50 protein-coding genes and 1 pseudogene (1 of these 51 cut by a window edge) are annotated in these 55846 nt (G+C 72.5%); 25 read left to right on the top strand and 26 right to left on the bottom strand.

Annotation, left to right across the window (positions count from 1 at the left end; all coding sequences use genetic code 11):
• Together ACF1G2_RS35205 and ACF1G2_RS35200 are read left to right on the top strand one after the other, a co-directional pair.
• Positions 1-750 carry the 3' portion of an electron transfer flavoprotein subunit beta/FixA family protein gene (locus ACF1G2_RS35205; RefSeq protein WP_391802235.1) on the top strand. The gene continues 36 nt to the left of window position 1, outside the view, so only the last 750 of its 786 coding nucleotides appear in the window; its start codon lies off the left edge, out of view; the stop codon is at positions 748-750.
• Positions 751-783: 33 nt separating this feature from the next.
• Entirely contained in the window at positions 784-1740 is a 957-nt protein-coding gene (locus ACF1G2_RS35200) for an electron transfer flavoprotein subunit alpha/FixB family protein (RefSeq protein WP_391802234.1), read from the top strand.
• Between the two features lie 71 nt (positions 1741-1811).
• On the opposite strand, the gene ACF1G2_RS35195 is transcribed toward ACF1G2_RS35200, so the two are convergent.
• The 4 genes from ACF1G2_RS35195 to ACF1G2_RS35180 all read right to left on the bottom strand — a co-directional run bounded on the left by ACF1G2_RS35195 (position 1812) and on the right by ACF1G2_RS35180 (position 5100).
• Positions 1812-2204 (bottom strand): hypothetical protein, encoded by a 393-nt coding sequence (locus ACF1G2_RS35195; protein WP_391802233.1) that lies wholly within the window; start codon positions 2202-2204, stop codon positions 1812-1814.
• A gap of 121 nt (positions 2205-2325) precedes the next feature.
• A complete protein-coding gene (locus ACF1G2_RS35190; RefSeq protein ID WP_391802232.1) occupies positions 2326-3042 on the bottom strand; it encodes a TetR family transcriptional regulator in 717 nt (238 codons plus the stop codon).
• A 96-nt stretch (positions 3043-3138) separates the two neighbouring features.
• Positions 3139-3900, bottom strand: coding sequence for an SDR family NAD(P)-dependent oxidoreductase (locus ACF1G2_RS35185; protein ID WP_383292710.1), 762 nt, complete (start codon positions 3898-3900; stop codon positions 3139-3141).
• A 45-nt stretch (positions 3901-3945) separates the two neighbouring features.
• Positions 3946-5100 carry an acyl-CoA dehydrogenase family protein gene (locus tag ACF1G2_RS35180; RefSeq protein ID WP_391802231.1) on the bottom strand — a complete coding sequence of 385 codons (1155 nt, stop codon included), beginning with the start codon at positions 5098-5100 and terminating at the stop codon, positions 3946-3948.
• A 131-nt stretch (positions 5101-5231) separates the two neighbouring features.
• Between ACF1G2_RS35180 and ACF1G2_RS35175 the strand changes: the two genes are divergently transcribed.
• Positions 5232-5837: a TetR/AcrR family transcriptional regulator gene (locus tag ACF1G2_RS35175; protein WP_391802230.1), complete on the top strand. Its 606-nt coding sequence runs from the start codon at positions 5232-5234 to the stop codon at positions 5835-5837.
• 56 nt (positions 5838-5893) lie between these two features.
• On the opposite strand, the gene ACF1G2_RS35170 is transcribed toward ACF1G2_RS35175, so the two are convergent.
• Both ACF1G2_RS35170 and ACF1G2_RS35165 read right to left on the bottom strand, forming a co-directional pair.
• Entirely contained in the window at positions 5894-7108 is a 1215-nt protein-coding gene (locus ACF1G2_RS35170; RefSeq protein ID WP_391802229.1) for a GNAT family N-acetyltransferase, read from the bottom strand.
• A gap of 9 nt (positions 7109-7117) precedes the next feature.
• Positions 7118-8362 carry an MFS transporter gene (locus ACF1G2_RS35165; protein WP_391802228.1) on the bottom strand — a complete coding sequence of 415 codons (1245 nt, stop codon included), beginning with the start codon at positions 8360-8362 and terminating at the stop codon, positions 7118-7120.
• A gap of 55 nt (positions 8363-8417) precedes the next feature.
• On the opposite strand from ACF1G2_RS35165, the gene ACF1G2_RS35160 reads away from it, so the two are divergent.
• Positions 8418-9392, top strand: a complete 975-nt coding sequence (locus tag ACF1G2_RS35160; protein ID WP_391802227.1) for a DUF5937 family protein — start codon at positions 8418-8420, stop codon at positions 9390-9392.
• A 146-nt stretch (positions 9393-9538) separates the two neighbouring features.
• On the opposite strand, the gene ACF1G2_RS35155 is transcribed toward ACF1G2_RS35160, so the two are convergent.
• The 5 genes from ACF1G2_RS35155 to ACF1G2_RS35135 form a co-directional block, all read right to left on the bottom strand.
• Entirely contained in the window at positions 9539-10675 is a 1137-nt protein-coding gene (locus ACF1G2_RS35155; RefSeq protein WP_391802226.1) for an XdhC family protein, read from the bottom strand.
• 43 nt (positions 10676-10718) lie between these two features.
• On the bottom strand, positions 10719-12185 hold the full coding sequence (locus ACF1G2_RS35150) for an NCS2 family permease (protein WP_391802225.1): 1467 nt from the start codon (positions 12183-12185) through the stop codon (positions 10719-10721).
• A gap of 337 nt (positions 12186-12522) precedes the next feature.
• Complete coding sequence (gene pucD / locus ACF1G2_RS35145) at positions 12523-14922, bottom strand: xanthine dehydrogenase subunit D (RefSeq protein ID WP_391802224.1); 2400 nt, start codon at positions 14920-14922, stop codon at positions 12523-12525.
• A 2-nt stretch (positions 14923-14924) separates the two neighbouring features.
• Positions 14925-15530 carry a (2Fe-2S)-binding protein gene (locus ACF1G2_RS35140; protein WP_391802223.1) on the bottom strand — a complete coding sequence of 202 codons (606 nt, stop codon included), beginning with the start codon at positions 15528-15530 and terminating at the stop codon, positions 14925-14927.
• A 2-nt stretch (positions 15531-15532) separates the two neighbouring features.
• Positions 15533-16423: an FAD binding domain-containing protein gene (locus tag ACF1G2_RS35135; protein WP_391802222.1), complete on the bottom strand. Its 891-nt coding sequence runs from the start codon at positions 16421-16423 to the stop codon at positions 15533-15535.
• Positions 16424-16808: 385 nt separating this feature from the next.
• Between ACF1G2_RS35135 and ACF1G2_RS35130 the strand changes: the two genes are divergently transcribed.
• Entirely contained in the window at positions 16809-18500 is a 1692-nt protein-coding gene (locus tag ACF1G2_RS35130) for a PucR family transcriptional regulator (RefSeq protein WP_391802221.1), read from the top strand.
• 375 nt (positions 18501-18875) lie between these two features.
• On the top strand, positions 18876-19664 hold the full coding sequence (locus ACF1G2_RS35125; RefSeq protein ID WP_391802220.1) for a hypothetical protein: 789 nt from the start codon (positions 18876-18878) through the stop codon (positions 19662-19664).
• A 115-nt stretch (positions 19665-19779) separates the two neighbouring features.
• Here the strand turns inward: ACF1G2_RS35125 and ACF1G2_RS35120 are convergent, their stop codons facing one another.
• Positions 19780-21402, bottom strand: a complete 1623-nt coding sequence (locus tag ACF1G2_RS35120; protein WP_391802219.1) for a hypothetical protein — start codon at positions 21400-21402, stop codon at positions 19780-19782.
• Positions 21403-21537: 135 nt separating this feature from the next.
• A complete protein-coding gene (locus ACF1G2_RS35115; RefSeq protein ID WP_391802218.1) occupies positions 21538-22428 on the bottom strand; it encodes a GntR family transcriptional regulator in 891 nt (296 codons plus the stop codon).
• Between the two features lie 149 nt (positions 22429-22577).
• On the opposite strand from ACF1G2_RS35115, the gene ACF1G2_RS35110 reads away from it, so the two are divergent.
• A complete protein-coding gene (locus ACF1G2_RS35110) occupies positions 22578-23435 on the top strand; it encodes a (2Fe-2S)-binding protein (protein WP_391802217.1) in 858 nt (285 codons plus the stop codon).
• Positions 23436-23639: 204 nt separating this feature from the next.
• Positions 23640-24701, top strand: coding sequence for a DUF2637 domain-containing protein (locus ACF1G2_RS35105; protein WP_391802216.1), 1062 nt, complete (start codon positions 23640-23642; stop codon positions 24699-24701).
• 36 nt (positions 24702-24737) lie between these two features.
• On the opposite strand, the gene ACF1G2_RS35100 is transcribed toward ACF1G2_RS35105, so the two are convergent.
• From ACF1G2_RS35100 to ACF1G2_RS35090, 3 genes are all read right to left on the bottom strand, one after another.
• Positions 24738-25142: an ATP-binding protein gene (locus ACF1G2_RS35100; protein WP_391802238.1), complete on the bottom strand. Its 405-nt coding sequence runs from the start codon at positions 25140-25142 to the stop codon at positions 24738-24740.
• A gap of 132 nt (positions 25143-25274) precedes the next feature.
• Positions 25275-26009 (bottom strand): translation initiation factor IF-2, encoded by a 735-nt coding sequence (locus ACF1G2_RS35095; RefSeq protein ID WP_391802215.1) that lies wholly within the window; start codon positions 26007-26009, stop codon positions 25275-25277.
• Between the two features lie 85 nt (positions 26010-26094).
• Positions 26095-26541, bottom strand: coding sequence for an anthrone oxygenase family protein (locus tag ACF1G2_RS35090; RefSeq protein WP_391802214.1), 447 nt, complete (start codon positions 26539-26541; stop codon positions 26095-26097).
• Positions 26542-26633: 92 nt separating this feature from the next.
• On the opposite strand from ACF1G2_RS35090, the gene ACF1G2_RS35085 reads away from it, so the two are divergent.
• Positions 26634-27212, top strand: a complete 579-nt coding sequence (locus ACF1G2_RS35085) for a TetR/AcrR family transcriptional regulator (protein WP_391802213.1) — start codon at positions 26634-26636, stop codon at positions 27210-27212.
• Between the two features lie 26 nt (positions 27213-27238).
• Here the strand turns inward: ACF1G2_RS35085 and ACF1G2_RS35080 are convergent, their stop codons facing one another.
• From ACF1G2_RS35080 to ACF1G2_RS35070, 3 genes are all read right to left on the bottom strand, one after another.
• The gene (locus ACF1G2_RS35080; protein WP_391802212.1) at positions 27239-28981 is read right to left on the bottom strand and encodes a pyruvate dehydrogenase; all 1743 of its coding nucleotides are present in this window, start codon (positions 28979-28981) and stop codon (positions 27239-27241) included.
• A gap of 27 nt (positions 28982-29008) precedes the next feature.
• Entirely contained in the window at positions 29009-30466 is a 1458-nt protein-coding gene (locus ACF1G2_RS35075) for a protein phosphatase 2C domain-containing protein (RefSeq protein WP_391802211.1), read from the bottom strand.
• A 108-nt stretch (positions 30467-30574) separates the two neighbouring features.
• Complete coding sequence (locus ACF1G2_RS35070) at positions 30575-34336, bottom strand: S8 family serine peptidase (protein WP_391802210.1); 3762 nt, start codon at positions 34334-34336, stop codon at positions 30575-30577.
• Positions 34337-34569: 233 nt separating this feature from the next.
• Between ACF1G2_RS35070 and ACF1G2_RS35065 the strand changes: the two genes are divergently transcribed.
• The 3 genes from ACF1G2_RS35065 (at position 34570) to ACF1G2_RS35055 (ending at position 36715) form a co-directional block, all read left to right on the top strand.
• Positions 34570-35553, top strand: a complete 984-nt coding sequence (locus ACF1G2_RS35065; protein ID WP_391802209.1) for a helix-turn-helix domain-containing protein — start codon at positions 34570-34572, stop codon at positions 35551-35553.
• Positions 35554-35667: 114 nt separating this feature from the next.
• A complete protein-coding gene (locus tag ACF1G2_RS35060; RefSeq protein ID WP_391802208.1) occupies positions 35668-36150 on the top strand; it encodes a DUF456 domain-containing protein in 483 nt (160 codons plus the stop codon).
• A gap of 154 nt (positions 36151-36304) precedes the next feature.
• Entirely contained in the window at positions 36305-36715 is a 411-nt protein-coding gene (locus ACF1G2_RS35055; protein ID WP_391802207.1) for a PPOX class F420-dependent oxidoreductase, read from the top strand.
• On the opposite strand, the gene ACF1G2_RS35050 is transcribed toward ACF1G2_RS35055, so the two are convergent.
• Positions 36681-37127: a GNAT family N-acetyltransferase gene (locus tag ACF1G2_RS35050; RefSeq protein ID WP_391802206.1), complete on the bottom strand. Its 447-nt coding sequence runs from the start codon at positions 37125-37127 to the stop codon at positions 36681-36683. The two genes, ACF1G2_RS35055 and ACF1G2_RS35050, sit on opposite strands and share 35 nt — an antisense overlap.
• Before the next feature lie 4 nt (positions 37128-37131).
• Complete coding sequence (locus ACF1G2_RS35045) at positions 37132-38520, bottom strand: DNA-3-methyladenine glycosylase 2 family protein (RefSeq protein ID WP_391802237.1); 1389 nt, start codon at positions 38518-38520, stop codon at positions 37132-37134.
• Between the two features lie 300 nt (positions 38521-38820).
• Between ACF1G2_RS35045 and ACF1G2_RS35040 the strand changes: the two genes are divergently transcribed.
• On the top strand, positions 38821-39156 hold the full coding sequence (locus ACF1G2_RS35040) for a lysine transporter LysE (protein ID WP_391802205.1): 336 nt from the start codon (positions 38821-38823) through the stop codon (positions 39154-39156).
• 230 nt (positions 39157-39386) lie between these two features.
• Here the strand turns inward: ACF1G2_RS35040 and ACF1G2_RS35035 are convergent.
• From ACF1G2_RS35035 to ACF1G2_RS35025, 3 genes and pseudogenes are all read right to left on the bottom strand, one after another.
• Positions 39387-39588 (bottom strand): annotated as a pseudogene (locus tag ACF1G2_RS35035) (transposase); the annotation flags it as partial.
• A gap of 501 nt (positions 39589-40089) precedes the next feature.
• The gene (gene rsgA, locus ACF1G2_RS35030) at positions 40090-41235 is read right to left on the bottom strand and encodes a ribosome small subunit-dependent GTPase A (RefSeq protein ID WP_391802204.1); all 1146 of its coding nucleotides are present in this window, start codon (positions 41233-41235) and stop codon (positions 40090-40092) included.
• A gap of 475 nt (positions 41236-41710) precedes the next feature.
• Positions 41711-42826, bottom strand: coding sequence for a molybdopterin-dependent oxidoreductase (locus tag ACF1G2_RS35025; RefSeq protein WP_391802203.1), 1116 nt, complete (start codon positions 42824-42826; stop codon positions 41711-41713).
• Positions 42827-43011: 185 nt separating this feature from the next.
• Between ACF1G2_RS35025 and ACF1G2_RS35020 the strand changes: the two genes are divergently transcribed.
• Complete coding sequence (locus ACF1G2_RS35020; protein WP_391802202.1) at positions 43012-43410, top strand: VOC family protein; 399 nt, start codon at positions 43012-43014, stop codon at positions 43408-43410.
• On the opposite strand, the gene ACF1G2_RS35015 is transcribed toward ACF1G2_RS35020, so the two are convergent.
• Together ACF1G2_RS35015 and ACF1G2_RS35010 are read right to left on the bottom strand one after the other, a co-directional pair.
• Positions 43347-44084: a helix-turn-helix domain-containing protein gene (locus tag ACF1G2_RS35015; protein WP_391802201.1), complete on the bottom strand. Its 738-nt coding sequence runs from the start codon at positions 44082-44084 to the stop codon at positions 43347-43349. The two genes, ACF1G2_RS35020 and ACF1G2_RS35015, sit on opposite strands and share 64 nt — an antisense overlap.
• Before the next feature lie 35 nt (positions 44085-44119).
• A complete protein-coding gene (locus ACF1G2_RS35010) occupies positions 44120-45235 on the bottom strand; it encodes a YihY/virulence factor BrkB family protein (protein ID WP_352190908.1) in 1116 nt (371 codons plus the stop codon).
• 17 nt (positions 45236-45252) lie between these two features.
• Between ACF1G2_RS35010 and ACF1G2_RS35005 the strand changes: the two genes are divergently transcribed.
• From ACF1G2_RS35005 to ACF1G2_RS34955, 11 genes are all read left to right on the top strand, one after another.
• Positions 45253-46911, top strand: a complete 1659-nt coding sequence (locus ACF1G2_RS35005) for an acyl-CoA dehydrogenase family protein (protein WP_391802200.1) — start codon at positions 45253-45255, stop codon at positions 46909-46911.
• Between the two features lie 272 nt (positions 46912-47183).
• Positions 47184-48500 (top strand): GAF domain-containing protein, encoded by a 1317-nt coding sequence (locus ACF1G2_RS35000; protein ID WP_391802199.1) that lies wholly within the window; start codon positions 47184-47186, stop codon positions 48498-48500.
• A 205-nt stretch (positions 48501-48705) separates the two neighbouring features.
• Positions 48706-49275, top strand: a complete 570-nt coding sequence (locus ACF1G2_RS34995) for a GNAT family N-acetyltransferase (RefSeq protein WP_391802198.1) — start codon at positions 48706-48708, stop codon at positions 49273-49275.
• Positions 49276-49479: 204 nt separating this feature from the next.
• On the top strand, positions 49480-49563 hold the full coding sequence (locus tag ACF1G2_RS34990) for a putative leader peptide (RefSeq protein WP_352077884.1): 84 nt from the start codon (positions 49480-49482) through the stop codon (positions 49561-49563).
• A 126-nt stretch (positions 49564-49689) separates the two neighbouring features.
• On the top strand, positions 49690-51387 hold the full coding sequence (locus ACF1G2_RS34985) for a nitrite/sulfite reductase (RefSeq protein WP_391802197.1): 1698 nt from the start codon (positions 49690-49692) through the stop codon (positions 51385-51387).
• Positions 51388-51415: 28 nt separating this feature from the next.
• Complete coding sequence (locus ACF1G2_RS34980; RefSeq protein WP_391802196.1) at positions 51416-51595, top strand: hypothetical protein; 180 nt, start codon at positions 51416-51418, stop codon at positions 51593-51595.
• Positions 51592-52302: a phosphoadenylyl-sulfate reductase gene (locus ACF1G2_RS34975; RefSeq protein WP_391802195.1), complete on the top strand. Its 711-nt coding sequence runs from the start codon at positions 51592-51594 to the stop codon at positions 52300-52302. Before ACF1G2_RS34980 ends, ACF1G2_RS34975 begins: the two co-directional genes overlap by 4 nt.
• Positions 52302-52868: an adenylyl-sulfate kinase gene (cysC, locus tag ACF1G2_RS34970; RefSeq protein WP_391802194.1), complete on the top strand. Its 567-nt coding sequence runs from the start codon at positions 52302-52304 to the stop codon at positions 52866-52868. Before ACF1G2_RS34975 ends, cysC begins: the two co-directional genes overlap by 1 nt.
• On the top strand, positions 52865-53803 hold the full coding sequence (gene cysD / locus ACF1G2_RS34965; RefSeq protein ID WP_391802193.1) for a sulfate adenylyltransferase subunit CysD: 939 nt from the start codon (positions 52865-52867) through the stop codon (positions 53801-53803). Before cysC ends, cysD begins: the two co-directional genes overlap by 4 nt.
• A gap of 2 nt (positions 53804-53805) precedes the next feature.
• Positions 53806-55146 carry a sulfate adenylyltransferase subunit 1 gene (locus ACF1G2_RS34960; protein ID WP_391802192.1) on the top strand — a complete coding sequence of 447 codons (1341 nt, stop codon included), beginning with the start codon at positions 53806-53808 and terminating at the stop codon, positions 55144-55146.
• Between the two features lie 209 nt (positions 55147-55355).
• Positions 55356-55846: ABC transporter substrate-binding protein (locus ACF1G2_RS34955; protein ID WP_391802191.1), on the top strand; the 491-nt coding region annotated here is incomplete at its 3' end.

Below are 55846 nucleotides of genomic sequence, written 5' to 3'. Positions count from 1 at the left end.
CCCGACGCGACCGGCGACCGCGGTTTCGCCGACGACCTGACGGTCGACCGCGACGAGGTCGACGGCCTGCTGTCGGAGCTCGACGAGTACGCCGTCGAGCAGGCCCTGCGCATCTCGGAGGAGTCCGACGACGCCGAGGTCACCGTCGTCACCGTCGGTCCGGACGACGCCAAGGACGCGCTGCGCAAGGCGCTGTCGATGGGCGCCGACAAGGCCGTCCACGTCAACGACGACGACATCCACGGCACCGACGTCATCGGCACCTCCGCGATCCTCGCCAAGGCCCTGGAGAAGACCGGTTTCGACCTGGTCATCTGCGGCATGGCGTCGACCGACGGCACCATGGGCGTGCTCCCCGCGCTGCTCGCCGAGCGGCTGAGCCTTCCGCAGGTCACCCTGCTGTCCGAGGTCTCGGTCGAGGACGGCCTGGTGAAGGGCCGCCGGGACGGCGACGCCGCCACCGAGCAGATCGAGGCTCCGCTGCCGGCCGTCGTGTCGGTCACCGACCAGTCCGGCGAGGCCCGTTACCCCTCCTTCAAGGGGATCATGGCCGCGAAGAAGAAGCCGGTCGAGGAGCTGGACCTGGACGACCTCGGCATCGACGCCGACGAGGTCGGCCTCGCCGGGTCCTGGACCCTGGTCGAGTCGGCCACCGCGCGCCCGGCCCGTACCGCGGGCACGATCGTCACCGACGAGGGCGACGGCGGCAAGCAGCTCGCCGCGTTCCTCGCCACCCAGAAGTTCATCTGACCCACCGTCACTATCGTTCAGGAGCAAGGAATCATGGCTGAGATCCTGGTTCTCGTGGACCACGCCGACGGTGCGGTCCGCAAGCCGGCGCTCGAACTGCTCACGCTCGCCCGCCGGATCGGCGAGCCGACGGCCGTCGTGCTCGGCGCCGGCGAGGCCGCGGCGTCGATCGCCGCCACCGCCGGCGAGTACGGCGCGGCGACCGTGTACGTCGCGGACGGCGCCGAGTTCGCCGACCAGCTCGTCGTGCCGAAGGTCGACGCGCTCACCCAGATCGCCAAGGACAAGGGCGTCGCCGCCGTCCTGGTGACCTCCTCGGGCGAGGGCAAGGAGGTCGCGGCGCGCGTCGCGCTGCGCCTCGGCTCGGGTCTGATCACCGACGCCGTGGAGCTGGAGGCCGGTGACGAGGGTCCGGTCGCGACCCAGTCCGTCTTCGCCGCCTCGTACCAGGTGAAGTCGCGGGTCTCGCACGGCGTGCCGGTCATCACCGTCAAGCCGAACTCCGCCGCCCCGGAGGCCGCCCCGGCCGCCGGTACGGTCGAGAACGTCACCGTCGCCTTCACCGGCAACGCCGCAACCGTCGTCTCGCGCACCCCGCGCGTCTCGACGGGCCGCCCCGAGCTGACCGAGTCCGCGATCGTGGTCTCCGGCGGCCGTGGTGTCGGCGCGGCCGAGGGCTTCGAGGTCGTCGAGAAGCTCGCGGACTCCCTGGGCGCGGCGGTCGGCGCCTCGCGTGCCGCCGTCGACGCCGGCTGGTACCCGCACTCCAACCAGGTCGGCCAGACGGGCAAGCAGGTCTCGCCGCAGCTGTACATCGCGGCGGGCATCTCCGGCGCGATCCAGCACCGCGCGGGCATGCAGACCTCGAAGACCATCGTGGCCGTGAACAAGGACGCGGAGGCCCCGATCTTCGACCTGGTGGACTACGGCGTGGTCGGTGACCTCTTCGAGGTCCTGCCGCAGCTCACGGGCGAGATCGGCGCCCGGTAGGGTCGCTCTCCCGCCCTACGAGAACGGCCCGGTGGCACAGAGTGCCACCGGGCCGTGTCGTCGTGTCGCGGTCAGATCCAGCCGTCGAGGGGGACTTCCTCGCAGAGCCGGACGACGGGCTGTCCCACCGAGGCGGGGCGCGCGGAGAGCCTGACGCGGACGCCGGGGCGTACCGCGTGCGGGGGCCCGTCGACCCGGCACCGTACGACGAAGCCCTCGGTCATGTGCACCGGCCACAGGTCGTTGTCGGCCGCGGCGACCCCGCGGCGTACGGAGATCACGCCCTCGCCCTCGCTGCGTTCGGGGGCGAGGTCGGTCGACCCGCAGGTCGGACAGAGCAGGCGCTGGAAGGTCGTGGTGTGGCACCAGCGACAGAGCTGGTAGTAGAGCTCGGCGTCGTCCGATTCCTCGGCGTGGACGACGGCGCTCCCGTTCCTCACTGCTACGGACCCGGTGTGGAACACGATGCGTTCTCCTTGCACTCGGCGGCTCGACCGTGCGTGGAGCAAAGATATGGCACTGAGTGCCATCAAATAAAGACCTGAGTTCCCTCAATTGAAGATACTGAGATCCCTCAGCTCTCCCTCAGCTCTCTCCGAGGCTCGACTCCACCTCGCGCACCACCCGCCACATCGGCGTGGAGCGCTTGGTGATCACCACCACGACGTCCTCGGCCTGCTCGCCCTGACCGGCGCCGCCGCTCTCGCCGCGCTCCTCGCTCCAGGTGTCCCGGACGAACTCCAGGGCCCGGTCCACCTCGGCCAGCGGATCGCCCTCGCCGCCCGAGCGCAGCCAGTGGCGGAGCGTGTGGTTGTGCGCGGCGACCACGGCGGCGGCTACCACGTTGGCCCGCAGGGTGCCGTCGCGCCGGTCCGCGTAGCGGGTCCGCAGATAGTCGCCGAGGGTCTTCTCGTACCGCCAGACGACCGACAGTTCGTACGTGCGCAGGCCCGTCACCTCGCGGGTCAGGCGGTAGCGCTGGACGGAGAAGGTGGGGTTCTCGGCGTACATCCGCATGACGAGGCGGGTGGCGTCGCAGACCCTGACCAGCGGGTCGTCGGTGTCCGCGCTCGCGGCGAGGAACGCGGTCATGTCGGCGAGGCTCTGTTCGTGGTCGGGGAAGACCACGTCCTCCTTGGACGGGAAGTACCGGAAGAACGACCGCCGGCCGACCCCGGCGAGGGTGACGATGTCGTCGACGGTGGTCTGCTCGTACCCCCGCTCCAGGAAGAGCTGGAAGGCCGCGGCGATGAGGGAGTCCCGCATCGCGGGCTTCGCGGAGTTCGTCGAGGCTGTTCCCATGGCCAGAACCTAACATCCGTCAGGGGACAGCGCGGCACTTGGTGCCAGCTTTCACCGGCACCAAGTGCTCTCCGAGAGGACCGACGTACGGGTCGGTCAGCGGGCCGCCATCCGCAGCGCGCCGTCCATCCGGATCGTCTCGCCGTTCAGGTAGTCGTGCTCGGCGACCATCGTGACGAGCCTTGCGTACTCGTCCGGGCGGGCCAGGCGCTGCGGGAAGGTGACGCTCGCGCCGAGCCCGGCGCGGATCTCCTCGCTGAACCCGGCCATCATCGGGGTGTCGACGATCCCGGGCGCGATGGTGACGACCCGGATGCCGAACTGCGCGAGGTCACGGGCGGCGGTGACGGTCATCCCGGCGACACCCGCCTTGGAGGCGGCGTAGGCGATCTGCCCGACCTGGCCCTCGAAGGCCGCGATCGAGGCGGTGTTGACGACGAGTCCGCGCTGGCCGTGCTCGTCCGGCTCCTGACGGGCGATGACCTCGGCGGCCAGCCGCATCACGTTGAACGTCCCCAGCAGGTTGACGTTCAGGACCGCACGGAACAGGTCGAGGTCGTGCGGGCCCTTGCGGCCCAGGACACGGGCGGAGGGGGCGATGCCCGCGCAGTTGACGGCGAGCCGCAGCTCCGCGCCATCGGCCTCGATCCGGGCGAGGGCCTCGCGGACCGGCGCCTCCTCGGTGACGTCGGCGGCGAGCAGGGTCACGCCCTCGGGCAGGGGCCCGGCCGCGGCGACGGCCTTGTCCAGGTCCAGGCCGTAGACGGTGGCGCCACGGGCGGCGAGTGCGGCGGCGGTGGCGGCACCGAGACCGGATGCGGCGCCGGTGACGAGCGCGGCGGAGCCGGCGATGTCCATGGAACTCCTCGAAACGTCAGCGGGAAAGCGGCGGTGGGGCGGGCGTCAGGCGGCGAGCCGGCGGCTGATGACCAGCCGCTGGATCTGGTTGGTGCCCTCGAAGATCTGCATGATCTTGGCCTCGCGCATGTAGCGCTCGACCGGGAAGTCACGGGTGTAGCCGTACCCGCCGAGGACCTGGACGGCGTCCGTGGTCACCTTCATGGCCGCGTCGGTGGCGATCAGCTTGGCCACGCTGGCCTGGCGGCCGAACGGGCGGCCGAGGTCGCGCCGGCGCGCGGCGTCGAGGTACGTGGCGCGGGCGGAGTCGACGGCGGCGGCCATGTCGGCGAGGAGGAAGCCGAGCCCCTGGTGGTCGACGATCTTCCGCCCGAAGGTGGTGCGCTCGTTGGCGTACGCGACGGCGGCGTCGAGCGCCGCCTGGGCGAGGCCCGTGGCGCACGCGGCGATGCCGAGGCGTCCGCCGTCGAGCGCGCTGAACGCGATCTGCAGGCCCTGGCCCTCGTCGCCGACGAGCCGGTCGGCGTCGAGCAGCGCGCCGTCCCAGTGGGCGGACGTGGTGGGCACCGCCTGCAGGCCCATCTTCCGCTCGGGCTTGCCGAAGGAGAGGCCCTCGGTCTCGCCGGGGGCCAGGAAGCAGGAGATGCCGTGGCTGCCGGGGGCGGTGCGGGCGAACAGGGAGTAGAAGCCGGCCTTGCCGCCGTGGGTGATCCAGGCCTTGGTGCCGGTGACGCGGTACGCGGCGCCGTTCGGGCCGTCGGTCACGCGCTCGGCCTTGCAGGCCAGGGCCGCGGCGTCGGAGCCCGCCTGGGGCTCGGAGAGGCTGTATCCGCCGATGGTCTCGCCGGCGAGCATCGCGGGGAGCCAGCGCTCCTTCTGCTCCGTGGTGCCGAAGTGGTGCAGCGGGTGGCAGGCCAGGGTGTGGACGCTGGTCGCGACGGCGACGGCCGCCCAGCGCGCCGCCAGCTCCTCCAGAACCTGCAGGTAGACCTCGTAGGGCTGGCCTCCGCCGCCGTACTCCTCGGGGTAGGCGAGGCCGAGGAGCCCGGCCTGCCCGAGCGTGGCGAACAGACCCTCGGGATACGTCTCGGCGGACTCGTGCTCGTCCACGCGGGAGGAGAGCTCCTTGTCGGCGATCTCCCGGGTGAGGGCGATGAGGTCCGCTGCCTCGGGGGTGGGAAGCAGGCGGTCGACAGCCATGGTGACTCCATTGACACTCAGCCACTCAGCACCGGGTAACGGTACTGCTGGCGGTACGGCAGTACCGGTTAGCGTAGCGCAGAAGGGTTCTGCCGTAACCCCCTGAAGGGGTGGACCGGCATACTGTTCGGGTGATCGACACTCCAGCCGCCGGCGCCCCCAAGCTGACGGGCCGTGGCGCGGCCCGGCGGTCCGCGCTCTTCGAGGAACTGGTGGAGCTCCTCGTCGGCGAAGGCTTCGCCCAGCTGACCCTGGACGATCTCGCGGCCCGGCTGCGCTGTTCCAAGCGCACGCTGTACGGCCTCGCGGACAGCAAGGAACAGCTCGTCCGGGCGGCCGTCGTCCACTTCTTCCGGCGCGCGACCACCCGGGTCGAGGCGGTCCTCGCGGCGGAGCAGGCTCCCGCCGAGCGGCTGGCCGCCTACCTCCGCGCGGTCGCGGCGGAGCTGGCTCCGGTCTCGCCGCAGTTCTTCGACGACGTGGCGGCCTTCGAACCGGCCGCCGAGGTCTACGAGCGCAACACGCGCGCGGCGGCGGGGCGGGTCCAGCAGCTGATCGAGGAAGGCGTACGCGCGGGGGTCTTCCGCGAGGTCCATGTGACGTTCGCGGCCGATGTCATCGCCTCGGTGATGGTCCGCATCCAGCGGCGCCAGGTCGCGGCGGCGACCGGTCTGGCCGACGCGGCTGCCTACGGACAGCTGGCCGAGCTCCTCCTGAACGGCCTGCGCAAGACCTGACGGCCTCCCCGCCGGGGCGGACGGGGCGGATGGGGCGCACGGGGCGGACGGGGCGCCTAGAAACCGTCGTCGGTGTGCGGGAGCCTCGGCGTGCGCAGTGCCGCGTCGAACACGGCCGCCGCGCCGGGGGTGTGCTCCTCGACCAGCCCGGCGGCGACCAGGTCCACGACCTTCGTGCCGCCGAGGTAGCACGCGGCCAGGTCCCGTACGCCGAAGGAGAGGTCGACCGGGTCGCCGGTCGCCTCGTGGCGCGCGCCGTCCGGGCCCGTGGTCAGCCGGAAGCGGCCCGAGTTGGCCGGCATGCGGCTGTCGTGGACCTCCAGGACGAGGTCGGCCGCCGCCGCCCAGCTCCGGGCCGTGAGCGCCGCGCGCACGTCGACGAGCCGCACCCACAGCGCGGGGTACTGGCCCGTGACCCGCACCTGGTCGCGGTCGCCGGCGAAGAACAGCAGCGGGTCGTCGAGCGGCCTGCCCCAGGCGCGCACGGTGGAGGTCAGGTCGATCGAGACCAGATAGCGCCAGAGCGCGGCGGCGGCGGCCGGGGTGTCGGCCTCCAGTTCGTCGACCCGCACCAGGCCGGGGGTGTGGCTCTCCTCGTCCTCGCCCTTGGTCCGGTAGACGGCGTACCCGGCGACGGGATCGCCGAGCACGACGACCCGGGGCGGGGACAGCTCGTCGTCGTCCTCGTCCGGGTCGCGCAGCCACTCACCGGTCCAGCGCGCCTCGTCGCGCGGGTTCCGGCCCGCCCGGAGCGGGCGCGTGGACTCGAAGTACGGGCCGACGACGTCGGGCGCGTCGGCCGGGTCGACCAGCCGCAGCGGGCGTTCGTCGGGGTCGATGCGCAGGGCGAGGGGGCGCCGGGAGTCGATCTCGACGGTGACGCCGTGCGTGGCGGCGCCGAAGCCGAAGCGGCCGTAGATGGCGTCCTCCGACGCCCAGAGCGCGGCGAGCGGCGCCCCTCGCTCCTCGTACCGCCGGAACGCCTCGGCCATGAGGGCGGAGAGCACGCCGCGCCGCCGGTGGGTCGGCGCGACGGAGACGTACGTCAGTCCGGGACAGGGCAGATCGGCGCCGGGGACGGAGAGGGTGAAGGGGAAGGCCGCGAGAAGACCGACCAACTGCTCGCCGTCGTAGGCGCCGATCCGCTCGCAGGGCAGCAGCAGCTCGCGCCGGTGCTTGCGCTCCTCCTCCTCGGGCCGCTCATGGAAGACGAGGTACGCGAGGTCGAGGGCACGGTCGAGATGCGCTTCGGGTACGTCACGAATGTCCATGTCGAGACCCTAGTCGCGGATCGCGCCGCTCTTCAGGGCGGTCCGCCCGGGTCGGGCGGCGGGGACGTTCGCCGCCCCGATGCCGAGGAAGGCGGTGCCGAGGAAGAGCCAGCCGGCCACTCCCCCGTCGGTGACCAGCAGCGCGACGAGCAGGGGTCCACCGGCGCGGGCCAGGTCGGAGCCGAGGCTCCAGGCACCCAGGTACTCGCCCTGCCGGGCGGGGTCGGCCAGCCCGTACGAGAGACCCCAGCCGCTTGCGGAGGAGAGCAGTTCACCGGCGGTCAGCAGGGTCACGCCCACCGCGAGGACCACGACGGCGGCGACCGGCGGCAGGGCGGCCGTGCAGGCGAACGCGGCGCAGGCGCCGAGCAGCGCCCAGCCCGACCTGCGACCGGCCAGTGCGGCCCCTTCGACGGTCTCGGAGCCCCGGGCGGCCCGGACCTGGAGCAGGATCGCGAGCGCGGTGTTGAGGAGCATCAGGGCGGCGATGGACCAGCGCGGCGCCTGTGTGTGCTCCGAAACCCAGAGCGGGAGGCCGAGGTTGATGACGTCGGCCTGGATGTGGAGCAGGCCGGAGAGGACGGCCAGGACGAGGTAGCGGCGGTCCCTGAGGGCCGCGGTCCGCGCACGGACGGCCGACTGGCTCGCCGCCGTCGGCGGGGTGCCGTCCGGCATCCGCAGCAGGAGCACGGCGACGACCGCGTACGAGAGGGAGTTGCCGAGCACGAGAGCGGCGTAGGCGGCCCGGGAGTCGGCGACGAGTGCGGCGCCGGCCCCCAGACTCCCCAGTGAGAAGCCGATGTTGAGCATGACGCGGCTGTAGGCGCTGGCCCTGATCAGGGTGTCGGGGTCGGCGATCCGGGCCAGGTAGGCGCTGCGGACGGGGCGGGAGGCGCTCTGCGCGAGGCCGATGGCGCAGACGACGGCGAGGAACGCGACGAACGAGTCCACGAGCAGATAGCAGGCGAAGGCGGCCGCCTGGGCGATCGCGGTGAGGAGCCAGATCCGCCGGTGCCCGAAGCGGTCGCCGAGCCGCCCGGCGGGGACCGAGACCCAGGGCCCGAGGAGCGCGGAGACCGTGAGGCCGATGCCGGTCTCGGCCGGGCTCAGTCCGACGACACGGGTGAAGAAGAGGGCGGCGCCGGTGTGGAAGAGGCCGTTGCCGATCCAGTCGGCGAGGGTCGTGACGGCGTACGGGCGCAGGGGACCGCGGGGCGGCAGCACGGCTGCCGCCCCGGAGAGCATCGAGGGCATGCCCCCAGCCAACCCGCCCGGGCCGCCGGCGGACAGACATTTAGGCTGGAGCTCAATGCTGAGCTACCGCCTCGGGGTCGACGACCTCGCCGACATGCGCTTCGCCTGTTCACCGCTGCTGGAGACGGCCACCAGTCTCTGGGCGCTGCGGCAACCGGAGAAGTACGTCCTGCACCTGCCGTGGGTGCGCCGGACCCGCACCGTCCTCGACGCGTCGACCTCCCTCGACCGCGCGCTGCTCGGGGAGTTGGTGGTGAACGGGAGCGGCTGGCTGCCGGACTTCATCACGCCCCGGCCCGACTCACCCCTGCCCGACGTGGGCGAGGAGCTGTCCCGGGTCCGCGCGACGACGCCGGAGAAGGCGCTCGCGGACGTCCGGGCGGCCTACGCACACCGTCCGTTGCCTCCTCGCCTCGCGGAACTGGCCGACGATCCGGTCCGGTTGCGGGACGCGATCGCGGAAACCGTCGAGAACTACTGGCAGTTGGCCGTCGCACCGCACTGGCCGCGGATGAGGGCCGTGCTGGAGGCCGACATGCTGCACCGGGCGCGGGCCCTCGCCCGCGACGGGGCGGCGGCGCTGCTCACCTCGCTGGATCCGACCTCGGTGTGGCGGGAGGGCGAGCTGAGCATGAACGTGCACCGGGATCTGCACCTCAGCACCGCTGTGGCGGGGCGAGGTCTGTGGCTGGTGCCGACGCTCTTCGCCCGGCACGCGATCAGCCCGGTCGGGCCGGACGAGCCGCCGACGATCTCGTATCCGGCGCGCGGGGTGGCGACCCTGTGGGAGACCGGCGCGCCGCGCCCGGAGGGGGCGCTGGCTTCGCTGGTCGGCCGGCGGAAGGCGGAGCTGCTGGTGCTCCTGGACGGCCCCGCCTCCACGACCGAACTGGCCCGCCGCACGGGTGTCACGGCGAGCGCGGTCTCCCACCATCTGGCGGTGCTGTTCACGACGGGTCTGGTGAGCCGGGCCAGGGTGGGACGTGCGGTGCTGTACGCGCGTACGGAGCTGGGCGACCGGCTGATGTGACCTGCGCCGATCGACCGCCGTGATCCGGCCGCCGCCGTCCGACTCCGCGATCCGACCGCCGCGATCCGACCCCGCGATCCGACCGCCGCCGCGTGCCCTGCGCCGTGTGTCCTGCTCCGTCCGACCTCCGCCGTCCGACCGCGCCGTCAGGCGACGGAGCCGATCCGGCCGGCCGGTGCGCGCGGGGCGTCGTGGTGGATCGGGGTGTGCGCGCCGGTGAGGGAGACGCCGGTGCCGCCGCGGCGGTTGGCCACGATCTCGGCGGCGATGGAGAGGGCCGTCTCCTCCGGGGTACGGGCGCCGAGGTCGAGGCCTATCGGGGAGCGCAGGCGGGCGAGTTCGATCTCGGTGACGCCGACCTCGCGCAGGCGCTTGTTGCGGTCCTCGTGGGTGCGGCGGGAGCCCATCGCGCCGACGTAGGCGACGGGCAGTTTCAGGGCCGCTTCGAGGAGCGGGACGTCGAACTTGGCGTCGTGGGTGAGCACGCAGAGGACGGTCCGCCCGTCGACCTCGGTCGACTCCAGGTAGCGGTGCGGCCATTCGACGACGATCTCGTCGGCCTCGGGGAAGCGCGCCGGCGTCGCGAAGACGGGCCGGGCGTCGCAGACGGTGACGTGGTAGCCGAGGAACTTGCCGACCCTGACGAGGGCGGAGGCGAAGTCGATGGCACCGAAGACGATCATGCGCGGGGCCGGGACGGAGGACTCGACGAGGAGGGTGAGCGGCTGTCCGCAGCGGCTGCCGTCCTCGCCGATCTCGACGGTGCCGGTGCGGCCCGCGTCCAGCATGGCCAGGGCCTCGCCTGCCGCGGTGCGGTCCAGCTCGGGGTGGCCGCCGAAGCTGCCCTCGTACTCCCCGTCGGGACCGACCAGGAGCGACCGGCCCATGAGGTCGGCGGGTCCGGAGACGATCCTGGCGAGGGCCGCCGCCTCCCCGGAGACGGCGGCGGCCAGGGCTGCGGGGTAGACCCCGCCGCGTACCGGGGTGACGAGGATGTCGATGATTCCGCCGCAGGTCAGACCCACGGCGAAGGCGTCCTCGTCGCTGTATCCGAAGCGTTCGACGACGGTCCTGCCGTCCTCGAGCGCCTGTTGGCACAGTTCGTAGACCGCGCCCTCCACACATCCTCCGGAGACCGAGCCGATCGCCGTGCCGTCGCTGTCGACGGCGAGCGCGGCGCCCGGCTGCCGGGGCGCGCTCCCGCCGACCGCCACGACGGTGGCGACGGCGAACTCGCGTCCCTGCTCGACCCACCGGTGCAGCTCTTCGGCGATGTCCAGCATCTCGAACTCCTCGAAACGTGTGTGGAGGGCGACGTTACGGGCGTCAGCTGACGCCCAGCCAGCTCTCGATCGGATGGATGGCGAAGAACACGATGAAGATCGCGGTCAGGCCCCACATGAAGGCACCCACTTCGCGCGCCTTGCCCTGTGCCGTCTTGATCACGGCGTAGGAGATGACACCGGCCGCGACACCCGTGGTGATGGTGTACGTGAAGGGCATCAGGACCACGGTGAGGAACACCGGGATCGCGACGGAGCGGTCGCTCCAGTCGACGTGCTTGGCGTTCTGCATCATCATCGCGCCGATGACGACCAGGGCCGCGGAGGCGACCTCGGCCGGCACGATCGCGGTGATCGGGGTGAAGAAGAGGCAGGCCGCGAAGAACGCGCCGGTGACCACGGAGGACAGACCCGTACGGGCACCCTCGCCGACGCCGGTCGCCGACTCGACGAAGACGGTCTGGCCGGAGCCGCCGCCGACGCCGCCGATGACACCGCCGGCACCGTCGATGAAGAGGGCCTTGGACAGGCCGGGCATCCGGCCCTGGCTGTCGGCGAGCTTCGCCTCGGAGCCGACACCGATGATCGTGGCCATGGCGTCGAAGAAGCCGGCGAGCACCAGGGTGAAGATGATCATGGTGATCGTGATGTAGCCGACGTCGCCCCAGCCGCTGAACGACACCTCGCCGATGAGCGAGAAGTCCGGCGTGGAGACGGCGCTTCCGCTCAGCTCCGGCGGTCCGGAGAACCAGGCCTTGGCCGGCAGGTCGCCGACGGCGTTGACGATCGCGGCGATGACCGTGCCCGCCACGATGCCGATCAGGATGGCGCCGGGCACGTTGCGGGCCTGGAGCGCGAAGATCAGCAGCAGGGTGAAGGCGAAGATCAGGACGGGCCATCCGGCCAGCTCACCGGCCGGGCCGAGGACGACCGGGCCACCGCCGGGAGAGGGGTTCTCGTGGACGAAGCCGGCCTTGACGAAGCCGATCAGCGCGATGAAGAGACCGATGCCGATGGTGATCGCGTGCTTGATCGCCAGCGGGATCGCGTTCATGATCATCTCGCGGAGGCCGGTGACCACCAGGAGACAGATCACGACGCCGTACGCCACACACATCGCCATCGCCTGCGGCCAGGTCATGACGGAGATGACCTGCGAGGAGAGGACGCCGGAGACGCTGAGCCCCGCCGCGAGGGCGAGCGGGACCTTGCCCCAGAAGCCCATCAGCAGGGTCGTCACCGCGGCGGCCAGGGCGGTCGCCGTGATGAGGGCGGGCTGGCTGAGGACGTTGCCGTCCACATCCTTGCCGCCGAGGATCAGGGGGTTGAGCAGGAGAATGTACGCCATCGCCATGAAGGTGGTGACGCCGCCGCGGATCTCCGTCGCGACGGTTGATCCTCTCTCCGAGATGTGAAAGTACCGGTCGAGCCAAGAGCGGCCGGCGGGGACGTTCGAGCCGGAGCCCGCGTCCTCCGAGGCGGTCTTGGGCTCCACTGACGACTGGGTCATGGGGCCTACTCCCAAGGTTCAAAGGGGCACCCGCTTAAGACTTTCCGAAGGTCAGACATGCTGCGGGATTTGGGATGCTGCGTGGGCTGCACGACCCGGGGGACGGCCCGAGACGAACTTGGGTGGATCAGGTCAATCTGGCGGTTCTCGATACTTCTAGTGTTGCTGGGTACCTCTGGTGTTGCTGATGTTGCTTGATACTTCTGGTGGTGCTGGTGTTACTGGGTGCTACTGGTGTTGCTGGTGGTATCGGTGAGCGGTGATACCGGGTTCTGCTCCGGGCGGTGCGGGCGGGGAAGTGTGACGTTCCTGGGAGGCACGCACCGCCCGGAGAGTCCTAGAGGGTGCCGGTGAGCGCCTCGGGGCGGACCGGCGTCTTGTTGAGCTCCAGGCCCGTCGCCGCCCGGATCGCCGCGAGGACGGCCGGGGTGGACGACAGGGTCGGGGCCTCGCCGATGCCCCGCACGCCGTACGGCGCGTTGGGGTCGGCCAGCTCGAGGTAGTCGACCGGGATGGTCGGCGTGTCGAGGATGGTCGGGATCAGGTAGTCCGTGAAGGAGGGGTTGCGCACCTTCGCGGTCTTCGGGTCGACGATGATCTCCTCCATCACCGCGACGCCCAGGCCCTGGGTCGTACCACCCTGGATCTGGCCGACCACGGAGAGCGGGTTGACCGCCTTGCCGACGTCCTGCGCGCAGGCCAGCTCGATCACCTTCACGAGGCCGAGCTCGGTGTCCACCTCCACCACCGCGCGGTGCGCGGCGAAGGCGTACTGGACGTGGCCGTCGCCCTGGCCGGTGACGAGGTCGAAGGCCTGGGTGGGGCGGTGCCGCCACTCCTCCTCCACCTCCACGGCCTGGTCCTCCAGGACGTCCGCGATGGAGGCGAGGGCCTCGCCGCCGTCGGTGACGACCTTGCCGCCCTCCAGGAGGAGTTCGGCGTTGGCCCACGCCGGGTGGTACGAGCCGAACTTGCGCCGGCCGATCTCCAGGACCTTCTCGCGGACGATCTGGCAGGAGTTCTTGATGGCGCCGCCGGTCATGTACGTCTGGCGGCCCGCGGAGGTCGAACCGGCCGAGCCCACCTGCGTGTCGGCGGGGTGGATGGTGACCTGCTGGACACCGAGCTCGGTACGGGCGATCTGCGCGTGGATGGTGACGCCGCCCTGGCCGACCTCCGCCATGGCGGTGTGGACCGTGGCCACGGCCTCGCCGTTGATGACCTCGATGCGGATCTTGGCGGTCGAGTAGTCGTCGAAGCCCTCGGAGAAGCCGACGTTCTTGATGCCGACGGCGTAGCCGACGCCCCGCACGACACCCTCGCCGTGCGAGGTGTTGGACAGGCCGCCCGGCAGCGCGCGGACGTCCGCGCCCTCGCCGGCGGACTCCCACTGGCGCTCCGGCGGCATCGGGCGGGCCTTGACCCGGCGCAGCAGCTCGGCGACCGGGGCCGGCGAGTCCACGACCTGACCGGTCGGCATGATCGTGCCCTGCTCCATGGCGTTGAGCTGGCGCAGCTCCACCGGGTCCATGCCCAGCTTGGCCGCGAGCTTGTCCATCTGCGCCTCGTAGGCGAAGCAGGCCTGGACCGCGCCGAAGCCGCGCATGGCGCCGCAGGGCGGGTTGTTGGTGTAGAGGCCGATCGCCTCGATCTCGACGTCCTCGATGACGTACGGGCCGACCGAGAGGGAGGAGGCGTTGCCGACGACCGAGGCCGTCGACGACGCGTACGCGCCGCCGTCGAGCACGATCTTGCACTTCATGTGCGTGAGCTTGCCGTCCTTGGTGGCGCCGTGCTCGTAGTAGAGCTTCGCCGGGTGCCGGTGGACGTGCCCGAAGAAGGACTCGTACCGGTTGTAGACCATCTTGACCGGCTTGCCGGTGCGCAGCGCCAGGATGGAGGCGAGGATCTGCATGGAGATGTCCTCGCGGCCGCCGAAGGCGCCGCCGACACCGGCCATGGTCATGCGGACCTTCTCCTCGGGCAGGCCGAGGCAGGGGGCGATCTGCTTGAGGTCCGAGTGCAGCCACTGGGTGGCGACGTACAGGTCGACGCCGCCGTCCTCGGCCGGTACGGCGAGGCCGGACTCGGGGCCGAGGAAGGCCTGGTCCTGCATGCCGAAGGTGTACTCGCCCTTGACGACGACGTCGGCGCGCTTGGCGGCCTCGTCGGCGTTGCCGCGGATGATCGGCTGGCGGTGCACGATGTTGGGGTGCGGGACGTGACCGGAGTGGTGGTCGTCGCGGTTCTCGTGGACCAGGATCGCGTCCGGGGCGAGCGCCGAGGCCTCGTCCGTGATGACCGGGAGCTCGCGGTACTCGATCTTGATCTTGGCGGCGGCGCGGCGGGCGGTCTCCGGGTGGTCGGCGGCCACGAGGGCGACCGGCTCACCGTGGTGACGGACCTTGCCGTAGGCGAGGACCGGGGTGTCCTGGAACTCCATGCCGTAGTTCTTCGCGGCCGGCAGGTCCTCGTGGGTCAGAACGGCGTAGACGCCGTCCATCGTGAGGGCCTCGGTGGTGTCGATGGACACGATCTCGGCGTGCGCGACGGTGGAACGCAGGATCTGGCCCCACAGCATGTCCTCGTGCCACATGTCCGAGGAGTAGGCGAATTCGCCGGTGACCTTGAGGGTGCCGTCCGGGCGGAGCGTGGACTCGCCGATGCCGCCCTTGACGTGGTTCTGGGTGACCTCGGTGGGCGTGCCCACCGGAACGGTACGGGTGTTCTGAGCCATCGTCAGACCGCCTCTTCCTGACGCTCCTGGCGAGCGGCCGCGAGGCGGACCGCGTCGAGGATCTTCTCGTAACCGGTGCAGCGGCAGAGGTTGCCGGAGAGCGCCTCACGGATGTCCGCGTCCGAGGGGGACGGGTTGCGCTCCAGCATCTCGTCGGCCGCGACGAGCAGACCGGGGGTGCAGAAACCGCACTGGACGGCGCCGGCGTCGATGAACGCCTGCTGGATCGGGGAGAGTTCGACACCCTCGCCGGTCTGCGAGTCCTGGCCGGGCTTGGCCTGCCAGTTCTTCGCGGAGTCGAGGCTGGTGCCGCAGCCGCCGGTGCCGCAGGCACCGCCCGGGTGGGCGTCCTCGCGGTGCTGGGCGTAGTCCGCCAGCCCCTCGACGGTGACGACCTCGCGGCCCTCGACCTGACCCGCGGCGACCAGGCAGGAACAGACCGGCACGCCGTCGAGACGGACGGTGCAGGAACCGCACTCGCCCTGCTCGCACGCGTTCTTGGAGCCGGGCAGCCCCATCCGCTCACGCAGCACGTAGAGAAGGGACTCGCCCTCCCAGACGTCGTCGGCTTCCTGCGGACGACCGTTGACCGTGAAATTGACGCGCATGGTTATGCAGCTCCCTCAAGCGTGCGGCCGGTGCCGCGGTACTGCTCCCAGGTCCAGCCCAGCTGGCGGCGGGCCATGATGCCCACGGCGTGGCGGCGGTACTTGGCGGTGCCACGGACGTCGTCGATCGGGTTCGCGGCGCCCGAGCAGAGCTCGGCGAACTGCTTCGCGATCGACGGGGTGATGATCTTGCCGCTCTCCCAGAAGCCGCCCTCCTCCAGAGCCGCGTTCAGGAAGGCCTCGGCCTCCTTGGCGCGGATCGGGGTCGGCGCGGCCGAACCGATGCCGGTGCGGACCGTGCGGGTCTCCGGGTGGAGCGCCAGGCCGAAGGCGCAGACCGCGATGACCATCGCGTTGCGCGTACCGACCTTGGAGTACTGCTGGGGGCCGTCCGCCTTCTTGATGTGGACGGTCTTGATGAGCTCGTCGGGCTCGAGCGCGTTGCGCTTCACGCCCGTGTAGAACTCGTCGATCGGGATGAACCGGCTGCCACGAACCGACTCGACCTCGACCTCGGCACCCGCGGCGAGCAGCGCGGGGTGCGCGTCACCGGCGGGGGACGCGGTGCCCAGGTTGCCGCCGACGCCGCCGCGGTTGCGGATCTGCGGGGAGGCCACGGTGTGCGAGGCGAGCGCGAGACCCGGCAGCTCGGCCCGCAGGTTCTCCATGATCTGGGTGTACGGAACGGAGGCGCCGAGGCGGACGTTCTCCTCGCCCACCTCCCACTCGCGCAGCAGCTCGATACGGTTCAGGTCCAGGAGGTACTCGGGACGCCGGTGGTCGAAATTGATCTCGACCATGATGTCGGTACCACCCGCGATGGGCACGGCCGTGGGGTGCTCGGCCTTGGCGGCGAGCGCCTCCTCCCAGCTGGCGGGGCGAAGGAAGTCCATGGTGGCTCTCTTCTTGTGCTTCTAGTGATCGGGGGTCGGTCGGTCTTCAACGGGCCCGGGGGGACGGCCGGCCCTCGACTTCGAATTCATGTTCACGTGCTGTTAACGCGATGTGTGGCCTAGTACACAAGGCCAGCCCGCCGGGGTGCAGTCACCGAAAACATGAAGGAGTTGGCTGGTGACCTTGTTCGTCTTGTAGATTCGAACGAACGGCGGTACTCGGCAACCTCGCCGTTTCCCCCTGGAAACCGTGGCACCAGGCCACCGACCACATCGCGACAGTCTTCGGAACCGTCGGACGTGCCGTCGCTCCGGGGGAGCACGGCGGGCGAGTACCCGCGAAAGTGATGACGAGTGACGGACGAGAAGGAACGGCGGCAACGAGATGCGGCTGCGCGCACTGCTGGAAACCGACGCGCTGGGGCTGCGCCTGCTCGGTGGTGAGGACGAGCTGGACCGCACCGTCCGCGGCGTGATGACGACGGACCTCAAGGACCCCAGCCGGTATCTGTCCGGCGGCGAGCTGGTCCTCACCGGTCTGGCCTGGCTCCGGGACCCCGAGGACGCGGAGCCGTTCGTCCGGATCCTGGCCTCGGCCGGGGTGGCCGGGCTCGCGGCGGGCGAGGCGGAGCTCGGGGACATCCCCGACGATCTCGTACAGGCGTGTTCTCGCCATCGGCTGCCGCTCTTCGCAGTGAACGAGTCCGTTGCGTTCGCGACGATCACCGAGCACGTTGTTCGACAGGTGTCCGGCGAACGTGCGGGCGACCTGGCGGCGGTCGTCGACCGCCACAGGCGGCTGATGACCTCCGGTCCGGCCGGCGGCGGGCCCGAGGTCGTCCTGGACCTCCTCGGCTCCGACCTGGACCTCCGGGCCTGGGTCCTCTCCCCCACCGGCCGCCAGATCGCGGGCGCGGGAGAGCCGCTGGACGCCTCGCTCGCGGCGACGCTGGCCGGTGAGCACCTGGCGGCGACGAGGACCGGCCGGCGCGGCCCGCACCGGCTCAGCGCGTCCGGAACCACCTTCTCCCTCTTCCCTATCCGCAACACCGGCCGCGGCGCGGCGCCCGCCGTACGCGACGTACGGGAGACCGTGCTCTCCGACTGGCTGCTGGCCGTCGAGGCCGACGCCGGGGACTGGCCGGCCGCCCGGCTCGACCTGCTCCAGGGCGTCACCCAGCTGATCGCCGTCGAGCGGGACCGGCGGGACGCGGCGCGCACGGTACGGCGCAGGCTGGCGCAGGAGGTCCTGGAGCTGGTCCAGACGGGGGCCGCCCCCGCCGAGATCGCCGCGCGTCTGCGGGTCGCCGCCCCGGTGCTGCTGCCGGGCCTGGGGACCGCGCCGCACTGGCAGGTCGTGGTCGCCCGCGTCGAATGGGACCCGGAGGCCGGGCAGGGCCCGGTGGAGACCGGTCCGGTCGCCCAGGCGCTCCTGGAGGAGATCCTCGTCGACCCGGCGACCGTGGGTCCCGAGTCCACCGACCGGATCGCGGTCGCGCACCACGGGGACGAGGCCATCGCCCTGGTGCCGCTGCCGGCGGGCCCGCTGCCCGACAGCGAGGACGAGGGGACCACGAACATCGGGCTGCACGCGGACGCGCTGCTCGCGGCGGTGCGCGAGCCCCTCTCCGCCGGCCTCGACGGCGACGGCCGCCTCACCCTCGGTGTCAGCGCGGCCGTCCACTCGGCGGAGGGCCTGCGCGGCGCCCTCGAGGAGGCCAGGCACGCCCGTCGGGTCGCCGCCGCCCGCCCGGGCCGCGTCTGCGCCGCCGGGCACCACGAGCTCGCCTCGCACGTGCTGCTGCTGCCGTTCGTCCCGGACGACGTCCGCCGCGCCTTCACGGCCCGGCTGCTCGACCCGCTGCGCGACTACGACCGCCGCCACCGCGCCGAGCTCATCCCCACGCTGGAGGCCTTCCTCGACTGCGACGGCTCCTGGACCCGCTGCGCGACCCGGCTGCACCTGCATGTGAACACCCTGCGGTACCGGGTGGGCCGGATCGAGCAGCTGACGGGCCGCGACCTGTCGCGTCTGGAGGACAAGCTCGACTTCTTCCTGGCGCTGCGCATGAGCTGACCGCCTCGGGCGGGTGGCCCCCGGCGGGTCACCCGCACGGCTCAGGCGGCCGCGGATTCCGCGGTCGTCACCCGAAGGGATCATGGCGGGATTCATCTCTTCGGGGGAACGCCGTTCCGAGCGGCAGGGCGGGCGCGGCGCCCAAGGCCGGCGGCCGCCGGGGCGCACCGGCAACGCCCGGGGGCAGGCCGGAGGCGGATGGGATCGGGCCATCGGGCCGTGCCGAACGCATGCGTCCGCATAGCGGTCAAGGTCCAGCACTTGTGAAAAGTTTCACCTGACCCCTTGGCCAGCGCCACGCGTTCGTGCTGAGATGCGGGCCTGACTCAACAGCTCAATGGCGCGCTCGGGGAGGGCAATGTGGCGGATACCGCCATGTCTGGTTCCGAAACAACGGGTGGCGACGATCCGTCCCTTGGCTACGGCGGGGCGACCCCGATGGAGACGGCCATATGGCGTCTCCGCTCGCGCGGCTGCTGGACGGACGCCGCGGCACTGCTCGCGCCCCGCGCCGCGGAGCCCGCGGCGGCACTGGAACGGGCGGCCCTGCTGATCGAGCGGTGTCTGTACACCGAGAAGGGGTGGTCGGACGCCGAGGAGGCGCTCCGGGCGGCCGAGGCCGTGGCCCGGACGGACGAGGAGCGGGGGGCGGCCGCGTGCGAACGCGGCTATCTCGCCTACGCGTCGACGCTGCTCGGCGTACGCGACCGGGCCGACGAGGCGACCGCGGCGCTCGGGCGGGCGGCGGCGCTGATCAGCCCCGGGGGCGAGGGGCGTCCACTGCTCGACTACCGGCGCGGGCTGATGGCCCAGAACCTCGGCGACTCGCCGCAGGCCGCGCGCGCCGCCTACCGGCGCGCCCACGCGGGCGCCGCCGCCCAGGGGGACGAGCTGCTGCTCTCCTCCACCTGGCGCCATCTCGCCGGACTCGCTTTACGGGAAGGCGAGTTGGCGGAGGCGCGGCACGGCTTCGCCGAGTCCCTCCGCATCCGTGAGGAGCTCGGCTACCTGGTCGGTACGGCCCCGGCCCTGACCGCCCTCGCGGACACGGAGACCGAGCCGGAGGCGGGCCGCCTCCGGGCCGAGGCGGCCCGGCTGTTCCGCCTTCTGGGCGGGGTGCCGACCTGGCTCGCGGCCCAACTGACACCTCGGCCCGCGATCTGACGGAGAGTCGGGCCTTGGACGGGTGGGCGGAGACGGAGCCGCCCACCCCCCGATCGCCGCCGGAGTGCCCGGTCGTCACGGGACCCACGGAGGGGTCGACAGCCGTGACGTACCGTCACCTGGCCTGGTCCGGGGACCTGTCCAGGCAGAGCAGCACCTCGTCCATGCCCACCACCAGTGCCCCGTCCGGCGTCAGGGCCACCGCACGGACCGGCGGGCCGGGGCGGAAGGTGTGGCGGGACCGGTTGTCGAGGTCGTGGAGCTCGACGAGACCGTCCGCCCAGGCGATCGCGAGTGACGGCCCCTCGGCCGTCTCCGCGGCGTGCAACGACACGACGGCGGCGCGGCGTTCGGCGATCGGGGCCGGGTCCGGGTCCTGGCCGGGGATCCAGCGGCGGACCGTGCCGTCGAGGCCGCCGCTGCAGAGGAAGGGCGTGGCGGTCTCGATCGCCGTCACGGCCGTGACGCGGCCGCTGTGCAGCGCGGCCTGGTGAATGCCCGTCAGACCGAAGGCGTGGACGGAGCCGAGCCGGTCGCCCACCACGACCGAGCCGCTGATCGCCGCGAGCGCACTGCCCGGGTGCCGGGTGAGGGTCGCCGCGACGGCCGTCGTGAGCCGCTCCAGATAGGGCGGCCGGGGCGCCGGCCCGGGGACAGGTTGCAGCCGGCCCCGCTCGTCCAGGATCAGCACCGTCCCGTCCGGCGCGGGCGCCAGCGCCTTGATCCGGCCGCCCGAGGGGGTCCGCAGGGATTCGCCGGCGGGCGTGGCGTCGGCCGCGCCGAGCAGCCGCACCTCGTCCGTGGTGCCCGCGACGAGGAGGCGGTCGCCGATGGCGCCCAGGGCCGTGACCGGGCCCGGCCAGGGCGGGGTCAGATCGCCGCGTACCCGGGTCCACCGCACCCGCCAGGGCGCGTCGGCGGCGAGGGCTCGCAGCGCGGGACGGAGCCGGGGGTCCGCCTCGTCGCCGAGGGCGCCGAGCAGGACGACGGCCCGGTCCGCCGGGCTCTGGTCGCGGCACAGGGACTGGCCCGCGCGCAGCCAGGCCGAACGCAGGCCGCCGCGGTCGTCACCGGGGCCGGTCGCGTAGGCGGTGGTGACGCGCAACGGGTCGGCCGTGCAGACCGCGACGGGGTCGGCCAGATCGACGGCGTGCCGTGCCTCGTACGGCGCGGAGGCGTCGTCCGGCCCCGACTCCCTCCGCTCGGCGGCCTCTTGGTCCGTTCCGGCGGTCTCGACATCCCCGTCGAGGTCCACGACCGCGACGCGGCGGTCGGAGAGGAGGGCGTACGACGGCGTGCCCGTACAGGTCTCCACGACGAGCCGGACGCGGCCCGACGCGGCGAGTTCTCCGACGAGTCCGGCGATCGCCTCCGGCTCGGCGGCGGCGTGCAGGTCCGGCAGGACGAGGGCGGCGCGCCGCGTCTCGGTGGTGGCGACGGCCCGGACGAGTTCACCGGGCGTCCTGGCCACCACACCGAGCCGGTTCGCGATCGTCCACGCCGCGCCGAGCACGCACTGCCCGGCGAGCGGGACCAGCTCGCGCGCCGCGCGCCGGCGGCGCGCCCCGGGGCGGGTGCGGTGCGCGGCCAGCCAGGAGAGCAGGGCGGACTTGCCCCGGCGGGGGCCGCCGACGACCAGGCAGAGGCGCGGGGCCTCCGGGTCGGTGAGCCAGCCGAGCAGGGCCGCCGCCTCGGCCTCCGTACCGGCGGGGCGGTCTCCACGGACGGATCCGGTCACAGGCACCTTCCCCGTGCCGGGGACGGAGACGCGGACGGCATGGGACACCTCACGGACGGCGCTGTACGGGCGGGACGACGGCAACAGCCAGCGGCGGCAAGGGCCAAGGGCACCGGCCGACGGCAACCTTAGTCGTCACTCCGCCGATCCGGTGAAATGCTCTCTGACAAGTGACTGTACGACGGTGACATCCTGGGCGATCAGGGCGTCGAGCAGGGCGGTGTGTTCCGCGGCGTCGGCCACGAGGTCGCCGTGCCGGGTCACCGGGCCGCTCACCAGGGGCCACTGGGAGCGGCGGTGCAGGTCGTCGGCGACGGTGAGGAGCTGTTCGTTCCCGGCGAGGGAGAGGACGGCGCGGTGGAAGGCGCGGTCGGCCTCGGCGTAGTGGGCGCGGTCGCCGCGGGCTGCCGCGGCCCCGGTGGCCTCGGCGAGCGGCCGGAGCTCGGCCCAGCGGGCGGCGGGGACCGTGCGGGCGAGTCGGAGCATGATCGGGATCTCGATGAGCGCGCGGACCTCGGCCAGCTCGGCCAGCTCGCGGGGGGTGCGCTCGGTGACCCGGAAGCCGCGGTTCGGCACGACCTCGACGGCGCCTTCGACGGCGAGCTGCTGCATGGCCTCGCGCACGGGGGTCGCGGAGACGCCGAAGCGCTCGGCGAGGACGGGGGCGGAGTACACCTCGCCGGGGACCAGCTCGCCGCCGACGAGGGCCGTGCGCAGGGCCTGGAGGATCTGGCCGCGGACGGAGTGGCGCTGGACGGTGCGGGGGGCGGCGAGGCCGGACCCGGGCATCACGGCCGCCTCGCCGTGGACGGGCGCGCCCGGGGTGGGCGTACGGCCGGCCGGCGCGCCGTGGACGGGCGCACCGTGCACCTGCGCACCGTGGACGGGCGGCCTGTGGAGGGGCTCACTGTGGGTGTGTTCGCCGCGCGCCGACTCCCCGCGGCCCTGCTCCGGGACCCGCGCCGCGCCGTCCTGCGGCGGGAGCGGACGGTCGGCCGCCCGCTCGCGCGCTCTGCCCTGCTCCACCCGGGTCCTCCTGCGGGGTCGTGCCGGGCCTGGCTCGCGATACCGAGGCCCCCTGTGCACCATAGGCGGACAGGGCTGCAGTTCAAACATCGATCGTGTCGGGTAAGGTAAGGCTAACCTGCTAACGATCGCGATTCGGTGGTCCCCGTATGGCCCTCCCCGCTCTGCTCCCCGCCCCGTTCACCTCGCCCGTCGCGGCCTCGTACGCCCGCCTCGGCGAGGTGTTCCCCGGCCTGCGGATAGAGGAGCTCGGCGATGGCGAGGACTCGCCACGCGGGGCCGGCTGGGTGGGCGCGGACGAACTCGCGGGCGGCGGCGCCGCCCTCGACGCCTTCCTCGCCTGGGACAACGCGCAGGTGCTGCGGGACTACGGCCGGCAGGCCCGCCCCGACGTGGTGGCCGGCTTCGGACTGCACCGGTACGCCTGGCCCGCCTGCCTCCTGGTCACGGTCCCCTGGTTCCTGCACCGCCGCGTGCCGCGGCTGCCCGTCCGGAGCGTGGCCTTCCAGCGGGCCCTCGGACGGATGACCGTCCGGATCGAGGAGTTCGCCTGCCTGCCGGACGACCCCGCCGCGGCCCTTCCCGGCGCCCGGGTCGTCGCGGACGAGGAGGCCCTGCGCGCCGAGGTCAGGAGCGCGCTCGCCGAACACTTCGAGTCCGTCCTGGCCGGCTTCGGCCCGCGCATGCGGCGCGGGAAGCGGGCGCTGTGGGGCATGGCGACGGACGAGATCGTCGAGGGCCTCTGGTACGTCGGGGCACTGTTCGGCGAGGAACAGCGGGCGATGGCCGAGCTGGAGCTGCTGCTGCCCGGCACGGCCAAGCCGTACACGGGATCCGCGGGCTTCCGCGAGCTGCCCGGCGCCGAGGCGTCCGACGGAACGCCCCGCACCACCCGGGACCGCGCCGCGTGCTGCTTCTTCTACACCCTGCGCCCCGAGGACACCTGTCTGACGTGTCCGCGTACGTGTGACGCCGAGCGGGTCCGCCGGCTCACCGAGGCCGCCTGACCGTCGTACGGATTACGCCACTCGTACGGGTGACGTGAATCGAACGCAACTCCCTTGCACCGCGCGTTCGTTCGACCAGATCACCCCTATTCGTATGCCGTCAGGCCCCATTGGCGTGCTCTTGCCGCGAAACCCCGTGAGCGACCTCCGGGGTCGGCCAGTATGGGCGGCCGAAACGCCCTACTGCGATGCAAGGGACACCGCATGAGACTGACCGACATATCACTGGACTGGCTGCTTCCGGGTGGCGTCATGGTGGCCGGAGTCCTGACGGCGGTGGCGGTGCTCGCGCGCGGCAAGCGCGCCGGTGACCAGGCCGCGGCGGAGGACTCCTGGGAGCGCAGTGAGGAACGCCGCCGCCGCAAGGAGGCGATCTACGGGACCGCCTCCTACGTCCTCCTCTTCTGCTGCGCGGCCGTGGCCGCCGCGCTCTCCTTCCACGGTCTGGTCGGCTTCGGCCGCCAGAACCTGAACCTCACCGGGGGCTGGGAGTACCTCGTCCCCTTCGGCCTCGACGGCGCGGCGATGTTCTGCTCGGTCCTCGCGGTGCGCGAGGCGAGCCACGGTGACGCGGCCCTCGGCTCGCGGCTCCTGGTGTGGACGTTCGCGGGCGCGGCCGCCTGGTTCAACTGGGTCCACGCTCCCCGGGGTCTCGGCCACGCGGGTGCCCCGCAGTTCTTCGCGGGCATGTCCCTCTCGGCCGCCGTCCTGTTCGACCGGGCCCTCAAGCAGACCCGCCGGGCGGCGCTGCGCGAGCAGGGCCTGGTGCCCCGGCCGCTGCCGCAGATCCGGATCGTACGGTGGCTGAGGGCGCCCAGGGAGACCTTCGCGGCCTGGTCGCTGATGCTCCTCGAGGGTGTGCGGACCCTGGACGAGGCGGTCGACGAGGTCCGCGAGGACCGGCGCGAGAAGGAGCAGAACCGGCTGCGCAGGCGCGAGCGGGAGAAGCTCGACCGAGCGAGGATCAAGGCGATCAACCGTCAGCACCGGGCCTTCGGTCTGGGACGCGGCGGGGGACGTCAGGTCGAGGTGCCGGCCCTGAACTCCGGCGCGGGCTCCGCGACTCCGTCCGTGGGGACGGCCGTCGCGGAGCCCGCCATAGCGGACCCCGGACAGCTGCCGCTTCGACACCGGCCCTCCCTCCAGGCCGTGAAGGGTACTGAGCCCCGGACGGTGGACCTCACCGCCGAGGACGACACCCAGACGCTGCCCCGGCTCGACTCGCTGGAGCGCAAACTGAAGGACCTGGAGCAGCAGTTCGGCTGAGCAGGCCGACACGGACGGCGGGGCGGCGTGGAGGACTCACGCCGCCCCGCCGTTCAGCTCGAACCACACCACCTTGCCCACGCCGTGGGCCTCCACACCCCAGGAGTCGGCCAGCTCCTGGACCAGCACCAGTCCCCTGCCGTTCGTACCGTCGTCGGCGATCGGTACGCGCGGCTCGGGGATCTTGGAGACGAAGTCCCGCACCTCGACCCGGAGGCTGTCCGGCACGACGGTCGCGGTGACCACGGCGCCGTGATCGGTGTGGATCAGCGCATTGGTGACGAGTTCGCTCGTGAGCAGCTCCGCGACATCGGAGGCGCCCGGTCCGCCCCAGGTCCGCAGCATCCTGCGCAACGCGTGGCGCACCTCCGGCACCGCCGTGAGATCCTCGCATCCCACCTTTCTCAGCAGTTGAGTCGGCTGTCGCGCCTCCCCGGCCATAACCCCCACCCACATGTCGGTACACATCTCCTCGAACAGGTTCACGGAGATGCATGCCCCACCCACCGGGCGGCATTCATACACCGCCCGACTACGAGGGTCACCCGCGCCCATGACCCCGCCGGGGCCCGTTCAGTGCGGGGGCGGCATGGGGTGCAGGGCGTTGGCTGTGGAGCACCCGCCTTCTCCGGGCATCCGCTGGATCCGGGACGGCGACCACACCTCGGTGGCGCCGGGGCCCACCCGGGCGAGCAGGCAGTCCTGTGCGTCGAAGCCGTTGCCCTTGACCGACAGGAGAACGCCCACCTGGTCGCCTTCGGCCTTCACCTCCGTACGGATCGCCGGGTCCATGTCCAGGGCGGCGAGCGCGCGGCGCACCTCGGCCTCGTCCGCCCGGCCGTTCGCCGGTACCCGGGGAAGCTTCACTCGCAGTTGCTCGTACGGCAGCCTGGGCGGTTCGGGTGCCGGGGCGAAGGTCAGCGGAGGCCCTTCGGGGCAGTCCACACCGCTGGGCTCCTCACGCCACTCCGACCTGGGCGACACCCGTATCGAGAAGCAGCGGACCACGGTGATCCGGTCCAGGTCGAACCGCGCGTCGTACGCCGTGCCGGAGGTGCGGACCACGACGTCGACGCCGTCCCCGTCATGGGTCGAGGTACCGGCCAGCTTCAGCACCTCCACGCCGTCGAGGCCGGAAGCGGAGCGTCCGACCTCCTCCGCCGTGCGCGGACGCTGGCTGTAGAGCCGCTCACCGGCCTTCTGCGCCACCTCCCGGGCGGCATCCGCCGCTTCGTCCTCCGAGTTCTGCATCAGTCCGCAGCCCGTGACGAACAGCAGCAGCGGTGCGAGCAGCAGCAGTCGGCGCATGCGTCCAGCCTTCCCGGTGCCGCCCTCAGGCGGCCATCCGCTCGACTACTCATATCGGAGTGGGTGATTGTACGAAGCCGGGGGCTCAGGCCAGGGCGGCGGCCAGCAGGGCGAAGGCGGCGATGATGACGGCCACGCGGACGTAGTGGAGGCGGTCCCAGCGCTTCATCTGCTCCTTCCAGTCGGCGGGCCGGGTGTCGGGGGTCCAGTTCTTGCCCCGGTTGTTGATGGGGACGAGCAGCAGGATCGACATGATCATGCTGACGATCAGCAGGGCGCCGGCGGTGACGACCAGGCCGGTGCCGGGGTCGTTCCATGCCGCGGCGGCCCAGGCCGCGACGAGGACGAGCGAGGTGATGTACCAGACCGGCATCACGGCGCCGAGCATCCGGCCCCCGTGGGAGCGGCCGAGCTGGCCGCTGTCCTCCGGAAGTGCGCCGAGGATCGGGTTGAGGACGAAGGCGACGGAGAACTCCACCCCCACCATCACGCCGACGACCACGGTGGTGACGACCTCGAGTGCGTTGAGCATGACGACCCCTCCTGGGATCTAGCGCCGCTAGATGACGTTAGCAACGCTAGCGCTGCTCACGCTCGATTGTCTAGCGGTGCTAGAATCGGAGCATGTCGGTACAGGAACGCAAGGAACGCGAACGGGCGGTCCGCGAGCGCCTCATCGTGGCCACGGCCCGCGAACTCGCCGAGGAGCAGGGCTGGGACGCGGTCACCACCCGCCTGCTCGCCGAGCGCATCGAGTACAGCCAGCCCGTTCTCTACAGCCACTTCCGCGGCAAACGCGAGATCATCGGCGCCGTCGCCCTGGAGGGCGCCGCCGAGATGGCCGCGGCACTGCGGGCCGCGACCTCGGCCGCGGACGGTCCGCGCGCCCGGGTCGCCGCGCTCGCCCGCGCCTACCTCGACTTCTCCGAACGCAACCCGGCGGTCTACGACGCCATGTTCCAGCTCGACGGCGGGCTGGCGTTCGCGAAGGAGGACACCCCGGAGCCACTGAAGGACGCGTTCGCCGCCCTCGTGGAGAGCCTCGGCGAGGTCGCCGGTGACGGCGTCCATCCGGCGATGTTCACCGAGGTCTTCTGGGCCGCCCTCCACGGGCTGGCGACCCTGACCCAGGCCGGCCGTCTGCCGCCGGAGGACGCCGGCCGCAGGGTGGAGCTGCTGGTGGACCGGCTCCCCGTGGTCTGACGCACCGCGGTCGCCGGGGAGACGCCCTAGGGGCGGGGGACGTTCCGCAGGTTGGAGCGGGCCATCTGGAGCATGCGGCCCACTCCGCCGTCCAGGACGATCTTGCTTGCCGAGAGGGCGAAGCCGGAGACCATCTCGCGGCTGATCTTCGGGGGGATCGAGAGCGCGTTGGGGTCGGTCACGATGTCGACGAGCGCCGGGCCCTTGTGCCGGAAGGCGTCCTTGAGGGCGCCCGCGAGGTGCTTGGGCTTCTCCACGCGGACGCCGTAGGCGCCCGCCGCGCGGGCCACAGCGGCGAAGTCGGGGTTGCGGTTGGTCGTGCCGTACGACGGAAGGCCGGCGACCAGCATCTCCAACTCGACCATGGAGAGCGCGGAGTTGTCGAACAGCACGACCTTCACCGGCAGGTCGTACTGGACCAGGGTGAGGAAGTCGCCCATCAGCATCGAGAACCCGCCGTCGCCGGACATCGAGATCACCTGACGGCCCCGGTCCGTGAACTGCGCGCCGATGGCCTGCGGCAGGGCGTTCGCCATCGAGCCGTGCGAGAAGGAGCCGATGATCCGGCGACGGCCGTTGGGCGAGACGTAGCGCGCGGCCCAGACGTTGCACATGCCCGTGTCGACGGTGAACACCGCGTCGTCGTCGGCCAGTTCGTCGAGGACCGAGGCGACGTACTCCGGGTGGATCGGGACGTGCTTCTCCACCTTGCGGGTGTACGCCTTGACGACGCCTTCGAGCGCGTCGGCGTGCTTCTTGAGCATCTTGTCCAGGAAGCGGCGGTCCGACTTCGCCCGTACCCGCGGGGTGAGGCAGCTCAGCGTCTCCCGGACATCGCCCCAGACCGCCAGGTCGAGCTTGGAGCGGCGGCCGAGCCGCTCGGGCCGGACGTCCACCTGGACGATTCTGACGTCGTCCGGCAGGAAGGCGTTGTACGGGAAGTCCGTGCCGAGCAGGATCAGCAGATCGCACTCGTGGGTGGCCTCGTAGGCCGCCCCGTAACCCAGCAGCCCGCTCATCCCCACGTCGAACGGGTTGTCGTACTGGATCCACTCCTTGCCGCGCAGCGCGTGCCCGACGGGCGCCTTCACCCGCTCGGCGAACTGCATCACCTCGGCGTGCGCCCCGGCCGTACCGCTGCCGCAGAACAGCGTCACCCGTTCGGCCTCGTCGATCATCCGGGCCAGGGCGGTGATCTCTGCGTCGCTCGGGCGGACGGTGGGCCGGGAGGTGACGAGCGCGGTCTCCCACGTCTTGTCCGGGGCCGGTTCGGAGGCGATGTCGCCCGGCAGCGAGACGACGCTGACCCCGCCCTGCCCGATGGCGTGCTGGATGGCCGTCTGGAGCAGCCGGGGCATCTGGCGGGGGTTGGAGATCAGCTCGCTGTAGTGGCTGCACTCGGAGAAGAGCCGGTCCGGGTGGGTCTCCTGGAAGTAGCCGAGGCCGATCTCGCTGGAGGGGATGTGCGAGGCGAGCGCCAGGACCGGGGCCATCGAGCGGTGCGCGTCGTACAGGCCGTTGATCAGGTGCAGGTTGCCCGGGCCGCAGGAGCCCGCGCACGCCGCGAGGCGACCGGTGATCTGCGCCTCGGCTCCCGCGGCGAAGGCGGCGGTCTCCTCGTGCCGGACCTGGATCCAGTCGATGTCGGGCGTACGGCGGATGGCGTCGACGACGGGGTTCAGGCTGTCGCCGACGACTCCGTACAGCCGCCGGACGCCCGCCCGGACGAGGATGTCGACGAACTGTTCTGCGACGTTCTGCTTGGCCATGGGTCCATCAACCCATGGGGCGGACCGTTACGCCTCCCAGACGGCCACGCCCGTACGGTCGTCGGCGTACCCCTTCACGCGGAGCTGGGTGTCGGCCAGGAAGGCCGCGAGCCCGGGCGGCTCGGGGGCCGCCCAGCGCTCCGCGAGCTCCTTGGCGAGGGCGGGCTCGCCGCGCATCGGCTCGGCGAGGCCGTTCGAGGCGAGGAGGAGGGTGTCACCGGGGCGGGCGACGGAGGCCCGGAAGCGGAACGGTTCGGCGGGCGGCGCGGGCGCGCCGGGGCCCGAGTCCCCCCAGGAGGGGACCGGCGGAGGCTCCTCGGCCGAGGGGGCGCCCGGCGGGCCGGTGACGTTGAGTCTCATGGTCGCGCGGTCGCCCTCCGCCGTCTCCGCGGGAGGTGAGCCGAAACCGACGACGGGCGCGCCGGCGAGCGCGGCGGGCTCCGGGAGCAGGGGCTCGATGTCCTGCCAGGCGCCGTCGCGGAGGCGGAAGAGACCGCCCGCGCCGATGCCGAAGAAGACGCGCGTGCGGCAGGCGGGGTCGGCGGAGAGCAGCAGGCAGCGCAGGCCTGCCGTGTACTCCTCCGTACTCACGCCCAGTTCGGCCGCGCGGGCCCGCAGCTTTCCGTAGGTGCGGGCGGTGAGCCGGTGGAGCCCCGACTTCAGGTCGCCGCGCCGGCCGGAGCGGATGTCCTCGGAGAGCCGGACGTGGCTGCGGCCGACGGCCTCGCCGATCCAGCGGCAGGTGTCGGCCGCGGCGAGATGGGCGGCCTCGGCGGCGCGGGCGCCGCTCGCCACGGCGACGAGGACGAGCGCGGCCTCCTCCTGCCCGAACCGGGCGGTGAGCAGGGCGTCCCTGCGGGGTTCGCCGCGGTAGCGGGCGGAGTCGCCGCGCTGCGAGGCGGCGCGCAGGGTGTACGAGCCGTAGCGCGCGCCGTCGAGGACGGTGTCGGCGACCAGTTCGCCCAGCTCTCCGGGCCGGGCCGGGGGGAGAGCGGTGGGCTCGGCCTCGTAGGTGGGCGGGCGGTTGCCGATGTGGGCGGTACGGGGGCGGGGCACGGGCACGGCGTCCGCCTCGGGCGGGGCGGGCGGCCGCGCGTCCGGCGTCGGGTCCGCCGCCGGTTCCGTCCGCGGAGCCGTCCTCGGGTCGGGCGCCGCCACTCGGGGCGGGGGCGCCGCGAAGGAGCGTGGTTCAGGGGTGGCGCCGGGGTCGTCGAGCGGCTCCCAGGGGGCACGGGGCGGCAGCGGCGCCGGGCTCGGCGCTCCGTCCGCCGTCCGGGGGGCCGAGGGCGGGGCCGGTGTCGTGGCCGGGAACTCCGTGGCCGGGGCCTGCGTCGTGGCCGGAAGCGCCGCGGTCGGGAGCTCCGTCGTCGCCTGCGAGGCGGAGTCGAAGCGGTCGTCGAGCGTGTCGCCCGTCGTGGTCGGTGCCGTGTCCGGTGCCGACTCGTCGTAGAGCTTGTCCCACCAGTTGTCCCCCTGCTGAGTCATGCCCTTATTGTCCACCGCGCGGGCCGCCAGAAAACGGGACATGACGAAAAAGGGGTCCGCCGGGCGACCCCACCCCCCACGGGAAGGACGCCCGGCGGACCGGCGTGATCAGCGCACGTCGTAAGCGCGGACCACGGTCTGGGTGACGGAGTTGCCGTTGGCATCCGTCAGTTCGGACTTCAGGGTGACCGGCTTGCCGGCCGCGCCCGCGTGGTTCACGGTCGCGGTCCAGGCGCCGTCCTGCCGCGAGACCTGCGCCTCCGTCCAGGTCGCGCCTCCGTCGTAGGAGTACGAGAGCCTGGCCGAGGTGAGCGCGGCTGCCTGGTAGCCCGCGTGACCCGTCGCGCTGAGGCCGATCTTCTGGCCGTCGGTCGCGGCGAGGGTCTTGAGTCCGTCCTCCGGAAGGGTGTACCGGGGGAAGAGAATCGGGATGCCTTGAGAGTAGACGTTCTCGTCGGCCTGGGAAGTGAATTCCCACACCGAGTTGACGGATGTGGAGCGGTCCCACACCTTGCTGCCGATCTTCATGGTGTTCTGTTCGAGCGTGTACGCACCGCGCTCGGACGGAACTTCGAAGACCCCGAACGGCCATCCGGTCTCGCCGAGCAACTCCCCGTCCCTGCTCAACCGGAGGTTGCCGATGTCCCCGAAGGACCCGGGCTGGGAGTAGTGGGTGCCGTCGCCCCACAGGGAGTCCGCGAAGCCGATCAGGTCGCCCTGGCGTTCGGCGACGAGGACGGGCTCACCGGACGCGTCCTGCGGCGCGGTCGGCGCGACGACACCGTCGTACCAGCGCTCGGTACGCCTCTCCCCCTCCTTGTAGGCGCGCTGGGCCCCGATCATGAACTCGCCGAAGGGGAAGCTGGAGGAGAGCATCTGGTCCCACCGGGTGTCCCCGGGCGTGTAGTACTCCGTCCGGGTGCCGGGGGCCGGGACCGGCTCGATGGCGCCGAAGTAGACGGCCGTGCCGTTGGGGCGGTAGGCGGCCGCGTTGTCGATGAAGTCGGTGGCCACGCCCATCGAGCCGTAGGTGGACTCGGTGCGGCCAAGCCGGCCGTCGCGGACCCGGTAGGTCCTGTCGTCACGGATCGAACCGGTCTCGGGGAAGGCGAGGTTGTAGAGGTACGGACTCTTCGCCGTGGCCTTCCAGGAGAGGACGACCTCGCCGGCGGAGAGCTTCCCGAGCAGCGCGGCGGCCTCGGCGGAGTCGACGGCGAGGACCGGGAACCCCGCTCCGGTGAAGCCTGCGGTCGGGTACCAGCGGGCGGTCGAGGTGCGGTGGGCGAGGACCGCGACGGCTCCCTCGGCCTTGGCGTTCCGGGCGACCGTGCTCGCGTTGGTGGAGGTGTCGGGGAAGCGGACCAGGGCCACGCGGCCCCGGACGCCGGCCGCCTTCAGCTCCTCCGGGGTTCCGTCGCCCGCGTCGACGAGCCGGGCGGAGCCGGTGCCGTCGAGGTTGTCGGAACCGAGGGAGCCGGTGACCGGGTGCAGGACGGTGCCGTCGCCCGTCTTCAGCTCGGAGATCTGCGGGGCGACGGTGCGCCAGTAGCTGCCGAACTCGAAGTCGCCCTCGTCGGCGCGGCCTTCGACCGAGGCGTAGTAGCCGCGGATCGAGCGCACACCGGCGGCCGAGCCGGAGTGCAGCCAGGTGTCGTCCCAGGAGCGGGCGAACGCCAGGGTGGTGCCGCGCTGTTCACCGGGCTTGTCGGTCTTCACCGCGAGCCTGTGGGCCTTGCGCGCGTCGAGGACGACGGTGGTGTCCTTCTTGACCTCGATCTGCGGCCGGGCCAGGTAGCTGAGCGAGTCGGTCAGCGTGGCGCCCTCGCCGGCGTCGGGGGTGGTGACGAAGGAGGTGAGGAAGTAGCTGCCGGGACGGACCCGGAAGACCTGGTCGGTGGCGCCCTCGTTGAAGCGGCGCTCGCCGCTCGCGGTGTCGGTGCCGATGAGGTCGAGGGACGAGGCGCCGCCGGCGGGCCGGCCCTGACGGTCGATCAGCTTGACCCGCAGGGTGACGGTCTCGGGCTGGACGTAGAGCGAGAACGGCGTCGAGACGTGGACGCCGCCGGGGGCGGTGGCGACCACCCGGCCGGTGACGTCGCCGTACTGGGCGCGCTCCAGGTGGGCGGCCGGATCAAGGTGGAGCGGGACCTCGACGGTCGCGCCGGCCGGGACGGTGACGGTGCGCTTGGCGAGCCGGGCGACGGAGGACCGTACGCGCGAGCCGTCGTTGCCGGTGACGCTCTCGACGGCGAGCGTCAGGGTGACGGCCTCGGCGGAGGTGTTCGTGTACGGGACGGAGACCGAGGTGCGGTCGCTGCCGTCCTGGGGCCAGTTGAAGGTGCCGCCCTGGACGGCGTCGGCGCCGAGGACCGTCTGGTCGACGGCTGCCTTGACGTCGAGCCGCCCGCCGCCGACCTCGCGTACGTCGCCGGGGACGGAGCTCTCGGCGGAGGAGACGAGAGCGGCCTTGATCTGCTGGGCGGTCCAGTCGGGGTGGCGCTGCTTGACGATGGCCGCGGCGCCCGCGACGTGCGGGGTGGCCATCGACGTGCCGGACATGGCCTGGTAGGCGTACACGCCCCGGCCGCCCGCCGCCGCGGCGGATATGCCGACGCCGGGGGCCGCGATCTCCGGCTTGAGGGTGTGACCGAGCGTCGTCGGGCCGCGGCTGGAGAAGTACGCGGTGGAGTCGTCGCGGTCGGTCGCGCCGACGGTGAGGACGCTCGGCGCGCAGCCCGGCGAGGAGACCGTGTTGAGCGAGGGGCCGGTGTTCCCGGCGGCGACGACGAACAACGTGCCCTCGTTCTGGGCGAGTTCCTCGGCGGCGATGCTCATGGGGTCGGTGCAGTCGGTCTCGGCGGGGTTGCCGAGACTCATGGAGACGACGTCGGCGCCCTGGGCGACGGCCCACTCCATGCCGGCGATGATCCAGGAGGTGGCGCCGGAGCCGGAGTCGTTCAGGACCTTGCCGTTGAGCAGGTCCGCGCCGGGCGCCACACCCTTCTTCTTTCCGCCGCTCGCCGCGCCGGAGCCGCCGACCGTGGAGATCGTGTGGGTGCCGTGGCCCTGGCGGTCGTCGGCGGTGTCGGAGTCGGTGAAGTTCTCCGAGGCGACGACCCGACCCTTGAGGTCGGGGTGCTCGACGTCGGCGCCGGTGTCGAGGACGGCGACCTTGGTCCCCTTGCCGTCGAAGCCGGCGGCCCAGGCCTCGGGCGCGTGGACCTGCTTCGTCGAGCGCTCCAGGGTGGCCTGAACCTTGCGGTCGAGCCAGAGCTTCTTCAGACCGGAGGCGGACCGGGCGGCGGGGGTGTTCACGTCTGCCCAGAAGGCGGAGGCCTGCTTCTTGTCCGCCGTGAGCGCGACGCCGTCGACGGTCTCGAGGACCTGGCCGCGCCGGGCGCCGCGCGGGGCGGCCGGGACGGAGCGGGCGAGGTCGGAGCCGTAGACCGCGATCAGGGGAAGCGAGGCGGTGCCGGCGTCGTCGTACCCCTGCCGGATCAGGCCCGTGACGTTGAAGAGCTCCTCGTCGACGCGGCCCGCGGCGAGGGCGGTGGTGGCGCCCTCGGGGTAGACGTACAGGTCCGGGCCCGAGCGGCGCGTCTGGACGAAGGGCACCGTCCCGTCCTCGCGGGGCAGCGCGGAGGCGGCCGGGTTCCCGGCGGCGTCACGGGTGACGACGACCCGGTCGCCCGTGACCAGCGTGACGGTGGCGGCCCGCCCCCCGGCGCGGGCCTGGGCCTCGCTGCCGACCAGCGGTCGATTGCGGGTCGTGTCGTCCTGCGGCGCGGCTGCCGTGGACGGCGCGACCGCGGTGACGGCCAGGACGGCGGCGGTCGCCGCCCCCAGGGCCGTACGCGAAATCGGGCGCATCGCTCTCCCCATCTGAATCCGGACCAAGGCAGGCAAAATCCCCCGGCCCGGAGGCTGTTGGTGCTGCGGTGACGCCACATTGGCAGAGGTGAGGGTGGTGCAGGGATGATGTGCGCGGCGGGAATACGTCGTGGCCGATTTCCGCCAGAGCACCAACGGAACGAATGCGTCCGGTGAACGTCCCGGGAATGTCCGGGACGCCCCAGGACGTCCCGGGCGAGGGGTGGGCAGCGATGCTGGGAGCGATAGGTCTCGACGAACGGCAGGAGTCGGCGTACCGCGCGCTCGTCGCGCTGGGGGCTGCGGAGGTCGCGGACCTGGCGCACCGCCTCGGCCTGCCCGAGACGGACACCGAGCGGGCGCTGCGGCGCCTGGAGTCACAGGGCCTGGCCGCGCAGTCCTCGGCACGGACCGGGCGGTGGGTCGCGGCCCCGCCGGGGGTGGCCCTGGGCGCGCTGCTGACGCAGCAGCGGCACGAGTTGGAGCAGGCCGAGCTGGCGGCGGCGCTCCTCGCGGAGGAGTACCGGGCGGAGGCGGCGGAGCCGGCCGTCCACGACCTGGTGGAGGTGGTGACCGGCGCGAGCGCCGTCACCCACCGCTTCCTCCAGCTCCAGCTGGGCGCGACCGACGAGGTCTGCGCGCTGGTGACCGGCAAGCCCATCGCGGTCTCCGGGATGGAGAACGACGCGGAGGAGCTGGCGGCGGGGCGGGGCGTCTCCTACCGGGTCGTCATCGAGCGGGAGGTGCTGAGCCTGCCTTCGGGGATCGTCGAGCTGTCGGCCGCACTCGGCCGTGAGGAGCAGATCCGGGTGGTCGACCGGGTCCCGACCAAGCTGGTGGTCGCGGACCGCGCGCTGGCGATGGTCCCGCTGACGGGCCGCGGCGCGGAGCCCGCGGCGCTCGTGGTGCACGCGAGCGGGCTCCTGGAGTCGCTGATGGGCCTCTTCGAGGCGGTCTGGCGCGACGCGCTGCCGCTTCGGCTCGGGGCGGGCGCGCAGATCACGCAGGCGGAGGTGCCGGGCCCCGACGTGACGGACCTGGAGATCCTCTCGCTGCTCCTGGCCGGCATGACGGACGCGAGCGTGGCCAAGCAGCTGGACCTGGGCCTGCGGACGGTTCAGCGCCGGGTGAAGGGCCTGATGGAGCTGTCGGGTGTGACGACCCGGCTGCAGCTGGGCTGGCACGCCTACGAGAAGGGGTGGGTGGCCCGCAGATAGGAGGCGAGGGGCGCCGAGCGGGCTGGGGCCGCGCGGGGGGTACGTACGGGTGCCGGGCCCCCCGTACGTACCCTGCGACCTGCGCGGAGATCATGGGTCCTGCACGCTGGGCAGATGGGTGTGTGGCAGCTGTTGCTCGTCGCGATGGTGATGCTGCTCGGCCTGTTCGGGGTACTGGCTCCCGGCGTGCCGGGGCCGTGGCTGGTGTGGGCGGCCATGCTCTGGTGGGCGCTGCACGAGCAGAGCGGGCTCGCCTGGATCCTGCTCGTCGCCTCGACCGCGCTGCTCCTGCTCACCCAGGTGGTGGTGTGGCTCCTGCCGCAGCGCCGGATCCGGGGCGTCGGCATCACCCGGCGGATGGTGACGTACGCCGGGGTCGGGGCGTTCCTCGGCTTCTTCCTGATCCCCGTGATCGGCGCCGTCCCCGGTTTCATCGGCGGGATCTACCTCTGCGAACGGCTCCGCCTGGGCGGGCACGGCCAGGCCAGGGCGTCCACGAGGACCGTCATGCGGGCGGCCGGGACGAGCATCCTGGTGGAGATGTTCGCCTGCCTGCTGATCGTCGGCGCGTGGGCAGGCGCGGTGCTCTGGGGCTGAACCCGGTGCGGGAGCCGGGGCTGGGGAGCCGGGGTTGCCGGGGTTGGGCCCGGACCGAACCAGGACCGGGGCCTCGGACCTAGGTCCGCAGGCCCGTGCGCGGTCGGCCGGATCGCCGATGCGCCGCGCGGAGGCCGGGAGCCATGCTGGCCGTATGAGGGATTTCGAGGGATTCAGCGTCGCCGAGCTCGCCTACCTCCGCACGCAGCGCCTCGGCCGCATGGCCACGGTCGACCCCACGGGTCAGCCGCAGGCCAATCCGGTCGGCTTCTTCCCCCAGGAGGACGGCACGGTCCTGGTCGGCGGACTCGCGATGGGCCGCTCGAAGAAGTGGCGCAACCTCCGCGCCAACCCCAAGGTGGCGCTGGTCGTCGACGATCTCGCGAGCGTCCGGCCGTGGCGGGTGCGCGGGGTGGAGATCCGGGGCGTGGCCGAGCTGCGGGTGGGGCCGCACGAGCTCGGCCCGCATTTCAGCGAGGAGGTGATCCGGATCCACCCGCACCGGATCCACAGCTGGGGCCTTCCGGAGGTCACGGACCCTTCGGAAGATCGATCTGGTACTTGATGAAGCCGGTGTCGCGGGCGACCTTGTCGTAGAGCCGCCGGGCGGTGGTGTTGGACGCCTGGGTGTTCCAGTAGACCCGGTCGCAGCCCTGCTCCTTCGCCCACTCGGTCACCGCGGCGATCAGGGCGCGCGCCACGCCTCGGCCGCGCGCGTCGGGGTCGGTGAACAGGTCCTGGAGGTAGCACACGTCCGGCCCGGAGGTGCTGGGGTGGACGAAGAAGTGGGTGAAGCCGACGAGGCGCCCGTCGAGCCGTGCCGCCCGCGCGTGGACCCGCGCGCCCTCCCGGAAGGCGTTCCACGCCCGCTCGTACAGGGCGTCGGGCTCTGTACGGCCGTAGAAGTCGAGGTAGGCGCGGAAGAGACGCTCCCAGGCGTCGCGGTCGTCGGGTCCGAGAAGGTCTGTTTCGATCATGCGTTCATTGTGACGGCAGGGGCGCGAGCCTCCGGTACTGGTGTGCGTACGACCGCCACGGCCGCCAGGCGTCGGATCCGGACCGAGCGTCCGGGTCCGCCTCCGGGTCCACGACGGGGTGCGCGTCCGGGTCCGCCTCCGGGTCCACGTCGGGGTCGCCGAGGGCCCGCGCACGGATCACGGCCGCGTGGGTGGGGGTCACCCCGGGGACGGCGCGCAGAGCGCGCTCGGACTCGTCGCGGTCGGCGCCCGGATCGAGGCGTACGGCCCCGGCGGCGAGCGCGGTGGCCAACGGGCCGGCCTGAGGGTGGCCGGTGAGCGCGGCGGGCTCGGGGAAGAGGTGCGTGAGGCCGCCGCAGGCGTTCTCCAGGGGGGTGCCCAGGGCCGGGACCAGCCGCGCCGCCTCGTCGGGGCCGACGACGGTCCGTAGCGCGAACTCCTCCGGGTCGGCCGCACCCGGCGACCGCAGTCCGGGACGGGCGGCGACCCGCTCGGCGAGCACCGGGTCGGCGCCGAGGCGCTCCGCGACGGCGTAGGGGTCGGCGTCCAGGTCGAGGAGGCGGCGCAGCCGCTGGACGGCGGTGGTCAGGTCGCGGAGGTCGGAGAGGTGGATCCGGGCCTCCAGCCAGGCTCCTGCGGAGCGCTCGTCGACGGAGACGATGCCGGTGCCGTACGGGAGGCGGAGCGTACGGCGGTAGGTGCGGGCTCCGGGGGCGCCGAGCACCTCCTCGACGCCGGGGAGGGCCTCGGCGGCGAGCAGGTCGAAGACCTCGCGGGCGGCGTACGGGCCCCGGTGCGCGAGCCGCAGCGGCACGCCGGCGGCCAGCGCGGTACGGGGTCCGGCGCCGGTACCGGACTCGGCGCGCAGCTCGGTGGGGGTACGGGCGTAGATGCGGCGGATCGTGTCGTTGAACTGGCGCACGCTGGCGAAGCCGGACGCGAAGGCGATCTCGGTGACGGGCAGCCCGGTGGTCTGCAGGAGCAGCCGGGCGGTGTGGGCGCGCTGGGCGCGGGCGAGGGCGACGGGGCCCGCGCCGAGTTCGGCGGTGAGCTGGCGCTGCACCTGGCGGGGGCTGTAGCCGAGGCGTCCGGCGAGGCCGGGGACGCCTTCGCGGTCGACGACGCCGTCTCCGATCAGCCGCATGGCGCGCCCGACGACGTCGGCGCGGACGTTCCACTCGGCGGAACCGGGCACGGCGTCCGGCCGGCAGCGCCGACAGGCCCGGAATCCGTGGCCCTGAGCGGCGGCGGCGGTGGGGAAGAACGTGACGTTCTTCCGCTTGGGGGTGACGGCGGGGCAGCTGGGCCGGCAGTAGATGCCGGTGGTCTCGACGGCGAAGAAGAACGCCCCGTCGAACCGCGCGTCCCGACTGCTGACCGCCTCGTACCGCATGTCCTCGGCCGCGGCGGTCCCGGTTTCCTGATGCCTCACACCACCCAGTGTGCGGGACCACGACGCCCCGGCCTGGCGGCTTTCGGACACCACGCTGGAGCCGGGGGGGCAGCCCCGGTCGGCTCAGCGGCAGCCGAGCGCGCGGCGAGTTCGCGGGGGGGTGCCTCTATGTCCTTCGTCAAGGTGTGACCATGGGCCGCAGTCGGCAACTCTTGAGCACCCCGGCAACCATTCCGGCTCGACGGGGGTCCTCCGTACCAGGCCCCGCTCGGGGCCATCGACGCAAGGGGGAGGAGCTTCATGGGGGTCCGCAGGGCAGCGAAAGGCGTCGGTGACTTCCTGGTCGAGACGGTGGGAGAAGCCGTCGCCGAGGTGATCCTCAGCCTGCTCGCTTGTGCCCTGCTCGGCTGTCTGGCTCTGATCGCCTACCTGAGCTGGTCCCTCAGCCCGCGCTTCACCGTCGCGGGGGCCGGGCTGCTCAGCCTCCTCCTCGCCCACGGCGCCTGGCAGTCCTTCCGCACCCCCGCGAAGGGGCGCCGTCGGGGCCTCGCCGCCCTGACCGCTGTCGGTTTCACCGTGACCGCCATGACGACCCTCTTCCTGCTGCTCTACTCCACAGGATGCGACTGCCTGTGAGGCCGTCTGGTTCAGCTACGCAGGTCCGAGGCCGGTCATGCGGTAGCTGTTTCGGGGACGCGTGACTCGTAGAAGGTGCCGTCGCGGAGCATCACGAACAGGACGCTGATCCGTTGGCGGGCGAGGCGGAGGAGGGCCTGGGTATGGGCCTTGCCGCGGGCGTGTTGCTTGTCGTCGTAGGTGCGGGAGGCCGGGTCGGCGTTCATGCAGGCGACGGCGGAGAGGAACATGTGCGGCATGGTGCGGGCGGCGTCCGCGATCACGGCCGCGTCCTTGGCGTCGGTCTTCGCCTCGCCGGGGTAGAGGTCGGCGATCCGCCGCATCGCCAGCCCGGGCAGGTAGCCCCTGGCAGCCCGCGTCGCGGGCGACCGTGAGCGGGAGGGCGCCGATGGAGGCGGGCTGGTCCACGATCACCAGAACGGTGCCGAACGTCGCGCCAGCTCCCGGCCGCGCTGGTCGGGCCCGCCCGGCCGCCGCCGAGCCGGCGCGGGTGGGCCGCCGGGAGCCGGTGGGCCGGCAGGGCCGGCGGCCCACCGGCCGGTACGGCCGGAAGGATCCGTAGGCCGGTACGACCGGAAGGATCCGTGGACCGGTACGACCGGAAGGATCCATGAGCCGGTACGACCGGAAGGATCCATGAGCCGGTACGACCGGAAGGATCCATGAGCCGGTACGACCGGAAGGGTCCATGAGCCGGTAGGACCGCAACGGCCGGTGCGCCGCCCGCCGGCGCAGGTGAGCCGCCAGGGCCGACCCGCGCCGGTAGGCCCGGCGGTCCACCGGCCGGTAGGCCACCCGGATCGCCACGGTCGGTGGGCCGCAAGGCCGCCCGGGCCGCCGGGGCCGGAGGGCCGCACGGCCGCCGGGGCCGGTGGGTCGGTCAGGGGGCAGGTCCCCTTAGGCCCCCGGCGCCAGGCGCTTCGCCCGTGGTGGCTACCGGGGCGCGTTCCGGTGGCCGGTGCCGCGCTTCGCTTCCATGGCGGCGCGGCCCTCCGCGCCCTTGCGCTTCCAGTCCTTGAGCATCTCGGCGCGCACGCGGGCGTCCGTCTTGGCGACGATGCGCTGGTTCTCGCGCAGGAGCTTGCGGTAGCTCTCCAGGCGGCGCACGGACAGGGTGCCGTCGTCCACCGCCGCCGTCACGGCGCAGCCCGGCTCAGCCTCGTGGGCGCAGTCGTGGAACCGGCACTCCTCGGCCAGGGCCTCGATCTCCGAGAAGACCTGGCCGACGCCGGTCTCGGCGTCCCAGAGCCCGACTCCGCGCAGACCGGGGGTGTCGATGAGGACACCGCCCTCGGGCAGCACGAGCAGGTTGCGCGTGGTCGTGGTGTGGCGGCCCTTGCCGTCCACGTCACGAGCGGCCTGGACCGTCATCACGTCCTCGCCGAGGAGCGTGTTGGCGAGCGTGGACTTCCCGGCGCCGGAGGCGCCGAGCAGCACACTCGTCCCTCCCGACACCAGCGCGCGGAGCACGTCGAGCCCCTCGCCGGTCGCCGAGCTGACGGGAATCACCTGGACACCCGGCGCCACCGTCTCCACGTCCTCGACGAGGTACGAGAGCCCGACCGGGTCGGGTACGAGATCGGCCTTGCTGAGCACCACGAGCGGCTGGGCGCCCGACTCCCACGCCAGGGCGAGGAAGCGCTCGACGCGACCGAGGTCCAGCTCGACGGCGAGCGAGACCGTGATGATCGCGTGGTCGACGTTGGCCGCGAGGATCTGGCCCTCGGACCGCTTGGACGACGTGGACCGCGCGAACGCCGTGCGGCGCGGCAGGAGCGTCCGTACGTAGCGGGGGTCGCCGTCCGGGTCGACGGCCGCCCAGTCACCCGTGCACACGACCTTCAGCGGGTCGCGCGGCACGACGAACTCGGTGTCGGCCCGCACGGTGCCGATCGGGGTGATGAGGTCGCACTGACCGCGGTCGACCCGGAGCACCCGGCCGGGCAGAAGCCCCTGCTCGGCGTACGGGGCGAACGCGGCCTCCCAGCCCTCGTCCCAGCCGTACGGGGCGAGAGGGTGCGCGGGAGAAGAAGAGGAGGAGAGAGAAGAGGAGGAACGGACAAGCGAGGAGAAAGACAAGGGGAACCCTTCGAGGGGTGGCCCCGGCACGCGCCGAACGGCGCGGAAGAAAGGAGGAGTCAGCCGGCGGCCACGGAGGTGACGTGGAGGACGTACGCGAAGCGGGCAGCGCCCGACGTGACAGCAGCCATCGGTCACACCTCCTGAAGAGAACACACTCGACTGACAGGCGGCCGTCAGTCGGCCGCCGGAGAACACGAGGATCGTAACCACGGCCCCGCGAGGCTCGCCACCTCTTTTTCCGCCCACGGCCCCATCCACGGCCCCGCGCCCCGCACACACCAGGGACTCACAGTCAACTCACCTCCCACGAGCCGGTGTTGATGCAGACTCGGTCTACATGACTCCCCATCAGGAACCGCATGACGCATCGCGGGACGCGATCACGCGGACGTCTGGAAGGAGTCCGTCTCGCCCGCCCTGCCCTGCGACCCGCCCCGCGACGCATGACGCCCCGCAGCCGGGCCGGGAGGGCTCAGACGACGACCACCTCGACCGTGGCCACCGGGTTGCAGCCGTAGCCCTGGGCGTTCCACGGGGCGCGGTCGGGCTGGGTGGCGCCGTGGGAGTCGGTCGCGCGGGCCAGCAGGCGGTACCGGCCGGGGCGGCGCGGTGTCCACCGGTACGACCAGGCCGTCCAGGCGTACGGGCCGGTGGGCGGCTCGAGTTCGGCGTCGTGCCACTCGGCGTCCGGGACGCCCTCCCCCGGGCCGGTGCCGTCCGCGTCCTCGGCCCGGACCTCGACCCGGCCCACGGACCGGCCGGCGCCCGACCAGGCCCGGCCGCGTACGACGGTCTGCGTGCCGCGACGCAGGTCCTCGTCCGGTTCGGGCGCGGTGATGAGCGACTTGACGCGGATGGCCGTGACGGGCCCGTCGGGGGTGCCGTCCGAGGCGATGTAGACGTACTCCTCGGTCTGGAAGACGCCGGTGAAGGGTTCGGTGACGGCGCGCGCCCCCACCAGCCACTTCACGTCGGCGACCGCGTACCGGCCCGGGACCACGAGCCGGACGGGGGCGCCGTGCTCGGGTGTGAGCGGTGCGCCGTTCAGGTGCGTGGCGAGGAGGGTGTCGGGGTGGAGCGCCTCGGCGAGCGGGAGGGCGCGCTCGAATGCCGTGGGGTGCCCGTGGACGGTGCCGGTGTCGGCTCCGGCGAAGACGAACTCGACGGTCGCCGGGTCGAGGCCGGCCCGCTCGGCGATTCGGTGGAACGGCACGCCCGCGAACCGGGCGCAGCCGACGGCCCCGCGGCCCCACGGCAGCCCCGGCGGGCGCGGGTTCATCAGGGCGCGGCCGTTGCCCGCGCACTCCAGGACGACGTCGAACTCGCGCCGGCCGGGGCGGCCGAGGGCGATGAGTTCCTCGTAGTCGAGGGTGAGCGGTGTGGTCACGGCGCCGTCGACGCGGAGCCGCCAGTCGGCGGTCCCGGTGGGCGGGACGCCGAAGTGGTCCCGTACGAAGAGGGCGTCGGCGGGCGTCACCGGACCGGCCAGCGCGGCCATCGGCGTCTGGGCGTTGTACGGCTCGGTGGTCACCGTCTCGGGGGCCCAGGCGGTCGCGCCCTGCCCTCGCGGAACGGCCGATGCGGTCATGACGCCGACACCTCCGTGGGCGCGGTCCCGGTGCGGCGCCGCGCAGGTGGGGCGCGGGCCCGCTCTCAGCGTACGTGGAGCACGACGGGGCCACCCGACGGACGGCGCCGGCCGGGCCCCTCGGCCCCGCGGCGGCGTCCGATTCGTCCAAGACCCCGCCTCCCCCGCCCGCCTAGCCTCGTCCCATGAACACACCACGACTGGACGTCATCGGCCTCGTCGTCTCCGACATGGCCGCCTCGCTCGCCTTCTACCGGCGGCTCGGTCTCGACATCCCGGCCGACGCCGACACCGCGCCGCACGTGGAGGCCGCCCTGCCCGGGGGGATGCGGATCGCGTGGGACACGGAGGAGGTCATCGCCTCCTTCGATGCCGGCTGGACCCGTCCCGAGGGCGGCGACCGGATGGGGCTCGCGTTCCTCTGCGGCTCGCCCGGGGAGGTGGACGCCACGTACGAGTCGCTCGTCGCCGCCGGGTACCGCGGGCATCTGAAGCCCTGGGACGCCGTGTGGGGGCAGCGCTACGCCGTGGTGCTCGACCCTGACGGCTGCGGGGTCTCCCTCTTCGCCCAGGCCGACGCGTAGGCGGTCAGGGTCGTTCCGGCCAGCGCCCTGGTCTCGCGTGCCAGGTGGGCCTGGTCGGCGCAGCCCGCGCCGAGCGCCGCGTCGGCGAACGGAACCCCTGCCCTGACCAGGGCGAGGGCGCGCTGGAGCCGGAGGACGCGGGCCAGGGTCTTGGGGCCGTAGCCGAACGCGTCCAGGGACCGCCGGTGGAGCCGGCGCGCGCCGAGACCCACGGCGTCGGCGGTCTCCGCCACGGGCCGTCCGGCGGCGAGGCGCCGGACGACGGCGCGGATCAGGGGGTCGGGGTCCGGGGCGTCGGCGGCGCGGCGGACGGCGAGGTCCTCCAGGGCCGCGGCGGGGTCGGGCGCGGCGGAGATCCGCTCGCCGAGCCGCCGGGCACGTGCCTCGCCCCACAGCGCGCCCAGCTCGACCCGCCGGTCGCGCAGGGCGCTCGCCGGTACGCCGAGCAGTGTGGGCGCGTCACCGGGGGCGAACCGGATCCCGGCGTACGGCCCGGGGCCGGCCTCGGGGAGGTGCGCGACGGTGTCGGGGCCGGCGACGAGCAGCCGGCCGGCGCACCACAGCAGGTCCATGCAGCCGTCGGGCAGCACCGGCACCGGGCCCTCGTCCGCGGTCCGTGACGTCAGGGTCCAGACGACCGCGCCGTCCAGGCGCGCCGGGCGTTCCTCGTACACCCTTCCGAGGGTAGACGGCCCTGCGGGGGCACCTTCTAGTCCTTCTCCCAGCCCGAGTGGAGGCGTGACTTCACGTCGTCCGGGGGCAGGAAGCGGGACCAGCGTTCGGGGAACTCCGACGGCATGTCCGGGTCGTCCTCGTCCACCTCCTCCGCCTCCGCGCGCAGCCGGGCGACGAGGTCGGCGGCCTGGGCGGCGCGGGCGCGGTCGCTGGCCTCGCGGGCGGCGGCGGTGGCGACCGAGGGCCAGACCCGGTCGATCGCCGCGTTCACCGCCGCGCCGACGAGCACGGCGAAGGCCGAGATGCCGATCCAGAGCAGGACGGCGATGGGGGCGGCGAGGGAGCCGTAGATGGTGGGGCCCTCGACCTGGCTGGTGAGGTAGATCCGGAGCAGGAAGCTGCCGAGCACCCACATCCCGAGGGCGACGAGCGCACCCGGGATGTCCTCGATCCACGGCGATCTGACGGGCACGGAGACGTGGTAGAGCGTGGTGAGGAAGGCGACGGAGAGCAGGATGACGACCGGCCAGTACAGGACGGAGACGACTTCCGTGCCCCAGGGGATCAGCTCCACCACCCGGTCGGGTCCGACCACGGCGAGCGGCAGCACGACCGCGCCGATGAGCAGGGCCACGATGTAGAGCAGGAAGGCGAGGAGCCGGGTCTTCACGATGCCGCGGTGGCCGTCGAGTCCGTACATCACGGTGATGGTGTCGATGAAGACGTTGACGGCGCGCGAGCCGGACCACAGGGCGATGGCGAAGCCGAGCGAGACGAGTTCGGGGCGGGTGCCCTGGGTGACGTCGTCCAGGAGCGGTTTGGCGATCTCGCGTACGCCCCGGTCGGAGAGGACCGTCCGGGCGGCGTTGAGGATGTTCTCCTCGATGCTGGCGACCGTGTCGGTGTTGGTCCAGTCGTCGGCGTAGCCGAGGAGGGCGATCATGCCGAGCAGCAGCGGGGGGAGGGACAGCAGGGTGAAGAACGCGGCTTCGGCGGCGAGACCGAGGATGCGGTACTCGATGCACGAGTTGACGGTGTCCTTCAGGAGCAGCCAGACCATCTTCCGCTTGGACACGTTGCGGTAGAGGACGCGCGCCCGGTGGAGTCTGTTCCCGGGCCGCCGCTCGGGTGTTTCGTTTGCTGCCTGCACCTCCTTACCGTATCGGCATGGCACCCACCACCCACACCGTGACCAACCAGCCTCCGCCCCTGGTCGGATACGACGTGTTCACCGCGGACCGGGCACTCGCGGAGGCCGTGGAGCGGCATGTGCCGCCGGAGGTCTTCGCGGACGCACGGGACGAACTGGCGGACTTCGGCCGCTCCGCCGGGTCGGCCCAGGCGGCGGAGTGGGGCGCGCTGGCGAACGAGCACCCGCCGCGGCTGCGGACGCACGATCGGTACGGGAACCGGATCGACGAGGTCGAGTTCCATCCGGCCTGGCACCGGCTGCTGGGCCGGGCCGTGGGCGCCGGGCTCACGGACGCGTGGGGCCGCCCGGGGGGCCACGTGCGACGGGCGGCCGGCTTCGTCCTGACGACGCAGATCGAGGCGGGGCACGGCTGCCCGCTGTCCATGACGCATGCCGCGGTGCCCGCGCTGCGTGCGGATCCGGCACTGGCCGCGGTGTGGGAGCCACTGCTGACCTCGCGCATGTACGAGCAGGGGCTGCGGACGCCGGAGGAGAAGGGCGGTGTGCTTCTCGGGATGGGGATGACGGAGAAGCAGGGCGGCAGTGACGTCCGGACGAACACGACCCGGGCGCGGGCGCTCCCGGGGGCGGACGGGGACGCGTATGTGCTGACGGGGCACAAGTGGTTCTGTTCGGCGCCGATGTCGGACGGCTTCCTGGTGCTCGCGCAGGTGTCCCCCTCGGCCGGACAGGGTGGTCTCACCTGTTTCCTGGTGCCGCGGGTCCTGCCGGACGGGACGCGGAACGCGTTCGCGATCCAGCGGCTCAAGGACAAGCTCGGCAACCGGTCCAACGCCTCCGCCGAGGTCGAGTTCGACGGGACGACGTGGGCGCGCCGGGTCGGGGACGAGGGGCGCGGGGTCCGCACGATCATCGAGATGGTGGCGGCGACGCGGCTGGACTGTGTGCTGGGCTCGGCGGCGCTGATGCGGCAGGCGGTCGCCCAGGCCGTGCACCACACGGCGTACCGCCGCGCGTTCGGGGGCGAGCTGATCGACAAGCCGCTGATGCGCAACGTGCTGGCCGATCTCGCCCTGGAGTCGGAGGCGGCGACGGTCCTGGGGATGCGGCTGGCGGCTGCGTACGACGCCGGCTCGGAGGCGGAGCGTGCGTTCGCGCGGATCGCGGTGCCGGTGGCCAAGTACTGGGTGACGAAGCGGTGCACTCCGGTGGTGGCGGAGGCGCTGGAGTGCCTGGGCGGCAACGGCTACGTGGAGGAGTCGGGGATGCCGCGGCTGCTGCGCGAGTCTCCGCTCAACTCGATCTGGGAGGGCTCGGGCAACGTCCAGGCCCTGGACGTGCTGCGGGTCCTGCGGCAGGAGCCGATGGCACTGAACGCCCTCCTGACGGAGGTCGGGAAGGCGCGGGGCGCGGATCACCGGCTCGACCGGGCGATCAAGGGGATGCTGACCGAACTGGCCGATCTGGACGGGATCGAGGGGCGGGCGCGGCGCCTCGTGGAGCGGATGGCGCTCGTCCTGCAGGGGTCGCTGCTGGTGCGGTGGGCGCCGTCGGAGGTGGCGGACGCTTTCTGCGCCTCGCGGCTGGGCGGCGACTGGGGCGCGGCGTTCGGGACGCTGCCGTCGACGCTGGATCTGGCCTCGGTGGTGGAGCGGGCGCGCGCGGAGGTCTGATCAGGTACGTCGCCGGGCGGGCGGGCGCCTGCCACCGCGTTCCGCGGGGCGCCGGGCATGCGAAAAGCGGTGGGTGGTGCTGCGCCGACACGGCACCACCCGCCGCTCGGACCACCCTCATGCACGAGAGCGGTTGCTTCCAGAGTTGCAAAGGGTTGCAGGATTACCCGAACCGCCCTTCGCGGGGCAGTCCGGGACGGCACGATGGGCACCAGCACTGCGCAATGCAGCAGAACCGATACAGCGCCGCGGGTGGTGGCTGGGAGAGACCGATGACGAACACTCGGCTGAACAACACGCGTCTCGACATGAAGCGGCTGGCCGCGATGGACGCGGCCCAGGCGACCCGGCTGCTGCATCGCGTACGGGAGGAGACACTGGCCGGCCGGACGCCGCCGATCGCTCCCAGACCGGTCATCGACGCTTCGTGGCAGCGGATGTTCCGGCTCGGTCTCGACCCCGACCAGGGCACCAGCACGGCGCTGCTCCAGCGGGACGAGCTGGAGGAGCGCCGGCGCACGACGGTCCTCGGTGAGGTGATGCGCACGCTGAGCACCATGCTCACCGGGATCGCCGAGGCCTCGATGCAGATCATGGTGGTGACGGACGAGCAGGGCCGGGTGCTCTGGCGCGAGGGCAACCTCGCGGTGATGCGGCAGGCCAACGGCATCTGTCTGGAGGAGGGCGCGGCCTGGACCGAGCACACCACCGGGACGAACGCGGTGGGGACGGCGCTCGCGATGCGGCGGGCGGTCCAGGTCCACTCGGCCGAGCACTACGTCCACACGCTGCACAACTGGACGTGTGCGGCGGCCCCGGTCCACGATCCCCGCGACCGGCGGCTGTTGGGGATCGTGGACGTGAGCGGTCCCGCGTCCAGCTTCCATCCGTCGACGCTCGCGCTGGTCGGTTCGGTCGCCCAGCTCGCGGAGGCGGAGATGCGCGACCGTCATCTGCGGTCGATCGAGCGGCTGCGGTCGGTGGCCGCGCCGATCCTGTGCCGGGTGGGCGGTCGGGCGGTCGCGGTGGACGCGCACGGCTGGACGGCGGCGGTGACGGGGATGGCGCCGGTGGACCGGATCGTGCTGCCCAAGTCCTTCCGGGCCGGTCGGGTGTGGCTGCCGTCGCTGGGGATGTGCGCGGTCGAGCCGCTGCCGGGGGGCTGGCTGCTGCGCGTCGAGGACGAGGACCGGGCGGGCGCGCCTCCGGCCGGGGAGGCGGCGAGCCGCGTGGTGCTCGACCTGAGCCGGCCGCGCCGGTGGTCGGTCGCGGTGTCGGGGGCGGCGGGGAGCTGGTCGCAGGAGCTGAGCCCGCGCCACGCCGAGCTGCTGTACGTCCTGGCGCTGTACCGCGACGGCCGGACGGCGGCGGAGCTGGCCGAGGACGTGTTCGGGGACCGGACGAGGACGGTGACGGTACGGGCGGAGATGTCACGGATCCGCCGGAACCTGGCGAGCGTTCTGGCCCACCGCCCGTACCGCTTCAGCGAGGAGGTGGAGGTGGCGATCGTGACCCCGGACCACCCGGCGGACCTCCTCCCGCACTCGACGGCCCCGGCGGTCCGCTCCGCCCGGCTGGGGCGGGCCTAGGGCGCCCGAGGCCGGGCCCTCGGGTCTCCCCGGCCGCTCGGCTCGTGCGCCGCTCCGTGAGCGGCCTGCCCACATGATGGACAGGCTGCTCACGGTGGCCGGCGCCGCGCCCGCCGGGCCGAGCTCACCCCGGGCCCGCCAGCGAGCTCGCCCCCGGGCACGCCCCCCGGGGCGGTTCCGTGCGCGGGCATGATGCGATGGAGCGATGAGCACCATCACTCTCACCACCTGGTCCCTCGAGCAGACCTCGCCGTCCGATCTGCGTCCCGCGACGCCGCCGGAGGGGGACGACGTCACGATCCGGCGCGCCGAGGTGCCCTCGCCCGAGTACAGCCGCTTCCTCTATACGGCGGTCGGCGGCGACATCCGCTGGAACGACCGGCTGTCGCTGACGTACAAGCAGTGGCAGGAGATCGTCGAGAAGCCCGGGGCCGAGATCTGGGTGGCGTACGAGAAGGGGACGCCCGCCGGATACGTGGAGCTGGACCCGCAGGGCGACGGGGTGGTGGAGATCGTCTACTTCGGGCTGATCCCCTCCTTCCGGGGCCGCCGGATCGGCGGACACCTGCTCTCGTACGGTGTCCAGCGCGCCTGGGACCTGGCCGAGCGCTGGCCGGAGCGGGAGGCGACCCGGCGGGTGTGGCTGCACACCTGCTCGCTGGACGGACCGCACGCGATGGACAACTACCGGCGCCGCGGCTTCCGGCTCTTCGACACCAAGGTGGAGGAGGTCGAGGAGTCCGAGACGCCCGGCCCCTGGCCCGGCGCGCACTGACCGGCCGCCGACCGGCCGCTGACCGGCCACTGACGTCCTCGGCACGCGGTTCGAGACGTATCCGGCACGTTCCCGGCACATACCCCGGGCCCGCGGGAGGGCCCGGGCGTGACCCACACCACACTGTCTCGCGATGCGGGACACTCGTGTCCACATTGCGGACGAAGCTGGACTGAGTCCAAAGCCCCGTGACACGCTTCCGTCATGTCTGGAACTGGAATTGCCTTGGTGAGTCGGCGGCACGTCGACCTCGGCCGCATGTCCAGCGCCATGTGTTCGGCGCGCTGAGAGAACCAGCACCTCCCCGAGCACCTTTCAGACCGACCCTGCTGCGCACCGTTGCGCCATCTCCTGACCCACGTACGAGTGTGCAGGTCAGAGCCGCCCTCCCGCAGTCCCGAAGGACATATCGCCATGGCCGCCACCCCTGAAAACCCCGCACCCGCCACGCCCCGCCGCAAGGTGAGCCGTCACCGTGGCGAGGGCCAGTGGGCCGTGGGGCACTTCACCCCGCTGAACGGCAATGAGCAGTTCAAGAAGGACGACGACGGTCTCAATGTGCGGACACGCATTGAGACGATCTACTCCAAGCGTGGGTTCGACTCGATCGACCCCAACGACCTGCGGGGCCGCATGCGCTGGTGGGGTCTCTACACCCAGCGCAAGGAGGGCCTCGACGGCACCAAGACCGGTGTCCTGGAGCCGGAGGAGCTGGACGCGGAGTACTTCATGCTCCGGGTCCGCATCGACGGCGGCCGGCTGACGACCGAGCAGCTGCGCGTCGTCGGCGAGATCTCGCAGGAGTTCGCGCGCGGCACGGCCGACATCACGGACCGGCAGAACGTGCAGTACCACTGGATCCGGATCGAGGACGTCCCCGAGATCTGGAACCGGCTGGAGGCCGTCGGCCTGTCGACCACCGAGGCCTGCGGCGACACCCCGCGCGTCATCCTCGGTTCCCCGGTCGCCGGCATCGCCGAGGACGAGATCATCGACGGCACCCCCGCCATCGACGAGATCTACCGCCGGATCGTGGGCAACAAGGACTTCTCCAACCTGCCCCGCAAGTTCAAGTCCGCCGTCTCCGGCTCGCCGCTGCTCGACGTGGCGCACGAGATCAACGACATCGCCTTCGTCGGCGTGGACCACCCGGAGCACGGCCCCGGATTCGACGTCTGGGTCGGCGGCGGTCTGTCCACCAACCCCAAGCTGGGCGTCCGCCTGGGCACCTGGGTCTCCCTCGACGAGGTCCCGGACGTCTACGAGGGCGTCATCTCGATCTTCCGTGACTACGGCTACCGCCGGCTGCGCACCCGCGCCCGGCTGAAGTTCCTCGTCGCCGACTGGGGCCCGGAGAAGTTCCGCCAGGTCCTGGAGGACGAGTACCTGAAGCGCAAGCTGACCGACGGCCCCGCCCCCGAGCAGCCGGCCGGACAGTGGCGCGACCACGTGGGCGTCCACCGGCAGAAGGACGGCCGCTTCTACGTCGGCTTCGCTCCGCGCGTCGGCCGCGTCGACGGCACCACGCTCACCAAGATCGCGGACATCGCCGAGGCGCACGGTTCGGGCCGGGTCCGTACCACCGCCGAGCAGAAGATGATCGTCCTGGACGTCGAGGAGGCGCAGGTCGAGTCGATCGTCTCCGCGCTCGAGTCCCTGGACCTGCGGGTCGACCCCTCGCCGTTCCGGCGCGGGACGATGGCCTGCACCGGCATCGAGTTCTGCAAGCTGGCGATCGTCGAGACCAAGGCGCGCGGCGCCTCCCTGATCGACGAACTCGAGCGCCGCATCCCCGAGTTCGACGAGCCGATCACCATCAACATCAACGGCTGCCCCAACGCCTGCGCCCGCATCCAGGTCGCGGACATCGGCCTCAAGGGCCAGCTGGTCCTGGACGACGACGGCAACCGCGTCGAGGGCTACCAGGTCCACCTGGGCGGCGCCCTCGGCCTCGAGGCCGGCTTCGGCCGCAAGGTCCGTGGCCTGAAGGTCACCTCGGCCGAGCTGCCGGACTACGTCGAGCGGGTCCTCACGCGCTTCCAGGAGCAGCGCGAGGACGGCGAGCGCTTCGCCACCTGGGCGGCGCGCGCGTCGGAGGAGGCCCTCTCGTGAGCGCGGCGAACGAAACGAGGGATGCCGTATGAGCGAGCGTGCCGCGCCCTTCTACTGCCCGTACTGCGGCGACGAGGACCTGTTCCCGCATGAGACGGGCCACGGGGCCTGGGAATGCCGGGCGTGCAGTCGAGCCTTCCAGTTGAAGTTCCTGGGGCTCCTCGCCCCTGGAACTTCGAGCGACTCCACTGGAGGGGAACCGATATGACAACCACTCAGGCGATCACCGAGGACACCGATCTGAAGGCGCTCGCCGAGCGGGCCGGCCGCGAGCTCGAGGACGCCTCCGCGCTGGAGATCCTCCGGTGGGCGGCGGAGACCTTCGGCAGGCAGTTCTGCGTCACCTCCTCCATGGAGGACGCGGTCGTCGCCCACCTCGCCTCGCGCGCCATGCCCGGAGTGGACGTGGTCTTCCTCGACACCGGCTACCACTTCCCCGAGACCATCGGCACCCGTGACGCGGTCGAAGCGGTGATGGACGTCAGCGTCATCACCCTGACCCCGCGTCAGTCCGTCGCCGAGCAGGACGCCGAGTACGGCCCGAAGCTGCACGACCGCGACCCCGACCTGTGCTGCGCGCTGCGCAAGGTCAAGCCGCTGGAAGAGGGCCTGACCGCGTACCGCGCCTGGGCGACCGGCCTGCGCCGCGACGAGTCCCCGACCCGGGCGAACACCCCGGTCGTCGGCTGGGACGAGAAGCGGCAGAAGGTCAAGATCTCCCCCATCGCCCGCTGGACGCAGGACGACGTCGACGCCTACGTCGCCCAGCACGGCGTCCTCACCAACCCGCTCCTCATGGACGGCTACACCTCCGTCGGCTGCGCACCCTGCACCCGCCGCGTCGCGGAGGGCGAGGACGTCAGGGCCGGCCGCTGGGCCGGCCGGGGCAAGACGGAATGCGGGTTGCACGGCTGATGACCACACTTGAGAACTCCCAGGAGAACGACGTGACCGGTGCCACCATCTGGCTCACGGGCCTGCCCAGCGCCGGCAAGACCACGATCGCGTACGAGCTCGCCGCCACGCTGCGCGGCGAGGGCCACCGGGTCGAGGTGCTCGACGGCGACGAGATCCGCGAGTTCCTCTCCGCGGGTCTCGGCTTCAGCCGCGAGGACCGGCACACCAACGTGCAGCGGATCGGCTTCGTCGCCGAACTGCTCGCCTCGAACGGCGTGAAGGTCCTGGTCCCGGTCATCGCCCCGTACGCGGACAGCCGAGAGGCCGTCCGCAAGCGCCACGAGTCCGAGGGCACCCCGTACGTCGAGGTGCACGTCGCCACTCCGGTGGACGTGTGCTCCGTACGCGATGTGAAGGGGCTGTACGCCAAGCAGGCCGCGGGCGCGCTCAGCGGCCTGACCGGAGTCGACGACCCGTACGACGAGCCGGCCGACCCCGATCTGCGGATCGAGTCCCAGAACCAGACCGTGCAGGAGTCCGCGGCGCAGCTCCACGCGCTGCTCACCGAGAGGGGCCTGACGTGAGCACCACCGTTGCCCATGTTCATGAGGAGACCGACAGCCCGTTCGCGCTGTCGCACCTGGACTCGCTCGAGTCCGAGGCCGTCCACATCTTCCGCGAGGTGGCGGGCGAGTTCGAGCGGCCGGTGATCCTCTTCTCCGGCGGCAAGGACTCCATCGTCATGCTGCACCTGGCGCTCAAGGCGTTCGCGCCGGCGCCGGTCCCCTTCACGCTGCTGCACGTCGACACCGGGCACAACTTCCCCGAGGTCATCGAGTACCGCGACCGGGTCGTGGCCGAGCACGGGCTGCGCCTGCACGTCGCCTCCGTCCAGGAGTACATCGACGCCGGGAAGCTGCGCGAGCGTCCCGACGGGACGCGCAACCCGCTCCAGACGGTGCCGCTGACCGAGGCGATCCAGCAGCACCGTTTCGACGCCGTCTTCGGCGGCGGCCGGCGCGACGAGGAGAAGGCCCGCGCGAAGGAGCGGGTGTTCTCCCTGCGTGACGAGTTCTCGCAGTGGGACCCGCGGCGCCAGCGCCCGGAGCTGTGGCAGCTCTACAACGGCCGCCACGCGCCCGGCGAGCACGTCCGCGTCTTCCCGCTCTCCAACTGGACCGAGCTGGACGTCTGGCAGTACATCGCCCGCGAGTCCATCGACCTGCCGGAGATCTACTTCGCCCACGAGCGCGAGGTCTTCGCCCGCAACGGCATGTGGCTGACGGCCGGCGAGTGGGGCGGCCCCAAGGACACCGAGACGGTGGAGAAGCGGCTGATCCGCTACCGCACCGTCGGCGACATGTCCTGCACGGGCGCCGTCGACTCCGACGCCTCCACCCTGGAGGCCGTCATCGCCGAGATCGCCGCCTCCCGCCTCACCGAGCGGGGTGCGACCCGCGCCGACGACAAGATGTCCGAGGCCGCGATGGAAGACCGCAAGCGCGAAGGGTACTTCTAGCCATGACGAGCACGACCGAGCAGTTCGCCGACGTCTCGGCGACCACCCTGCTGCGTTTCGCGACCGCCGGATCCGTCGACGACGGCAAGTCCACGCTGGTGGGCCGGCTCCTGCACGACTCCAAGTCGGTCCTGACCGACCAGCTGGAGGCCGTGGAGGCCGCGTCTCTCAAGCGCGGCCAGGAGGCCCCGGACCTGGCGCTGCTCACCGACGGTCTGCGGGCCGAGCGGGAGCAGGGCATCACCATCGACGTGGCGTACCGCTACTTCGCGACCCCGCGGCGCCGGTTCATCCTCGCCGACACCCCCGGGCACGTGCAGTACACCCGGAACATGGTCACCGGCGCCTCCACCGCCGAGCTGGCCGTGGTCCTGGTCGACGCGCGCAACGGCGTGGTCGAGCAGACCCGCCGCCACGCGGCCGTCGCGGCGCTGCTGCGGGTGCCGCATGTCGTCCTGGCCGTCAACAAGATGGACCTCGTCGACTACGCGGAGCCCGTCTTCGCGGCGATCGCCGAGGAGTTCACGACGTACGCCTCCGAGCTGGGCGTCCCGGAGATCACCGCGATCCCGATCTCCGCGCTGGCCGGCGACAACGTGGTGGAGCCCTCCGCCAACATGGACTGGTACGGCGGCCCGACGGTCCTGGAGCACCTGGAGACCGTGCCGGTCAGCCACGACCTGACGGCCTGCCACGCGCGTTTCCCCGTCCAGTACGTGATCCGTCCGCAGACCGCCGAGCACCCTGACTACCGCGGCTACGCCGGTCAGATCGCGGCCGGCGCCTTCCGGGTCGGCGAGCAGATCACCGTACTGCCGTCGGGCAGGACGTCCACGATCACGGCGATCGACGCGCTGGGCGAGTCGGTGGACATCGCGTGGGCGCCGCAGTCGGTCACGATCCGGCTGGCGGACGACATCGACATCTCGCGCGGCGACCTCCTCGCTCCGAGCGGGGACGCCCCGGCCACCAGCCAGGACGTCGAGGCGACGGTCTGCCATGTGGCGGACCAGCCGCTGACCGTGGGCCAGCGGGTGCTGCTCAAGCACACCACGCGCACGGTCAAGGCGATCGTCAAGGAGATCCCGTCCCGGCTGACGCTGGACGACCTCTCCCAGCACCCCGAGCCGGGCCAGCTGGTCGCCAACGACATCGGCCGGGTGAAGGTCCGTACCGCCGAGCCGCTCGCGCTCGACTCGTACGCCGACTCGCGTCGCACCGGTTCGTTCCTGCTGATCGACCCCGCGGACGGCACCACGCTCGCGGCGGGCATGGCGGGCACGTCCTTCGCCGACGCCAAGGCCGTGGCCGCGGTCGCGGACGACGAGGGCTGGGACTTCTGACATGACGTACGACGCCTACGACACCTTCGCCAAGGAGGGCGGCCGCGTGGGTTCCGGCGCCCTCGGCGCGGGCAGCGGAGGGGTCGCGCGATGTGCGTGCTGATGCCGGCGCGCCGCGTACGCGGCGCCGCCCCGCTCCGCCCGTTCCAGGCGTTCCACGAACGACATAGCCGAAGAAGCCTTCGAAGACCCTGAGGGGAACCACCTCCGTGCCTGCCTTCCGTACGACTCCGCGCCGCGCACTCGTCGCCGCTGCGGCCCTGCCGCTGCTGATCGGCGCGCTGGCCTCCTGTGGCTACGGGTCGCAGGCGAAGAGCGACGAGAAGAAGGTGGCCGCCGAGGGCGAGAAGCTCTCGGCCGACACGGTCCGGCTCGGCTACTTCCCGAACCTGACCCATGCCACCGGCCTGGTGGGCGACGAGGAAGGCATCATCCAGAAGGAGCTGGGCGGAACCCAGCTGAAGGTCTCCACCTTCAACGCCGGCCCCTCCGCGATCGAGGCGCTGAACGCCGACTCGGTCGACATCGCGTACGTCGGTCCCTCCCCCGCGATCAACGGCTACACCAAGTCGAAGGGGAAGAGCCTGCGGATCGTCGGGGGTTCGGCCTCCGGCGGTGTGAAGCTCGTCGTGAACCCGGAGAAGATCAAGACCCTCGACGACGTCAAGGGCAAGCGGATCGCCACCCCGCAGCTCGGCAA

The organism is Streptomyces sp. NPDC013457 (assembly GCF_043089925.1).
GTDB lineage: Bacteria > Actinomycetota > Actinomycetes > Streptomycetales > Streptomycetaceae > Streptomyces.
Note: the sequence above shows the minus strand (reverse complement) of the source record. Positions and strands in the feature narration are given on the sequence as shown.

What these genes read in the sequence shown, in the direction of transcription:
- ACF1G2_RS35200 (WP_391802234.1), top strand. Translation starts at nt 784, where the DNA reads ATGGCTGAGATCCTGGTTCTCGTGGACCACGCCGACGGTGCGGTCCGC.
- ACF1G2_RS35190 (WP_391802232.1), bottom strand. Translation starts at nt 3,042, where the DNA reads ATGGGAACAGCCTCGACGAACTCCGCGAAGCCCGCGATGCGGGACTCC.
- ACF1G2_RS35185 (WP_383292710.1), bottom strand. Translation starts at nt 3,900, where the DNA reads ATGGACATCGCCGGCTCCGCCGCGCTCGTCACCGGCGCCGCATCCGGT.
- ACF1G2_RS35180 (WP_391802231.1), bottom strand. Translation starts at nt 5,100, where the DNA reads ATGGCTGTCGACCGCCTGCTTCCCACCCCCGAGGCAGCGGACCTCATC.
- ACF1G2_RS35170 (WP_391802229.1), bottom strand. Translation starts at nt 7,108, where the DNA reads ATGGACATTCGTGACGTACCCGAAGCGCATCTCGACCGTGCCCTCGAC.
- ACF1G2_RS35165 (WP_391802228.1), bottom strand. Translation starts at nt 8,362, where the DNA reads ATGCCCTCGATGCTCTCCGGGGCGGCAGCCGTGCTGCCGCCCCGCGGT.
- ACF1G2_RS35160 (WP_391802227.1), top strand. Translation starts at nt 8,418, where the DNA reads ATGCTGAGCTACCGCCTCGGGGTCGACGACCTCGCCGACATGCGCTTC.
- ACF1G2_RS35155 (WP_391802226.1), bottom strand. Translation starts at nt 10,675, where the DNA reads ATGCTGGACATCGCCGAAGAGCTGCACCGGTGGGTCGAGCAGGGACGC.
- ACF1G2_RS35150 (WP_391802225.1), bottom strand. Translation starts at nt 12,185, where the DNA reads ATGACCCAGTCGTCAGTGGAGCCCAAGACCGCCTCGGAGGACGCGGGC.
- pucD (WP_391802224.1), bottom strand. Translation starts at nt 14,922, where the DNA reads ATGGCTCAGAACACCCGTACCGTTCCGGTGGGCACGCCCACCGAGGTC.
- ACF1G2_RS35140 (WP_391802223.1), bottom strand. Translation starts at nt 15,530, where the DNA reads ATGCGCGTCAATTTCACGGTCAACGGTCGTCCGCAGGAAGCCGACGAC.
- ACF1G2_RS35135 (WP_391802222.1), bottom strand. Translation starts at nt 16,423, where the DNA reads ATGGACTTCCTTCGCCCCGCCAGCTGGGAGGAGGCGCTCGCCGCCAAG.
- ACF1G2_RS35130 (WP_391802221.1), top strand. Translation starts at nt 16,809, where the DNA reads ATGCGGCTGCGCGCACTGCTGGAAACCGACGCGCTGGGGCTGCGCCTG.
- ACF1G2_RS35125 (WP_391802220.1), top strand. Translation starts at nt 18,876, where the DNA reads ATGTCTGGTTCCGAAACAACGGGTGGCGACGATCCGTCCCTTGGCTAC.
- ACF1G2_RS35110 (WP_391802217.1), top strand. Translation starts at nt 22,578, where the DNA reads ATGGCCCTCCCCGCTCTGCTCCCCGCCCCGTTCACCTCGCCCGTCGCG.
- ACF1G2_RS35105 (WP_391802216.1), top strand. Translation starts at nt 23,640, where the DNA reads ATGAGACTGACCGACATATCACTGGACTGGCTGCTTCCGGGTGGCGTC.
- ACF1G2_RS35100 (WP_391802238.1), bottom strand. Translation starts at nt 25,142, where the DNA reads ATGGCCGGGGAGGCGCGACAGCCGACTCAACTGCTGAGAAAGGTGGGA.
- ACF1G2_RS35095 (WP_391802215.1), bottom strand. Translation starts at nt 26,009, where the DNA reads ATGCGCCGACTGCTGCTGCTCGCACCGCTGCTGCTGTTCGTCACGGGC.
- ACF1G2_RS35090 (WP_391802214.1), bottom strand. Translation starts at nt 26,541, where the DNA reads ATGCTCAACGCACTCGAGGTCGTCACCACCGTGGTCGTCGGCGTGATG.
- ACF1G2_RS35085 (WP_391802213.1), top strand. Translation starts at nt 26,634, where the DNA reads ATGTCGGTACAGGAACGCAAGGAACGCGAACGGGCGGTCCGCGAGCGC.
- ACF1G2_RS35080 (WP_391802212.1), bottom strand. Translation starts at nt 28,981, where the DNA reads ATGGCCAAGCAGAACGTCGCAGAACAGTTCGTCGACATCCTCGTCCGG.
- ACF1G2_RS35075 (WP_391802211.1), bottom strand. Translation starts at nt 30,466, where the DNA reads ATGACTCAGCAGGGGGACAACTGGTGGGACAAGCTCTACGACGAGTCG.
- ACF1G2_RS35070 (WP_391802210.1), bottom strand. Translation starts at nt 34,336, where the DNA reads ATGCGCCCGATTTCGCGTACGGCCCTGGGGGCGGCGACCGCCGCCGTC.
- ACF1G2_RS35065 (WP_391802209.1), top strand. Translation starts at nt 34,570, where the DNA reads ATGCTGGGAGCGATAGGTCTCGACGAACGGCAGGAGTCGGCGTACCGC.
- ACF1G2_RS35060 (WP_391802208.1), top strand. Translation starts at nt 35,668, where the DNA reads ATGGGTGTGTGGCAGCTGTTGCTCGTCGCGATGGTGATGCTGCTCGGC.
- ACF1G2_RS35055 (WP_391802207.1), top strand. Translation starts at nt 36,305, where the DNA reads ATGAGGGATTTCGAGGGATTCAGCGTCGCCGAGCTCGCCTACCTCCGC.
- ACF1G2_RS35050 (WP_391802206.1), bottom strand. Translation starts at nt 37,127, where the DNA reads ATGATCGAAACAGACCTTCTCGGACCCGACGACCGCGACGCCTGGGAG.
- ACF1G2_RS35045 (WP_391802237.1), bottom strand. Translation starts at nt 38,520, where the DNA reads ATGCGGTACGAGGCGGTCAGCAGTCGGGACGCGCGGTTCGACGGGGCG.
- ACF1G2_RS35040 (WP_391802205.1), top strand. Translation starts at nt 38,821, where the DNA reads ATGGGGGTCCGCAGGGCAGCGAAAGGCGTCGGTGACTTCCTGGTCGAG.
- ACF1G2_RS35025 (WP_391802203.1), bottom strand. Translation starts at nt 42,826, where the DNA reads ATGACCGCATCGGCCGTTCCGCGAGGGCAGGGCGCGACCGCCTGGGCC.
- ACF1G2_RS35020 (WP_391802202.1), top strand. Translation starts at nt 43,012, where the DNA reads ATGAACACACCACGACTGGACGTCATCGGCCTCGTCGTCTCCGACATG.
- ACF1G2_RS35005 (WP_391802200.1), top strand. Translation starts at nt 45,253, where the DNA reads ATGGCACCCACCACCCACACCGTGACCAACCAGCCTCCGCCCCTGGTC.
- ACF1G2_RS35000 (WP_391802199.1), top strand. Translation starts at nt 47,184, where the DNA reads ATGACGAACACTCGGCTGAACAACACGCGTCTCGACATGAAGCGGCTG.
- ACF1G2_RS34995 (WP_391802198.1), top strand. Translation starts at nt 48,706, where the DNA reads ATGAGCACCATCACTCTCACCACCTGGTCCCTCGAGCAGACCTCGCCG.
- ACF1G2_RS34990 (WP_352077884.1), top strand. Translation starts at nt 49,480, where the DNA reads ATGTCTGGAACTGGAATTGCCTTGGTGAGTCGGCGGCACGTCGACCTC.
- ACF1G2_RS34985 (WP_391802197.1), top strand. Translation starts at nt 49,690, where the DNA reads ATGGCCGCCACCCCTGAAAACCCCGCACCCGCCACGCCCCGCCGCAAG.
- ACF1G2_RS34980 (WP_391802196.1), top strand. Translation starts at nt 51,416, where the DNA reads ATGAGCGAGCGTGCCGCGCCCTTCTACTGCCCGTACTGCGGCGACGAG.
- ACF1G2_RS34975 (WP_391802195.1), top strand. Translation starts at nt 51,592, where the DNA reads ATGACAACCACTCAGGCGATCACCGAGGACACCGATCTGAAGGCGCTC.
- cysC (WP_391802194.1), top strand. Translation starts at nt 52,302, where the DNA reads ATGACCACACTTGAGAACTCCCAGGAGAACGACGTGACCGGTGCCACC.
- ACF1G2_RS34960 (WP_391802192.1), top strand. Translation starts at nt 53,806, where the DNA reads ATGACGAGCACGACCGAGCAGTTCGCCGACGTCTCGGCGACCACCCTG.